This is a genomic window from Desulfoferrobacter suflitae (genome assembly GCF_022603395.1).
In the GTDB taxonomy this organism is placed as follows: Bacteria; Desulfobacterota; Syntrophobacteria; order Syntrophobacterales; family Syntrophobacteraceae; genus Desulfoferrobacter; species Desulfoferrobacter suflitae.
Genome location: NZ_JAIBKA010000001.1, coordinates 228,713 through 286,383 on the forward strand (window position 1 = coordinate 228,713; position 57,671 = coordinate 286,383).

General features: G+C 54.8%; 48 protein-coding genes and 3 tRNA genes (1 of these 51 cut by a window edge). 25 read left to right on the forward strand and 26 right to left on the reverse strand.

Annotated features, from left to right (window positions below):
- From dnaX to tadA, 4 genes are all read right to left on the reverse strand, one after another.
- Positions 1-570, reverse strand: the 5' end (the start) of a protein-coding gene (dnaX, locus tag K1V27_RS01110; RefSeq protein WP_258927678.1) for a DNA polymerase III subunit gamma/tau. The gene continues 1,266 nt to the left of window position 1, outside the view; the window shows 570 of its 1,836 coding nt (coding positions 1-570); the start codon lies at positions 568-570; its stop codon lies off the left edge, out of view.
- Between the two features lie 116 nt (positions 571-686).
- Positions 687-780: transfer RNA gene (locus K1V27_RS01115), tRNA-Ser, on the reverse strand.
- A gap of 52 nt (positions 781-832) precedes the next feature.
- Positions 833-928 (reverse strand) — tRNA-Ser (locus K1V27_RS01120).
- A gap of 14 nt (positions 929-942) precedes the next feature.
- Positions 943-1,428 carry a tRNA adenosine(34) deaminase TadA gene (gene tadA, locus K1V27_RS01125; RefSeq protein WP_258927679.1) on the reverse strand — a complete coding sequence of 162 codons (486 nt, stop codon included), beginning with the start codon at positions 1,426-1,428 and terminating at the stop codon, positions 943-945.
- Positions 1,429-2,313: 885 nt separating this feature from the next.
- On the opposite strand from tadA, the gene K1V27_RS01130 reads away from it, so the two are divergent.
- The 14 genes from K1V27_RS01130 to K1V27_RS01195 all read left to right on the forward strand — a co-directional run bounded on the left by K1V27_RS01130 (position 2,314) and on the right by K1V27_RS01195 (position 22,484).
- A complete protein-coding gene (locus K1V27_RS01130; RefSeq protein ID WP_258927680.1) occupies positions 2,314-2,637 on the forward strand; it encodes a winged helix-turn-helix domain-containing protein in 324 nt (107 codons plus the stop codon).
- A gap of 62 nt (positions 2,638-2,699) precedes the next feature.
- Positions 2,700-4,142 (forward strand): transposase, encoded by a 1,443-nt coding sequence (locus K1V27_RS01135; protein WP_258927681.1) that lies wholly within the window; start codon positions 2,700-2,702, stop codon positions 4,140-4,142.
- Positions 4,143-4,376: 234 nt separating this feature from the next.
- Positions 4,377-5,894 carry a L,D-transpeptidase family protein gene (locus K1V27_RS01140; protein ID WP_258927682.1) on the forward strand — a complete coding sequence of 506 codons (1,518 nt, stop codon included), beginning with the start codon at positions 4,377-4,379 and terminating at the stop codon, positions 5,892-5,894.
- A 312-nt stretch (positions 5,895-6,206) separates the two neighbouring features.
- The gene (locus K1V27_RS01145; protein ID WP_258927683.1) at positions 6,207-7,853 is read left to right on the forward strand and encodes a penicillin-insensitive murein endopeptidase; all 1,647 of its coding nucleotides are present in this window, start codon (positions 6,207-6,209) and stop codon (positions 7,851-7,853) included.
- A gap of 164 nt (positions 7,854-8,017) precedes the next feature.
- The gene (gene fusA, locus K1V27_RS01150; protein WP_258927684.1) at positions 8,018-10,102 is read left to right on the forward strand and encodes an elongation factor G; all 2,085 of its coding nucleotides are present in this window, start codon (positions 8,018-8,020) and stop codon (positions 10,100-10,102) included.
- A 121-nt stretch (positions 10,103-10,223) separates the two neighbouring features.
- A complete protein-coding gene (locus tag K1V27_RS01155) occupies positions 10,224-10,928 on the forward strand; it encodes a DnaB helicase C-terminal domain-containing protein (protein ID WP_258927685.1) in 705 nt (234 codons plus the stop codon).
- Between the two features lie 44 nt (positions 10,929-10,972).
- Entirely contained in the window at positions 10,973-11,686 is a 714-nt protein-coding gene (locus K1V27_RS01160; protein ID WP_258927686.1) for a hypothetical protein, read from the forward strand.
- A gap of 610 nt (positions 11,687-12,296) precedes the next feature.
- On the forward strand, positions 12,297-15,671 hold the full coding sequence (locus tag K1V27_RS01165) for an FAD-dependent oxidoreductase (protein WP_353740506.1): 3,375 nt from the start codon (positions 12,297-12,299) through the stop codon (positions 15,669-15,671).
- Positions 15,672-15,739: 68 nt separating this feature from the next.
- The gene (locus tag K1V27_RS01170; protein ID WP_353740498.1) at positions 15,740-16,162 is read left to right on the forward strand and encodes a hydrogenase iron-sulfur subunit; all 423 of its coding nucleotides are present in this window, start codon (positions 15,740-15,742) and stop codon (positions 16,160-16,162) included.
- Between the two features lie 24 nt (positions 16,163-16,186).
- Positions 16,187-16,309, forward strand: a complete 123-nt coding sequence (locus tag K1V27_RS01175; protein WP_258927689.1) for a hypothetical protein — start codon at positions 16,187-16,189, stop codon at positions 16,307-16,309.
- Complete coding sequence (locus K1V27_RS01180) at positions 16,287-17,438, forward strand: 4Fe-4S dicluster domain-containing protein (protein ID WP_258927690.1); 1,152 nt, start codon at positions 16,287-16,289, stop codon at positions 17,436-17,438. Before K1V27_RS01175 ends, K1V27_RS01180 begins: the two co-directional genes overlap by 23 nt.
- A gap of 99 nt (positions 17,439-17,537) precedes the next feature.
- Positions 17,538-20,960 carry an FAD-dependent oxidoreductase gene (locus K1V27_RS01185; RefSeq protein WP_258927691.1) on the forward strand — a complete coding sequence of 1,141 codons (3,423 nt, stop codon included), beginning with the start codon at positions 17,538-17,540 and terminating at the stop codon, positions 20,958-20,960.
- A gap of 46 nt (positions 20,961-21,006) precedes the next feature.
- On the forward strand, positions 21,007-21,570 hold the full coding sequence (locus tag K1V27_RS01190) for a 4Fe-4S dicluster domain-containing protein (protein WP_258927692.1): 564 nt from the start codon (positions 21,007-21,009) through the stop codon (positions 21,568-21,570).
- Entirely contained in the window at positions 21,567-22,484 is a 918-nt protein-coding gene (locus tag K1V27_RS01195; protein WP_258927693.1) for a CoB--CoM heterodisulfide reductase iron-sulfur subunit B family protein, read from the forward strand. Before K1V27_RS01190 ends, K1V27_RS01195 begins: the two co-directional genes overlap by 4 nt.
- A gap of 9 nt (positions 22,485-22,493) precedes the next feature.
- On the opposite strand, the gene K1V27_RS01200 is transcribed toward K1V27_RS01195, so the two are convergent.
- From K1V27_RS01200 to K1V27_RS01220, 5 genes are all read right to left on the reverse strand, one after another.
- Positions 22,494-23,417: a metallophosphoesterase family protein gene (locus tag K1V27_RS01200; protein ID WP_258927694.1), complete on the reverse strand. Its 924-nt coding sequence runs from the start codon at positions 23,415-23,417 to the stop codon at positions 22,494-22,496.
- A 9-nt stretch (positions 23,418-23,426) separates the two neighbouring features.
- Positions 23,427-23,993, reverse strand: a complete 567-nt coding sequence (locus tag K1V27_RS01205; protein ID WP_258927695.1) for a hypothetical protein — start codon at positions 23,991-23,993, stop codon at positions 23,427-23,429.
- A 102-nt stretch (positions 23,994-24,095) separates the two neighbouring features.
- A complete protein-coding gene (gene rlmN / locus K1V27_RS01210) occupies positions 24,096-25,136 on the reverse strand; it encodes a dual-specificity RNA methyltransferase RlmN (protein ID WP_435051655.1) in 1,041 nt (346 codons plus the stop codon).
- Between the two features lie 96 nt (positions 25,137-25,232).
- Positions 25,233-26,549 carry a histone deacetylase family protein gene (locus K1V27_RS01215; protein ID WP_258927697.1) on the reverse strand — a complete coding sequence of 439 codons (1,317 nt, stop codon included), beginning with the start codon at positions 26,547-26,549 and terminating at the stop codon, positions 25,233-25,235.
- 84 nt (positions 26,550-26,633) lie between these two features.
- Positions 26,634-28,334, reverse strand: a complete 1,701-nt coding sequence (locus tag K1V27_RS01220; protein WP_258927698.1) for a hydantoinase/oxoprolinase family protein — start codon at positions 28,332-28,334, stop codon at positions 26,634-26,636.
- 277 nt (positions 28,335-28,611) lie between these two features.
- Here K1V27_RS01220 and K1V27_RS01225 point away from each other — a divergent pair.
- The 5 genes from K1V27_RS01225 to K1V27_RS01245 all read left to right on the forward strand — a co-directional run bounded on the left by K1V27_RS01225 (position 28,612) and on the right by K1V27_RS01245 (position 32,962).
- Positions 28,612-28,688: transfer RNA gene (locus K1V27_RS01225), tRNA-His, on the forward strand.
- Positions 28,689-29,250: 562 nt separating this feature from the next.
- Positions 29,251-30,756 (forward strand): PAS domain-containing protein, encoded by a 1,506-nt coding sequence (locus K1V27_RS01230; RefSeq protein ID WP_258927699.1) that lies wholly within the window; start codon positions 29,251-29,253, stop codon positions 30,754-30,756.
- A 195-nt stretch (positions 30,757-30,951) separates the two neighbouring features.
- A complete protein-coding gene (locus K1V27_RS01235) occupies positions 30,952-31,500 on the forward strand; it encodes a biotin transporter BioY (protein ID WP_258927700.1) in 549 nt (182 codons plus the stop codon).
- Positions 31,497-32,243, forward strand: coding sequence for an energy-coupling factor ABC transporter ATP-binding protein (locus tag K1V27_RS01240; RefSeq protein WP_258927701.1), 747 nt, complete (start codon positions 31,497-31,499; stop codon positions 32,241-32,243). The genes K1V27_RS01235 and K1V27_RS01240 overlap by 4 nt, the downstream gene beginning before the upstream one ends.
- On the forward strand, positions 32,228-32,962 hold the full coding sequence (locus tag K1V27_RS01245) for an energy-coupling factor transporter transmembrane component T family protein (protein ID WP_258927702.1): 735 nt from the start codon (positions 32,228-32,230) through the stop codon (positions 32,960-32,962). The genes K1V27_RS01240 and K1V27_RS01245 overlap by 16 nt, the downstream gene beginning before the upstream one ends.
- Positions 32,963-33,067: 105 nt before the next feature.
- Here K1V27_RS01245 and K1V27_RS01250 read toward each other — a convergent pair whose 3' ends face one another.
- From K1V27_RS01250 to rpoZ, 7 genes are all read right to left on the reverse strand, one after another.
- Entirely contained in the window at positions 33,068-34,417 is a 1,350-nt protein-coding gene (locus K1V27_RS01250; protein ID WP_258927703.1) for a DUF4340 domain-containing protein, read from the reverse strand.
- 14 nt (positions 34,418-34,431) lie between these two features.
- Positions 34,432-35,883: a GldG family protein gene (locus K1V27_RS01255; RefSeq protein WP_258927704.1), complete on the reverse strand. Its 1,452-nt coding sequence runs from the start codon at positions 35,881-35,883 to the stop codon at positions 34,432-34,434.
- A 52-nt stretch (positions 35,884-35,935) separates the two neighbouring features.
- A complete protein-coding gene (locus K1V27_RS01260) occupies positions 35,936-36,706 on the reverse strand; it encodes an ABC transporter permease subunit (protein ID WP_258927705.1) in 771 nt (256 codons plus the stop codon).
- Positions 36,703-37,653: an ABC transporter ATP-binding protein gene (locus K1V27_RS01265; RefSeq protein ID WP_258927706.1), complete on the reverse strand. Its 951-nt coding sequence runs from the start codon at positions 37,651-37,653 to the stop codon at positions 36,703-36,705. Before K1V27_RS01265 ends, K1V27_RS01260 begins: the two co-directional genes overlap by 4 nt.
- 368 nt (positions 37,654-38,021) lie before the next feature.
- A complete protein-coding gene (dnaJ, locus tag K1V27_RS01270; RefSeq protein ID WP_258927707.1) occupies positions 38,022-39,179 on the reverse strand; it encodes a molecular chaperone DnaJ in 1,158 nt (385 codons plus the stop codon).
- Between the two features lie 198 nt (positions 39,180-39,377).
- The gene (locus K1V27_RS01275; protein ID WP_258927708.1) at positions 39,378-39,749 is read right to left on the reverse strand and encodes a hypothetical protein; all 372 of its coding nucleotides are present in this window, start codon (positions 39,747-39,749) and stop codon (positions 39,378-39,380) included.
- A gap of 177 nt (positions 39,750-39,926) precedes the next feature.
- Positions 39,927-40,286 (reverse strand): DNA-directed RNA polymerase subunit omega, encoded by a 360-nt coding sequence (gene rpoZ / locus K1V27_RS01280; protein ID WP_258927709.1) that lies wholly within the window; start codon positions 40,284-40,286, stop codon positions 39,927-39,929.
- 304 nt (positions 40,287-40,590) lie between these two features.
- On the opposite strand from rpoZ, the gene rpmB reads away from it, so the two are divergent.
- From rpmB to K1V27_RS01295, 3 genes are all read left to right on the forward strand, one after another.
- Positions 40,591-40,782 carry a 50S ribosomal protein L28 gene (rpmB, locus tag K1V27_RS01285; RefSeq protein WP_258927710.1) on the forward strand — a complete coding sequence of 64 codons (192 nt, stop codon included), beginning with the start codon at positions 40,591-40,593 and terminating at the stop codon, positions 40,780-40,782.
- 326 nt (positions 40,783-41,108) lie between these two features.
- Positions 41,109-41,885, forward strand: a complete 777-nt coding sequence (ubiE, locus tag K1V27_RS01290) for a bifunctional demethylmenaquinone methyltransferase/2-methoxy-6-polyprenyl-1,4-benzoquinol methylase UbiE (protein ID WP_258927711.1) — start codon at positions 41,109-41,111, stop codon at positions 41,883-41,885.
- 10 nt (positions 41,886-41,895) lie between these two features.
- Positions 41,896-42,495 (forward strand): class I SAM-dependent methyltransferase, encoded by a 600-nt coding sequence (locus tag K1V27_RS01295; RefSeq protein ID WP_258927712.1) that lies wholly within the window; start codon positions 41,896-41,898, stop codon positions 42,493-42,495.
- A 42-nt stretch (positions 42,496-42,537) separates the two neighbouring features.
- Here K1V27_RS01295 and rpe read toward each other — a convergent pair whose 3' ends face one another.
- The 4 genes from rpe to K1V27_RS01315 form a co-directional block, all read right to left on the reverse strand.
- Complete coding sequence (rpe, locus tag K1V27_RS01300) at positions 42,538-43,203, reverse strand: ribulose-phosphate 3-epimerase (protein WP_258927713.1); 666 nt, start codon at positions 43,201-43,203, stop codon at positions 42,538-42,540.
- A gap of 24 nt (positions 43,204-43,227) precedes the next feature.
- Positions 43,228-44,190, reverse strand: coding sequence for an ROK family protein (locus K1V27_RS01305; protein WP_258927714.1), 963 nt, complete (start codon positions 44,188-44,190; stop codon positions 43,228-43,230).
- Positions 44,191-44,294: 104 nt separating this feature from the next.
- Complete coding sequence (locus tag K1V27_RS01310; RefSeq protein ID WP_258927715.1) at positions 44,295-44,759, reverse strand: RpiB/LacA/LacB family sugar-phosphate isomerase; 465 nt, start codon at positions 44,757-44,759, stop codon at positions 44,295-44,297.
- Between the two features lie 21 nt (positions 44,760-44,780).
- On the reverse strand, positions 44,781-46,640 hold the full coding sequence (locus K1V27_RS01315) for a transketolase (RefSeq protein WP_258927716.1): 1,860 nt from the start codon (positions 46,638-46,640) through the stop codon (positions 44,781-44,783).
- A 427-nt stretch (positions 46,641-47,067) separates the two neighbouring features.
- Here K1V27_RS01315 and K1V27_RS01320 point away from each other — a divergent pair, with 427 nt between their 5' ends.
- Positions 47,068-47,868 (forward strand): class I SAM-dependent methyltransferase, encoded by an 801-nt coding sequence (locus tag K1V27_RS01320; protein WP_258927717.1) that lies wholly within the window; start codon positions 47,068-47,070, stop codon positions 47,866-47,868.
- A 42-nt stretch (positions 47,869-47,910) separates the two neighbouring features.
- Here the strand turns inward: K1V27_RS01320 and K1V27_RS01325 are convergent, their stop codons facing one another.
- A complete protein-coding gene (locus tag K1V27_RS01325) occupies positions 47,911-49,020 on the reverse strand; it encodes a hypothetical protein (RefSeq protein WP_258927718.1) in 1,110 nt (369 codons plus the stop codon).
- Between the two features lie 238 nt (positions 49,021-49,258).
- On the opposite strand from K1V27_RS01325, the gene K1V27_RS01330 reads away from it, so the two are divergent.
- On the forward strand, positions 49,259-50,680 hold the full coding sequence (locus K1V27_RS01330; RefSeq protein ID WP_258927719.1) for a metallophosphoesterase: 1,422 nt from the start codon (positions 49,259-49,261) through the stop codon (positions 50,678-50,680).
- 130 nt (positions 50,681-50,810) lie between these two features.
- On the forward strand, positions 50,811-51,869 hold the full coding sequence (hisC, locus tag K1V27_RS01335; RefSeq protein WP_258927720.1) for a histidinol-phosphate transaminase: 1,059 nt from the start codon (positions 50,811-50,813) through the stop codon (positions 51,867-51,869).
- 93 nt (positions 51,870-51,962) lie between these two features.
- Here hisC and K1V27_RS01340 read toward each other — a convergent pair whose 3' ends face one another.
- From K1V27_RS01340 to K1V27_RS01360, 5 genes are read right to left on the reverse strand one after another with little or no spacing between them, the layout of a single operon-like run.
- Positions 51,963-53,381, reverse strand: a complete 1,419-nt coding sequence (locus tag K1V27_RS01340; protein ID WP_258927721.1) for an NADH-quinone oxidoreductase subunit N — start codon at positions 53,379-53,381, stop codon at positions 51,963-51,965.
- Positions 53,378-54,859 carry a complex I subunit 4 family protein gene (locus K1V27_RS01345; protein ID WP_258927722.1) on the reverse strand — a complete coding sequence of 494 codons (1,482 nt, stop codon included), beginning with the start codon at positions 54,857-54,859 and terminating at the stop codon, positions 53,378-53,380. The genes K1V27_RS01340 and K1V27_RS01345 overlap by 4 nt, the downstream gene beginning before the upstream one ends.
- 14 nt (positions 54,860-54,873) lie before the next feature.
- The gene (locus tag K1V27_RS01350) at positions 54,874-56,772 is read right to left on the reverse strand and encodes an NADH-quinone oxidoreductase subunit 5 family protein (RefSeq protein WP_258927723.1); all 1,899 of its coding nucleotides are present in this window, start codon (positions 56,770-56,772) and stop codon (positions 54,874-54,876) included.
- A gap of 14 nt (positions 56,773-56,786) precedes the next feature.
- Positions 56,787-57,131, reverse strand: coding sequence for an NADH-quinone oxidoreductase subunit NuoK (gene nuoK / locus K1V27_RS01355; protein ID WP_258927724.1), 345 nt, complete (start codon positions 57,129-57,131; stop codon positions 56,787-56,789).
- Positions 57,128-57,646, reverse strand: a complete 519-nt coding sequence (locus tag K1V27_RS01360; RefSeq protein WP_258927725.1) for an NADH-quinone oxidoreductase subunit J family protein — start codon at positions 57,644-57,646, stop codon at positions 57,128-57,130. Before K1V27_RS01360 ends, nuoK begins: the two co-directional genes overlap by 4 nt.
- Positions 57,647-57,671: the final 25 nt, after the last annotated feature.

Genomic DNA, 57,671 nt, shown 5'->3' on the forward strand with positions numbered 1-57,671 from the left:
GGTGGTGGCAAATATGAAAAGCACATGATCGGGTGGTTCCTCCAGAGTTTTGAGCAGAGCGTTGAAGGCCTCCGTTGTCAGCATGTGCACTTCATCAATGATATAGATTTTGTAGCGACTTTTGGCCGGCCGGTAGCGCACCGTCTCGCGCAGTTCGCGGATGCTGTCGATCCCTCGATTGGAAGCTCCGTCGATTTCTAACACATCGACCGAACTACCCTGAGTGATTTCCCGACAATTGGAGCAGTCATTACATGGTGGAGCATCGGTTGCTCCCTGACAATTTATGGATTTGGCCAGAATGCGGGCAACGGAGGTTTTGCCCACGCCGCGCGCACCAGTGAACAGGTAGGCGTGCGCCAACCGGTTGGAGCGAATAGCGTTTTGCAGGGTCTTGGTTACATGAGGCTGTCCTACCACCTCATCAAAGTTTTGCGGGCGCCACTTACGGGCTAACACCAGGTAAGACATAGTGGGACTGACAATCCGCAACTTCAGCCGGTAGTTGCACTGAGGTATGAAAAAGAGTGCTGCTGTTGGCCACGCGTAACTCTGTCTGGCACGCCCCATTCCCTCTCACGCGGCAAACCCGGCAACTTAAATCCTGAGCCTGCCAATGCTGTCAAGGACAACCGGTCCTAATCATTGAAAGGGTGCTTGTGAATGAGACAATAGGGCAAGAAGGGTGGCGGAGAGAGAGGGATTCGAACCCTCGGTACACCTTTTGGGCGTACACACGATTTCCAGTCGTGCTCCTTCAGCCAGCTCGGACATCTCTCCACAGGTAACTCTCTTAGGGTAACCGCCAACAAATTTCAAGCAGCTTTTAACATGGCGGAGAGGGTGGGATTCGAACCCACGTGCCCTGCTCTTCACAGGACAAGTCGATTTCGAGTCGACCCCGTTACGGCCACTTCGGTACCTCTCCTCACTTATTACGACTTATCGATTCCCTGCCCGCCGCTCGCGGAAAAATAGCCGCAACAATTCGGCACATTCTGCGCCACGGACTCCATCGATCACTTCAATATAATGGTTGAACCCCGGCACACTTGTCAAGTCTACGACGCTTTTTGCTGCACCGGACTTCATGTCCGCAGCACCAAAAACCAGCTTCTCAACTCGTGCCTGGAGCATAGCACCGAGGCACATGGCGCAAGGTTCCAACGTCGCGTACACGGTCGTACCAGGAAGCCGATAATTTTTCAAAGCCGTGGCTGCTTGACGCAAAGCCAAAATTTCAGCATGCGCCGTCGGATCATGCGTGCTGATTGGTGCATTGCAGGCCTTCCCCAACACTGTCCCGGCAGCATCTATAATGATTGCCCCGACTGGCACTTCCTTGTGCAAATAGCCCTTTCGGGCCTCCAGCAAGGCCAGTCCCATGAAGTAGTCATGATCCAGTTTTGACTTGTTTGCGCTGTTCATGCTGCTGCCCGCATCAATCCTAATCCCGCATTTTGACAGACGGCACCGCACACCGCGGCAGTGTCACAACAGGTTGTCCTACCGTACCGATTGTTGAGGCTACAGCCTCAAGCCAAACCTGGACGAGCTTTGCTGGGCAAAACTATCACTGTCATGCCGGGGTTCGCCGCAACGACCGAAGAACACCCGGACTCAATTCTCTGGCACGATCCCAGCCGAAAGGACAGTCCAAATAACATAAATGAGTTGCAGAGAAAACTGTTTTTATTTTCTTGGCTTAGAGATTCATGAATCTTATAATAAGCGAAGTAAGAAAGAAACCTAAAGGACGACGAGGAGCGACTGCGGTGGGTGATAACGAACAACAGATGCAATTTGTTCTGATTGGCGGCTTAAAGGTGTTCGCGCCGCAAAAGTGCATGACACAGCACTCCAAAAAGCACCCCTGCAACGACTGCCATTTTTGCCAGTTTTGCAGCGATTCCCGCTGCCAGGCGTGTCGAACCAAAGGAAAACACAACAAGCCATGCTCAGATGAAATTTCAGACGCGTCCCGTCGATCCTCCAGCAACCATGATTGTCACCTAGCGGAATGTTCAGACTAATCCATCTTACCCATCGCAAACTTCGGATCTCTGTTTTGCAATTGAGCAAATGCCAGCGGTGGTGCTTGACAGTTTTGATCTTGACAGTCAAAAGTTCTTCATAATACGTACTTGAATTGTCATGGCCAGGATAATTCTAAGTATACGCCATTACAGTATATTAATTTTGAATGCCAACCTTTTTGGCGGCAACATGGTACGTACATTTTTATTGACGTACCATCACTTCCATAATATCCTTCGGGGACGTAACCGTTCATCTTTTCCCTGGAGGTGCTTTATGAAACGCAACGACGAGCTATTTTTAACGTATGAAAAGGAAGTTGCAGAATTCAAGCTTGGACTGATTCGACGCTTGGCGAAGGCCTCTCCTCCCGCCGAAAAAATGCGTCGTGGACGTACGTCCAACTTCGATATGGCCGAAAAAGTACTGACGAACGCGGGCAAGCCTTTGCATGTCTCCGAAATCATTGCGGCCGTCGAAAAGGAATTTGGAGTGCAGTTGGATCGCGACTCCTTATCTTCAGCCATTGGCAAACAGATTCGAAAAGGCAAACGTTTCGTTCGGGTAGCTCCCAATACGTTTGGATTGCGACAGAGATAGCGGTACGTCACCGAAGCGGTGTTTCGCAAGTTCTGTCCGTTCAAATGTTGTAAGGGGGCCATATGATTGGACAGCTTAGTCTTTTGTTGATGGTGTTTCGTGAGGCTTTTCCCAGAGGCGCAACATTCGAGTGGTTCGTGGTGGCGATTTTCGGCTTTATCGTACGGCTCGACCACCACGGGGTATCGTCGAGTATTCGCTGGCTGCGCATCGTTCCCAACTCGTACGAAGCATTTCTGGCTTTCTTTCGATCCGACGCGCTGAAGCTCGACAAAATCTTTACCCACTGGCTGAGTTTGGTTTCGCGACACTGTGCAACGCGCACTCGCGCCGGCGCGTTTGTGCTGATCGGCGATGGCATCAAGGTAGCCAAAGAGGCCGAATGCATGCCCGGCGTCAAGAAACTGCACCAGGAGTCCGAAAATTCCAGCAAGGCGCCATGGATTCTTGGTCATCATTTTGGCGTGCTTGGAATGCTGGCGGCCAACCAGGAGAAGGCCTTCTGTATTCCGTTGATCGCGGAGCTTCATGAGGGCGCCGAAGCGCTCCGGCAACTCCAGCAAAAGGACGTTACGCCCATAGCCACTGAGAAGCTTACCGTCGTTACCTTGATGGCCAATCTTGCCAGGACTGTGGCGACGAAATTGAAAGAGCCATGCGTCGCGGTGTTGGATGCTTACTTTGCAGTTGGTCCGGCCTTTGAAATCGCAAAAACATTGCGGAGCAACAAGGGGCAACGATTGCTCCATATCATCACCCGCGCCAAGAACAACATCGTGGCCTGTGAGGAACAGCCGCAAACTTATAGCGGCCGAGGCCGTCCGCCAAAACACGGCAAGAGGATAAAGCTGAAAGCGCTTTTCTCTGCCCGCCCAGAGGAGTTCACGACCGTTAAGGTTTATACCTACGGTGAGACGAAGACCCTCGCAATCCTTTGCCTGGACCTTATATGGAAACCGATCAAAGACAAGCTGCGGTTTGTGCTGGTGAAAGACGGTACAGCGAGATTCATATTGATCTGCTCCGATCTGACGATGGCACCGCAAGAGATAGTCGAGCTTTACGCCAGCCGGTTCAAAATTGAGGTCACCTTCAAGATGGTCAAGCATATCATCGGGGGACTCTGGTATCATTTCTGGACCACGGCCTGGCGTGACCCTTTGGGCAAGTCACTTGCGGTGGAACAGTTGAAGGACATGGATGGCAGACGCAAAAAGCTGATCGCCAGCGCCATGAATGCGATTGAAGCGTTTGTGAACATTGCGCTGATCGCTACTGGACTGCTGCAGATAATTGCTCTGGAGCATGCCGCAAAGGTTCGTCATCTCCATCATTGGTGGATGCGTACCTATCCTCCTGATGTCCCTTCGGAGGAAATGGTCAAGACTGTCATCCAGCATGAATTCTACCATAATTTCCGCAAATTCAAGCATACAGCGATATATCGAATAATTCAGGCCAAGCGCCGTCACCAAACACCGGAGATAATGAAAATGGTGATTTGACCCGCTAAAAACTTTTGACTGTCAAGTTTGATCCTAGTTTTCTGTATTTCTGCGCTACCCGGACTATCCTTTGCCGCAGGACAAGCAACAGGCTCCCCGAACATCGACAAGTCTGGTTTATGCACGAACAATTCTCCCCTGTGGCACTATCATCTCTGGCATGAGTTGCATTCCGCCCCCATTGCTGCCCCAAAAAAAAGAGCCATTTTCTACTCGTACCAAGAACGCCGCTGGATGCCGTTGTTTTTTGATTCAGGCTTTTTTCTTTCGCATGACGCAACAGATCTCATCAAGAAACTGCAGCTCCTCCCGGATGATGGCATCGAACCGGCGCCCTATCATTTGCAGGAGCTCAAAGAAGCTGTGAAGGTTATTGAGAAGCTGCGTGCTCGCATCGAATGCTCCAGCCCTCACCGCCATGCCTGGCTCCAAGGAACCCACACCTTAGCGAATGGCTCAGCTGAGCAGTCTGGCCACCAATGCTCACCATTCCTTGCACCCACATTTGAGGAGCCCAAATTTGCACCTGCAATAGATCTTCAGGCGGAAGTCCGCGAGATTTTCAGCGTCGCCAGCAGGCTCGACATAAAACTGCTGGAATGCCTCATCCGCTATGCCAAAGAAATGAACCCGTTTTCGGGGACGGAAGTAGCGAAAGCGCTGTCCGGGAATATCACCGTCACCGAGCTGATCGAGCGCGTTGAGCCCGCATCACACAGCTATGCTGCCCTGCGCAAGGCTTTGAAAAAGTATCAACAGCTCTGTGCAGAACGCGGACCGAAGTCCATGCACTCAGCCAAATTGCAGATGGGATCACACGGATCCGACGTGAAAAGGCTCCAGCAACGTCTGTCTGAAGAAGCATTTTATACCGGTCAACCCAGCAGTATCTTTGATAAATCGACCAGGGAAGCGGTTCAAAGTTTTCAACGTTCCCACCAACTCAACCCGGATGGAGTCGTGGGGACGCAAACATTGGACAGACTCAACGAACCCTATGTGAAAAAACTCGAAATGGTCCAGTACAGTTTGCGGGCTCTTCGACACAGCCAGACTCGTCGTTATGAGCGATTTATCAGAATCAATATCCCCGAATTTGTTCTGGAATATCATACTGATGGGGAAACGAAGGAGACCTATCGCATCATTGTCGGCAAGGCGGTCGATGCGCAAGCCACACTGCGAGGAAAGAGTAGCCGGATCAATCAGACGCCAACTTTGGTGAGCGCCGTCAAGCAAGTGATACTGAATCCAAGGTGGTATGTTCCGGATAGGATCCGCATGGAACTGAACGACAACCTGAAGTCCGATCCAAACTACCTGGTCCGAAACGGCTATGTAGCGATGTCCAAATCGTACCCGTGGGGAGCACCCCGCCTTTTCCAACGTCCCGGGCCGAAAAACCCCCTGGGGCAGGTCAAGTTTGAATTTCCCAATCGCTACGGAGTGTATCTGCACGATACTCCCCAAAGACATCTTTTCGGATTGGCGCGGCGGGATTTTTCACACGGCTGCATCCGCGTGGACCGTGCTCTGGATTTTGCGCAATTGCTCCTGGTTGATGACGAAAACCCTGAATCGGCCGGAATAGAAGAATATCTTAAGAAAAATCGACAGTTTTTTATCACACTCAGGCACCCGGTTCCCCTCATCATTGAATACATCCCGGTATCCGCAAACGAGGAGGAAAAGCCTGTATTTTTAGGCGATCCTTATGGATTGCTGGCAGGCAATCGGGCAAATCGATCCTGAAGTGTGCCGGCAAAACCCGAAATTGGCCCACTCAGAAAAAAACCACGCCGTCAACAATCCTCTTTGGCTGTCCATTTGCTCCCGCTGGGGAAATCTCTCATTTGACCTGATAATTTCTTAAATTCACTTTACATTGAATAATATCAATGGAATCCAAATAGTTGTGGGATTCCTCCAGCTCAGGTTACACTATCCTGTGAAAAAAGGGTTTGACACCATGTGCTTTTTTTATTACCAGAAATCTATTCTGGGGGTTGCCCCGCATAGATTTGGAGGAGTCAAGGAGGTTACGAACACAAACAGGAGGGCTTGATGGAGAGGTTCTACTCCAGCCTTAAGCTTAGAGGAACCTGGGTCTGCTTACTTGTTTTACTTACCCCTTTAGCCTTAATCAACATCGCATATGCTCTCACCGCATCAATCGGTCGACCCTATCAGGGAAGGCTGAAAAACGGCATACCTTTTCCACGTGACTTTCGCGGCTATACCCTGCGGGATGCCGAATATACCTACACTACGCCCGAAGTGATTGGGGTCCTTCTGGATTCCGTTGAAGGGGTGCGCCAACAGTTCCCTGATTCCTGTGATCTTTACACGGGTGATTTCTCGCTGCCCGAGGGCGGGAACATGCGCAGCCATCGCTCGCATCAAAATGGTCGTGATGTCGATCTGGGCATGTACGCCAGGGGCAACCGTTACTTAAACCGATTTGTCCCCATGAACGAGGCCAACCTGGATGTGCCCAAGACGTGGCAACTGGTTGAGAATCTTCTGCAATCCCAAAAAATACAATACATTTTTGTGGACAAGAAAATTCAGAGGCTCCTTTACGACTATGCTTTGAGCAGAGGCAAGAACGGCGCGTATCTGGATAAGCTGTTCGGAAACGGCAGAGGCTCAACGATTCGGCATCTGCGCGGGCATCAGGATCACATGCATGTGCGGTTTTTCACTCCCTGGTCGACCATGGCAGGCCAGCTCAAGGAACCGAACGGGCAGAAGAAGCAAGTCATCGAAATGGCTCAACAGGCGTTTCTGCCCAAGAAGGTTCATTATTACGTGAAAGGCAACGACTCAAGTTTGAGAGCCCTGGCTCAGAGCTTTGGGGTTTCGCCTAAGGATCTGTGCCGATGGAATCATCTGCGTGGAAATGACGTGCTCACTCCTGGCAGCTGTCTGGTTTTTTATAAGAGGGGTTTTGAAGTAGAACCCGTGCATCTGGCGCAGACGATGCAACCGAATCTGGCACTGGAGAGTGTTCCCATCCAGCTGGCCTCACTCTCCCCCACCAGTCTGCGCGATCTTTCTCCCAAACCGGTCCGCAAAGCTCGCAACAAAACCAAGTCCTTTCGAACTGTTACCTACAAGGTGAAAAAAGGGGACACACTGGGAAAAATTGCCAAGATAAACGGGATTTCGCTGGATGATCTGTGCCGGCTGAACGGAATTAAGAAGAAGTCTACCATTAAATACGGGCAGACTCTCAAAGTAGGCAAGCGGGAAGTGATTGCACCAAGTTCTGAAAATCTTTCAGTAGCATCGAAAAGTAGCGACAAGAAGACCAGAATTGAAAAATCCTCCAGGCATTCTACCTACAAAGTCAGATCCGGCGATACCCTTTGGCAAATAGCCACGCGCAATGGAATGGATGTTGCCACCTTGTGCCAACTCAACGGCTTTAAGAAAAACCAAGCAATTCGTCCCGGTCAGGAATTGAAGATAGTTGCCTCCGGTCGATCCAAACAGCCCGAAACCACGAGACAGTCACTCTCATCGTCTTCCCCGAAGAAATCAGCGGTTGGCAAGAAGGCGTTCAAGAAAACCCACACCATCAAATCGGGTGAAAGCCTGTGGGCTATTGCACAAAAATATGGGACAGACACTCAAACGATCTGCAAGCTCAACGGATTTTCCGCCAAAGCCAGCATTCAACCGGGTATGAAAATTAAGTTGCCATAGGAGGCGGAAGGCTTTTTCGCCCTTCCCTTTCGCTTTGATCTTTGTTACATACTTTTGCTTGTTCAACGGGCACACTTTCTGTGCCCGTTTTTCTTTTTGGTAGACAAGTACGCCGATTTTACAAAATAAAACGAGGGTAAGAGACGGATAATAAAAGGAAAACCATGCAAAACGACCTGGAAAAATTAAGAAATATCGGTATCAGTGCGCACATCGACTCGGGCAAAACGACGCTTACCGAACGGATGCTTTATTATACTCATCGCATCCATGCCATTCATGACGTGAAAGGCAAAGACGGGGTCGGCGCAACCATGGATTTCATGGATCTCGAAAAGGAACGGGGCATCACCATTCAGTCTGCCGCTACTTATTGCAACTGGAAAGACTATTCGATCAATATCATCGACACACCGGGCCACGTTGACTTTACCATTGAAGTGGAACGAGCTCTTCGTGTTCTGGACGGCGCAATCTTAGTGCTTTGTGCGGTCGGAGGCGTGCAGTCTCAATCGGTCACGGTAGATCGTCAGATGGTCCGCTATCAGGTACCCAGGATCGCCTTCATCAATAAGTGTGACCGGACAGGCGCCGATCCCTTCCGCGTGGTTCGCCAACTCCGTGAAAAACTGAACCACAACGCCGTCTTCCTCCAGATCCCTCTGGGTATGGAATCTGATCACCAGGGTGTTATCGACCTGATCAGGATGAAAGCCATCTCTTTTACAGGTGAGCACGGAGAACTCATCGTTGAAAGCGAAATTCCCGCGCAACACCTTGACTTGGCACAGAGCCAACGGGAAGAACTGCTCGATGCAGTGTCACTCTTCTCCGATGAACTTACGGAAGCGATTCTGGAGGAACAAGTCACGGAAGAACTGGTGCATCAAGCCATTCGCCGCGGAACCTTGTCCCTGCAGCTCACACCGGTCCTGCTCGGCTCAGCCTACAAAAACAAGGGGGTCCAGGCACTGCTTGATGCCGTCGCAAATTACCTTCCCAGTCCCCTCGACGTATCGACAACGGCACTGGATTTGGAGCAGGAAGAAACTCAAGTGACGTTGAAGAATGCCACGGATCTCCCGTTGGTGATGCTGGCCTTCAAGTTGGAAGTGAGCCGTTACGGGCAGCTCACCTACGTGCGAATCTATCAGGGCACCTTGCAGAAGGGCGCCAGCATAGTCAACGTACGTTCCGGCAAGAAATCCAAAGTGGGGCGAATCATTCGCATGCATGCGGACCAAATGGAAGATATTGAGAGCGCTCACGTCGGAAACATCGTCGCACTGTTCGGTATTGACTGTGCTTCCGGAGACACGTTTACCGACGGCCGGGTGAATTACGCCATGTCTTCCATGCACGTTCCTGAACCGGTTATTTCGCTTGCCATCAAACCCAAGGACAACAAAGCTGAAATGCATATGAGCAAGGCGCTTGCCCGTTTTACCAAGGAAGATCCTACTTTCAGAACCTATCTCGACGAAGAAACCAATGAGACCATCATTTGCGGCATGGGCGAACTGCATTTGGATGTCTATGTGGAACGTATGCGCCGCGAATACCAGGCGGAGGTGACAACGGGCATGCCCAAAGTTGCCTATCGTGAAACGATCACGCGTCCTGCCGATTTTAACTACACTCATAAAAAACAAACCGGTGGTTCGGGGCAGTTTGGGCGCGTAGCCGGCTTTTTGGAACCTAACCCGGGCAATGATTATGAGTTTGTCAACCAGATTACGGGCGGTGCCATCCCTTCGGAATTCATTCCCTCCTGTGATAAGGGTTTTCAGGCATGTCTCAAAAAGGGATCTTTGGCGGGCTTTCCCATTGTAGGAGTCAAGGCCACCATCAATGACGGTGCCGCCCACTCCGTTGACTCTTCCGATCTGGCCTTTCAGCAGGCAGCAATTGGAGCCTTTCGCGAAGCCTACAGCAAGGCGCAGCCGGTATTGCTGGAACCCGTCATGCGGGTAGTGGTGGAAGCGCCTTCGGAATTTCAAGGGATGGTTCTCGGAACCCTGAACCAGCGGCGCGGCATCATTGTCAGTACTTCTGAAGACGGCTCCTTCACGAGCGTGGAATCGGAGGTGCCCCTGGCGGAAATGTTCGGCTACTCCACCGTCCTGCGTTCCGCAACCCAGGGAAAAGCCGAGTTCACAATGGAGTTCGCGCGCTACAATACGGTGCCCAAAAACATTGCCGAGCAGGTCATCAAGGAACAGAAAGAAAAGGAAAATCAGAAATCTTGAGAAGATTGCATGGCGCTTTATGTGATTGACAAATTTTGTCCCCTTCGTGCCTAATGTTGTCCTTCCATACAATACATGCAACGTGCGCTTCTAATAATACATGAGCATCGGGAGGTTATTCATGGATACTGAACAGTCAACAAATCTGAAAGCTATGGAGCTGATTCAAAAGGCTCTCGGGAATACCATCGCAGGAGGAGATCTGGGAGTACTGTTGGCAAGAGCCGGTGTCGGCAAGACCGCATGTTTGACTCACATTGCTCTGGAGCATCTGCTGCGCGGTTTTCCAGTGCTCCATGTCTGCCTGAACGAGGTTCCCGACAAGATTAAAGTCTGGTATGCTGAATTTCTGAAAAATATTGCCGCGTCTCAACCGGAGGTTGACCTTCAGAAACTGCAACACGGCATCGAACCACTGCGCTTCATCCTGGCTTATTTGCATCAGACGTTTACCCTGGAAAAATTGCAGCAGAGCCTGCTTAACTTGAAGGAACAAGCCAAGTTTAAACCTTCCATGGTAGTTCTGGATGGAATGAATTTTGATCAGGTAACACGCGGCACAATTGAAGCACTCAAGAGTTTTGCAGTCAGAAATGAAGTGCCCATTTGGATGTCGGCTTTGACCCATCGACACATTACCACCGTAAATGAACGGGGCATCCCCTATCCCTGCCATGAAACGGATGATCTTTTTGCGGCGATCCTTTTGCTTGAACCAGTGACCGATGCAATTCAAATCAAGGTGTTGAAGCATGCGGATAATTTTCAACCCGAATATCCTGCGCTCTTTCTGAATCCACAAACGTATATGCTGCAACTGGGATGAGAACCATGAACCAAACAGGAAACATCAGTTGACAAGGAATTCCCATGGAAGATGACTTAATTGCCAGTTTAACCAGACAGGTCAAAGAAGAAGTCGTTGAAAATTATCTGACCGAAAGACGGCTTCTCGAGCTGCAAGTAGAGGATCTCCTGGAGCAGGCCAACCAGACCAGACTCCAAGCAGCGCGGACCGGCAGACGCCTGACCCGATTGGCCTACCTGGTAATTAAATCGGATATGCAGGCGGAGCTTCTTCATTTGATGAAAATTCCCGAGAATTCCTTCTGGAGCTCCTGTATCACCCAGCAGTTTACCCGCGGCGTGCGTTTCATCCGCGTTCGAGGTTTCACGGACAAGGCCAAATTCAGAAAGCTGTTTGTTGAATCCTATGTTAGATTCTACCAGCGGATGGTCGAATACCAAAAGGCCTACAACAATCTGAAGGCGGAATGCCAGGCAGTGAACTCCAATATCAAACGATTTCGAAATAACTTTGATCTCCTCACCATTATTAATTTTCTCAAGAGCTTGGATACCGTGACCCTGGAGAGGAAAATTTTCCTGGGGGAAAACTTCACTGCAGCGGAATTGGCTTCCATCGATCAGAAACTGCAAATAAACCTGATCTCTTTCGAACTGTTCGATGTGCCTCCACCTTTGACCCTGCCGAAACCCGAGCGCATGGAAGAACCACTGAGCGATCTTGCTGTGAGAGTCTACCGTAAATTTCAAACCGATATAAAGCGAATCATGTGCTGAGTTGCCCCTCCAAGACCCCTCATTACCCAACTTTTGAGCCCCCATGACAAACCCTGTACGGCTCTGGTTGGAAGGGTATCAATCGCACCTTTCTTTGTCTTTACGCTTTTCTCACGACAATCCATCTCCCCCCTCTCGCCGCCTTGCCATACGAGCTAAAATCATTATCAGCCGAGCGTGCGCGGGGCGTTAGGGACCACCTCCGGTGTTCCTTGCAGCAGTACTTCTTGAAAAACGAGAGATTTTCTTATAAACTAAGCTTGCACTCATTTGAATAATTACTCTTATTTTTAAGTGAACATACCAATGTCGTTTATGTTTCTTTTTCATATTTCGTTTTAACGTACTTCTTGATTTCCAAGGGCGATCGGAGAACAATCACTTTTTATTGAGCTGTTGCATATTGCCTTGGCCTGATAGCATTCAGAGATGCTCCTTAATCTGTTGCGGCTCAAAGTTTCCATCTCTTGCTCCCAGAATGTGTGCTCAGGATCTGCAACCATTTTCCGACGTTAAAGGCAGTTTCACCTGCGGTCAATTGCAACCGTCTGACGCAACCTGACAACAAAAACATGAGAGATTTTCCGACAACAGTTGAAGAGGTTGGATGATGCCTGCGAGAATCGGCTTTTACATTTGCCATTGTGGCACGAACATAGCGGGGAAGGTGCGCACGGAGGAAGTAGCGGAGTTTGCGCGGGGCTTGTACGGAGTGGTGGTGGCGCGTGACTACAAGTTCATGTGCTCGGACCCAGGTCAGGAGATGATTCAAAAGGACATCCGGGATCTGAGTTTGAACCGGGTGGTGGTGGCGTCGTGTTCGCCGCGGCTGCACGAAAAGACGTTTCAGTCGGCGTGTCAGCGGGCGGGTTTGAACCCGTATTATTTTCAGATGGCGTGTGTGCGGGAGCACTGCTCGTGGGTGACAGAAGACGCAACCGAAGCGACGGAGAAGGCGAAGGGGCTGGCGGCCGCGGCGATCAACCGGGTGAACTACCACCAGAGGCTGGCGAGCAGGCAGGTGCAGGTACACCCGGATGTCCTGGTGGTGGGAGCGGGGATAGCAGGCATCCAGGCGTCTTTGGACATCGCCCGGGCGGGCCATAAGGTCTATTTGGTGGAGAAGGACCCGTCCATCGGTGGGCACATGGTGCAGTTTGACAAGACCTTTCCGACTCTGGACTGCGCGGCCTGCATCTCGACTCCAAAAACGGTTGCGGTGAGCCAGAGCCCGGAGATCGAGCTGCTAAGCTACAGCGAAGTGACGGAGCTGCAGGGGTATGTGGGGAACTTCAGGGCAAAGATCAAGCGCAAGGCGCGCTTTGTTTTGGAGGAAAACTGTACGGGCTGCGGGCAGTGCGCGGAAGTCTGCCCGGTTTCGGTAACCAACGAGTTTGACGAGCGGTTATCGGAGCGCAAGGCGATCTACCGGTTTTTCCCGCAGGCGGTTCCCATCACCTTTTGCATCGACAAAAAGGACCGGGCGCCGTGCAGCATCACCTGCCCGGCGGGCTTGAACGTACAGGGCTACGTGCAGCTGATCGGTCAGGGGAAGTACCGCGAGGCAGTGCAGTTGATCCTTGAGCGGGTGCCGCTGCCGGGGGTGCTGGGGCGGGTGTGCCCGCACCCGTGCGAGTACCAGTGCCGCCGGCTGGAAGTGGACGAGGCGCTGGCCATAAGGGATTTGAAGCGTTATGCGGCGGACCGGGTGGATTTTTCCGCACTTCCCATACCGCGGATCGAGGAGCGGGAGGCGAAGGTGGCGGTGATCGGATCGGGGCCGGCGGGCCTTACAGCGGCATATGATCTGCGGCTGCAGGGATACCGGGTGACTATTTTTGAAGCGCTTGAGGTTCTGGGCGGCATGCTGCGGGTGGGGATACCGGACTATCGGCTGCCGCCGCAGGTGTTGGATGCGGAAATCAACCATATCCTGAACCATGGGATTGAGGTTCGAAGCGGTCAGAGGCTGGGTTCGGATTTCACCCTGGAGGATTTGCGAAATGAGGGATTTCAGGCGATCCTGGTGTGCATCGGGGCGCACCGCAGCCTCAAGTTGAACATTGCCGGGGAAGAGGACTACGCAGGGGTGCTGGATGCGGTGCATTTCCTGCGCGAAGTCAATCTGGGGGAGAGGCGGCGTCCCGGCGAGCGGGTGGCCATTGTGGGGGGTGGCAATGTGGCCGTGGATGCGGCGCGAACCGCTCTGCGGCTGGGCTGCAGTGAGGTTTCAGTGGTCTACCGGCGGAGTCGAAGCGAGATGCCCGCCTATCCGGAGGAAATCGAGGAGGCACTGCGTGAAGGGGTTGAGATCCACTACCTCACGGCACCTGCTGCGATTCACGGGGAAAACGGCAGGGTGGCGGGGCTCGAATGTCTCAAAACAGAGCTGGGACCGGCCGATGAGAGCGGCAGGAGGCGGCCCACCCCGATTGCCGGCTCGGAGTTTGTGATCGCTTGCGATGCGGTCATTTCCGCCATCGGGCAGGAACCGGAAGCGGACTGCATGGCGCAAAGCGGAGTCGAGATCAGCCGCAGAAACCGGCTTCTGGTGCAAAGCGGGAGCATGCAGACTGCACAGACCGATGTGTTTTCGGCAGGGGACAGCGTGACCGGCCCGGCCACGGTAATCGACGCCATTGCCGGCGGCCACCGGGCGGCAGAGGCCATCGACCGTTATCTGAGGGGAGAAGACCTGGAGGCTTTTGCAGCAGGCCTTGGCGGAGAACGTGCGGGGAAGGACTGGGCGCCGATCCCACACCACCTTGCAAGGACGCCCCGGGCACGGCTACAGTACCGGGAAGCGGTCGGGAGCGCCAAGACGTTTGAGGAAGTGTCCCTTGGCCTGAACGATGCAGAGGCGCAGCGGGAGGCCGGGCGCTGCCTCAATTGCGGGGTGTGCTCGGAGTGCATGGAATGCGTGCGGGCCTGTGAGCGAAACGCCATCTCGCACAGCATGCAGGATCAGGAGATGGAGGTGGAGGTGGGCACGGTGGTGCTTGCCACCGGCTTCGACATCCTCGACCCCTCTCCCTTGAAGCAATACGGCTACGGACGTTATGCGGAAGTGTATACGGGCCTCGAGTTCGAGCGGTTGAACAATGCCGTCGGTCCGACCGGCGGCCGCATCGAGATGAAAAACGGGGAAAAACCGGCAAGCGTTGCCATCATCCACTGTGTGGGCAGCCGCGATGTACATCACCATGAGTACTGCTCGCGGGTGTGCTGCATGTACGCCTTGAAGTACGGCCACTTGATCAAGGAGAAGGTGGGTCACGAGACACGCATCTACAACTTTTACATCGATATGCGCTGCTTTGGCAAAGGCTATGAGGAATTCTACCGCAGGCTGCAGGAGGAAGGCATCACCTTCATCCGCGGCCGACCGGCGGAGATCACCGACCGGGCGGTCACGGAAAACGAACGGGACAAGCTGATTGTTGTGGGAGAGGACACTCTCCTCGGCAAACGCCTGCGCATCCCGGTGGATATGGTGATCCTTTGCACCGCCATGCAGGCGCGGGAGAACGCGGCGGACGTGGCCCGGGTGTTCGGCGTGAACCAGGGGGGAGACGGCTTTTTTCTGGAAGAGCACCCGAAGCTTGGGCCCATGTCGACCGCCACCGACGGAATTTTTCTTGCAGGCACCTGTCAGGGGCCCAAGGACATTCCGGATGCCGTGTCGCACGCCGCAGGCGCGGCGGCCCAGGCACTGGCCCTGGCCACGCGCGGAAAAGTCGAGATCTCCTCGACGGTATCCTGGATCGACCCGGATGTGTGTGCGGGATGCCGCACCTGCATCGGGCTGTGCGCCTATTCGGCCATCGAGTTCGATGCCCGAAGAGGGGTGTCGGTGGTGAACGACGCTCTGTGCAAGGGATGCGGCAGCTGCGCCGGATTTTGCCCGAGCGGCGCGGCCCAGGTGAAGCACTTCACGGCCAAACAGGTGTTTGCCGAGATCGATGCGCTGCTCGAAGCGCTGTGACCTATAGAGAATCCCTGCGGCGCGCTGCGCGGTCTGCGCGGTGAGTGCCCGGGAAAATGGAGGAAGACGTGGGGGAATTTGAGCCGACCATCATCGCCTTTGTCTGCAACTGGTGCACCTACACGGCGGCGGATTTAGCCGGCACATCGCGCTTGATCCAGCCACCCAACGTGCGCATGATCCGCATGATGTGCACCGGCATGGTGGACCCGAAGTATGTGATCAAGGCGCTCCTCGAGGGAGCGGACGCGGTGCTGGTGAGCGGCTGCCACCCGGGGGACTGCCATTACATCAACGGCAACCTCAAGGCGCGCCGCCGCATCAAGCTGTTAAAAGAGATCCTGCCAAAGTTCGGCTTCGATGAAAGGCGGCTCAAGATGACCTGGATCGGGGCCAGCGAAGGGATTGATTTTGCCGAGACGATACGCGAACTGGTGGCTGAAGTGAAGGCTCTGGGTCCCAACCAGGCGCGCCGGCAGATGGTGATCTAGGGGATTCAGCGCAGAGGAAAGCCCATGGACAGGGATCTCTGTTTGAGCTCTGCGGTCCATGTAGAGCGTCGCATCAACCAACGGGGAAAACGAACAGCCAAAGAGAAGCTGGAGAAAGAAAGCGATGGCCAGGACAGCAGCAATTGAAGTGACGGAGGGAAACCCGGTAAAAGCCCTGCAGGAATTTTTTCGGACGCTCCTTGAAAGAGGCAAGATCGAGGCACTTCTGGTGGCTCGGCACCTTCCTGTGAGGAATGCGGTGATGCCCACCCTGGTGACCGATCCGCAGCAGTTGGCGGGAGCCGATCCACTCGCCCCGGTGTTTCCCATCAATGCGGCCAAGGTGGTGTCCCGCCTCACCCGCAAGCCATTTGAAGGAAGAGTGGCGGTGGTCTTGAGGCCGTGTGAGATACGCGCCTTCATCGAACTGGTCAAGCTCAAACAGGGCCGCAGAGAGCAGCTGATCATCATCGGCATGGACTGTCTTGGCGCCTACGGCAATGTCGACTACCTGCGGTTTGCCGCGGCGGCAGGCGACGGCTCCAGCGCGACGCTGGACTTTATCCGCAATGCTTTGGAAGGACGTGGGACGGCCTTCGAGGACTTCGATATCACAACCGCCTGCAAGGCCTGCGAGCATTTTGTAGCGGAAAGCGCCGACCTTTCTTTCGAGCTTTTGGGGGCAACCCTCGGGGAAGGCCTTCCGCTCCAGGCCAACACGCCCTTGGGGGAAGCGCTTTTGGGGGAGCTCGGCCTGGCTTCCACTCGGGAACCTGCGGGGAGAAAGGAAGCGGTCCTAGATCTTTTGGCGCAGCGCACCGCCTACCGCGACCGGATGTTTGCCGAAACCGCCGCGGCCACCTCGGATCTCGACAAGCTCATGAGCTATCTTGGCCACTGTGTCAACTGTTACAACTGCCGGGTGGCCTGTCCCGTCTGCTACTGCCGGGAGTGCGTGTTCACAACCGATGTGTTCGACCACGAACCGGCGCAGTTCCTCCGCTGGGCCAGAAAGAAGGGGGCCCTCAAGATGCCGACCGACACGGTCTTCTACCACCTGACCCGGCTGGCTCACATGAGCACGGCCTGCGTCGGCTGCGGCCAGTGCTCCAACGCCTGCCCGAACCATGTGCCGGTGATGGAACTGTTTCGCACCATCGCGGCCGGCACCCAACGGGCCTTCGACTACGAGGCGGGACGCAGCGTGGAGGAGGAACCCCCGCTTTCGACTTTCCGCGAAAAGGAATTCTTTGAAGTGACCGGCGGCAAAGACTGATCGATTCACCGCAGAGTGCGCCGAGAGATGGCTGCGGCAAAGTCTTACCGGGTTATCCTCTGCATTCTTCGCGGTTAACAGCAATCAAAGAGGCTCGCTATGAAGAACAAGAGAGGCTCGGCCCTGGTGGTTGGAGCCGGCATCAGCGGGATGCGCTCGGCGCTCGATTTGGCCGAGGAGGGCTATCGGGTGACCCTGATCGACAAGGCGCCCGGCCTCGGCGGGACGCTCAGGCAACTGGACTACCAGTTCCCGACCGACCACTGCGGCATGTGCAAGATGCTGCCCGTAGTGGAGCGCGACAGCGCATCGCAGTACTGCCTGCGCAAGGGCTTTTTCCACGAAAACATTGACATCATGGCGGCCACCGAGCTGGTGGGGATCGAGGGGGAGCCGGGCAAGTTCCAGGTGACCCTGCGGCACCAGCCGACCATGGTGGATCCCGAGCGCTGCATCGGCTGCGCCGCGTGCGTCACGGTATGTCCGGTGGAAGTCCCTGATGAGTTCAACGCCGGTCTCACCACCCGCAAGGCCGTCTACCTTCCGGTGCCGCACAATGTTCCCAACCACTACGTGGTGGACCCGGCGGCGTGCAGCCGTTGCGGCGAGTGTGAACGGGTGTGTCCGACCGGGGCCATCGATCTTCAACTGGAGGCACGCAAGGCTTTCAAGGTGCTGGTAGTGGACGATGAGCTGGTTGTTCGGGATTCCATCAAGGAGTGGCTGGAAGACGCGGGCTTTCAGGTGGAAATGGCCGAATCCGGGGTCGAAGCTTTGGAGAAGCTCTCGCAGGGGGGCTGCAGCCTGCTGCTGCTGGATGTCAAGATGCCCGGCATGGACGGCGTCGAGGTGCTGAAAAATGCCCGGGAGATGCATCCGGACCTCGATGTGGTGATGATGACCGCCTATGCCACCGTAGAAACGGCGGTCGAGGCCATGAAGGTGGGAGCCATGGACTACCTCATGAAGCCCTTCGATCCGGAGGCTCTGGTAGCCCTGGTGGTGAACAGGTACCGCAAGCTCCTGCGCATGGGCGAGCAGCAGTTCGAGGTGGGGGCCATCATTTTGGCGGCAGGCTTCGCCAATTTCGATCCGGCATCGGCCCCGGACACCTACGGGTATCACACCTTTGAAAACGTCGTAACGAGCATCGAATACGAGAGGCTCATGAGCGGAACCGGTCCCCATGGGGGAAAGCTGCTGCGCCCGGAAGATTCTCAAAGGATCCGAAAGATCGCCTGGCTGCAGTGCGTCGGATCGCGTAACCTCCATCTGAACGCCGATTATTGTTCATCGGTTTGCTGCATGTTCTCCATCAAAGAGGCCCTTTTGGCCAAGGAAAAAAGCGACGGGCAGGTGGATGCGGCCATTTTTTATATGGACATGCGCACTTTCGGTAAAGATTTTCAACGCTACCGGGAGCGGGCTGAAAGGGACTACGGGGTTCGCTTCATACGAAGCCGGGTGCATTCAGTGGAGGCGGGGGAAGCAGGCTGCCTGCAGCTGCGCTATTCGGATATTGAGGGCCGGATGCATGCGGAGGACTTCGATCTGGTGGTGCTCGCCACCGGGCAGAGGCCCCCGGCGGGAAGCGATGAATTGGCGGAACTTTGCGGGGTCGAGCGGACCCCTTCGGGATTTTTTAAGACCGAGCCCTTTTCCTTCAGCCGCACGGCGAAGCAGGGGATCTTTGTGAGCGGCTCCTTTGGCGGCCTGCGGGACATCTCGGAATCGGTCATCCAGGCGGGCTCGGCGGCGTTTGCGGCATCAACGCTGCTGCACGCCGGGGGGGGAAGCCTGAGCCGGGTGACAGATGATGAGCCGGCTTACCGGGACGTTACGCGCGATCCTCCAAAGGTCGCTGCGGCGCTCTGCAGTTGTGCAGGGGATTTGGCGCGCGCGGCCGATTTCAAGGCAATCGCGCAAAAGCTTGAAGGGATGGGCCTTGAGGTTTTTTTGACCGAGCGGATGTGCACCCGCGAAGGGCTCGATGAAGCGTGCCGGGTATTGCGCGAAAGCCGGGCCAACCGGGTGCTGCTGGGGGCCTGCATGCCCTATGTATACCAAAGGAAGTTGAAAGACCTGGGGAAGTCCATCGGGCTACATCCTTTTCTCATCGAAGTGGCGGACATACGCACTCCCGCCTTTCCCGGCCGGGGCGAAGACCGCGCCCGGGTCACGCGGGAGATCGCCTCGGTTCTTTCTATGGCGGCTTCGCGCCTGCAGGGAATCGATCCGCTGCCGCCCCGAAGCGTTCCTCTGAGCCGACGGGCTCTCGTGGTCGGGGGCGGGATTGCCGGCATGACGGCGGCTCTCGGCATAGCTGAGCACGGCTACGAGGTGGATCTCATCGAGCGCTCGGAAAAACTCGGGGGCAACCTGCACCGCCTGTACCGCACTCTGGACGGTTGGTCTCCGCAACAGCTCCTGGAACAGACAGCTGCGGCCGTAAACAAGCATCCCCATATCTCGGTGCACCTGGAAGCCCGGGTGGTCCATTCGGAGGGGCAGGTGGGCCGCTTTGTCACCACCCTCGAACATGCCGGAGGGGCCGGGGAAACCATCGAGCACGGTGTGGCGATCCTTGCCACGGGAGGCTCCGAGGCGAAACCGCAGGAGTACGGCTACGGCCAGTGCGATGCCATCGTGACGCAGCACGAACTCGAGGACCAGTTGCAGCGCGGCCAAGTCGCTCCGGGGGATCTCACATCCGTTGTCATGATCCAGTGCGTGGGGTCAAGGGAGGAGCCAAGAAACTACTGCAGCCGAGTCTGCTGTGCCGCAGCGCTGAAAAACGCCCTGTATCTCAAGGAGCACAATCCCCACGTAGAAGTCTACATCCTGTACCGGGACATGATGGCCTACGGCTTTCTCGAGAGTTACTACACCCAGGCGCGCAGGGCCGGAGTCGTTTTCATCCAGTACCAGGTAGCGGCAAAGCCCCGGGTGGAAACGGCCAACGGGGCGGTAACGGTAACGGCGCTCGATCCCTTGCTGCAGCGAGAGATCGCCTTATCGCCGGATCTCCTGGTGTTGAGCAGCGGCATCGTGCCGAGCAACGGGAACGACGAGCTGGCAGGGATCTTTGGGGTGACAGTCAACCGGGACGGCTTCTACCAGGAAGCCGAATACAAGTGGAGGCCGGTCGAGTTTCTGCGGGAAGGGGTGTTTGCCTGCGGCATCGGCCACTCGCCACGCTCCATCACCGAATCGATGGCCATGGCCGAAGCGGCTTCCCAGCGCGCCTTGAGCATCCTGAGCAGGGAGCGCACGATGGGCGGGAGCATCACGGCGCAGGTGCGCCACAGCCTGTGTTCCCTCTGCCAGCTGTGCATTGAAGCATGCCCCTACGGGGCCAGGCGGTATGATGCGGAAGACGAGGTCATCGTGATCGATGAGCTGGCCTGCCAAGGGTGCGGGGCGTGTGCCGCGGTTTGCCCCAACAGTGCCTCGGTGCTGCGTGGATACCGCGACCAGCAGCTCTTTTCCATGCTGGACGCAGCCCTCGAGGAGCTGTTTTGAATCTTTTCTCTGTGTACTGCGCAGTGACACACAACAGGAGAAGCCAATGACGGTTCAAACGCAAAACGGTCCGCATGAAGCGCCCGATCCCCTGGCGGCCATAGGGGAAAATATCAAGGCCTGCATGCAGTGCGGCACCTGCACCGGTTCCTGCGCCAACAGCGGCGCCATGGACTACACACCGCGTGAGCTCTGGCGCATGGTTCAGCTGGGGTTGAGCGATGAAATCTTTGCCAGCAAGACCTTCTGGCTCTGCTCGAGCTGTTATTTCTGCACGCTGCGCTGTCCGCGGGGCCTGCCGCTGACCGAGGCCATGGCCGCCCTCAAGCGGCTGGCCATCGCCCAGGGCAAATGGAAGGAGAAGAAAAGCACCAAGTTTTATCTCACCTTCCTCGATAATGTGCGCCGCTACGGAAGGGTTCGGGAAATGGACCTCATGACCCGCTATTTTCTTTCTCTGAAAAATCCCCTGACCCCTATGGGGTTTACTCCTCTGGGGGTGAAACTGATGGTCAAGGGGAAGCTCTCGATGCAGTTGCCGAATCTTTTTTCCGCCGGCAAACTGGATGCCCTGTACCGCAAGGTGCGAGAAGTGGAGGGCCGCTCATGAAATATTTTTATTATCCCGGCTGCTCGCTTGAAGGGACCGCACAGGAATACGATGCTTCCACCCGGGCCGTGATGCGGGCCCTGGGCGCAGAGCTTGTAGCAGTCGCCGATTGGACCTGCTGCGGGGCCAGCGCGGGCGAGGCCGTAAGCCACCTATTGTCCCTGGCGCTTCCCGCCAGGAACCTGGCCCTGGCCGAGCAAAGCGCCATCGATGCCGACATGCTGGTTCCCTGCAGCGCCTGTTATCTCAACTTGAAAAAAGTGGAGGAGCACACCCGGCGAGACGGCACACTTCTGGCCACCATCAATGAAGTGCTGGCGGAAGAAGGTCTGAGCTGCACCAATACCGTCAAGGTGCGCCATTTGCTCGATGTGCTGGCGCGCGACATCGGAGCCCGCACCGTGCAGGCAAAAGTAGTGCGGCCGCTGACCGGTGTCACCATCGCCCCGTATTACGGCTGCCAGTGCCTGCGTCCCTATGAGGTATTTGACGATCCCCAGCAGCCCACGTCCATGGAGCCCCTGATCGAGGCTCTCGGGGCCACGGTGCTCCCTTGGCAGATGGGCGCGCAATGCTGCGGGGCAGGCCTCATGACCACCAAGAAGGAGACAGCCCTGGAACGTGTGAGCGTACTTTTGCAGGCGGCCAGGGGGGCCGATTGCATCGCCACCGTATGCCCCATGTGCCAGATGAATCTCGACAGCTACCAGGCCAAGATTTCCCGCATGAACGCCGAAAACCTCGCCGTCTCGGTCCTCTACCTCCCCCAGCTCATGGGCCTTGCCTTCGGCCTCCCCGAAAAAACCCTCAAGCTCCACCTCAACTTCGCTTATGCCCAGTCTCTCAAGGGGAAAATGAGCGCCCTGCGGCATGCAGCCGAAGCACAGCAAACCGCGGTCGGGAGTGAACAGTGAGGAAAGGCGCTACCCCGAAAGAAACCACTCATCCTTTTCAAGAACAGCCAGTTCTTTGGAAGGACCAACCATGACCAGCCGGGCTGACTCGACGACATTTTCGGTATCGAACCAGACGGCTCTGAGGACCTTCAGCTCTTGACCCACGTTGAAACAAGGCACACCACCGACATATTCCCACACCTGCCCCGTCCTCCACGGGGATTCGTGGATGTGACCATGGAAAGCCGCCACCAGCCGCCCGCTTGCCCCCCATTTCTCAATAAAGCGCCGCACTGCCAGACTGCCGACGTTCAGATCGGCGCCCGTTCGATCCAAAGCCGTGTCTTTTGGTGGAGCATGGCTCACAAAGACGAAAGAACAATCTTTCCAGTGTTGACTTTCCAATTGCTCGGTAAGCTCGTCAAGGTCATCTTCGATGGTTCCTGCGGCTGGATCCAGCTCATAAGGGGTCTCACTGCCCGTTAGCGTGATCGAACCATGCGGTGCCACACCAGGGCTGGATAGACCGCTGTAATCGCGGCAATCCGGTTTTTCTCCGTCTTTGATGGCGAAAGGTGTCGGGTTCACTTTCAGGTACCCTGCCAGCGCCAGGTTTTTATTTAACCTGTGCAAGCGCATATGCAACAGATGCAGGTCCCTGCCGTCTTTTTCTTCCAGCAGAAACCTTGCAGCAGCAATGTCATCGTTTCCCAAGTCCAGGAACACCGATACATCTTCACACGTTGAGCGGAATTCCTGCAATCGCGGAATCAGCTTATGCCGAATCCACGCCTGATGAGCTGCAATGGATGCCTGAATGCCTCTTCGCCAATCCGGAATAATATCTCCGCCAACGATCACCGCTTCGGGCTGCATCGCTTCTGCGGCACTGAGCAGGTGATCGAAGTAAGGGGGGTAGACGTGGGTATCGGAGGTATAGAGTATCTTCACTTCCCGTCCTTATGTAATGGTGATTTGGTGAAAATAGAGTTTCAGCAAATCCATTTGGCGGCGTTCGCGCTGCGACAACTCACCAGCGCCCAGTTTATTGCCGTAATAGCCGTTTGCTACCAGGGTTTGGGCCTTGTTCAGCAGTTTGACCACACTCTCCGCCCTCTCAGCCTGAAGAAACACACTGATATCGTTAACGAATAGAATATCCCTCCCCAGGCGGTTCCATTCCTCAAACAGCGTCCCGATTTTGAGGGCGTTCAGCCGCGCCTTTTCCAGTGCCTCCCGTTCGCCTTTCGAGCTCAAGCGCGGAGCTGCAAGCGGCACTCTCAGATAAACCAGGTTGTCTCGATCCGGAGGCACCAACCTGCCTCCAATTCCCTTGATTTCTCGATCCTTCGCCATCGTTTCGGGGACCTCGGGAGCAAGATCAACAATTGCAATCCGGTCTTCCAGTCCGTACTTGCACATTTCTCCCAAGATCGCGCGGCACAAGGAAGTCTTGCCGGTGTTGACCTCTCCCAAAATGAGCGTCCATTTACCGAGATATTTTGCAGGATCGAGTCTATCGATCAATTCTTGCCACCGCTAAGATACTTGTCGAAAAGATGTCGAAAATACCCAATGGTGTGTCTCTTGGAAGGCGGTTGAATGATCACATAAGGCAGAAGATCGAATCTATGCCTTTGCCGTCTGCCTCAGACTGTATTGCGCTGCCAGTTGGCCACAGGCGGCAAAGATGTCGGACCCCCGGCTTTGCCGAATGAGTGTGTTCAATTGAGCCTTCTGCAAAATCTCCTGAAATTCCAAAATGCGCTGTGCGGGAGACTGTCCATAGGGTATGCCCGGATGAGGATTGAACGGAATCAGATTCACTTTGGCGCGAACACCGTGCAGTAGCTTGATGAGTTTTCGCGCATGCCCGGGTTCGTCGTTTACCCTATCCATCAGGATGTACTCGAAGGTGATGCGCTTCCTGGGAGGCAGAGGATACTCTCGACAGGCCGCCATCAGCTGCTCCAGTGGATAGGTTTTGTTGATGGGCATCAAGTGTGAGCGCAATGCATCGTCCGCAGCATGCAGGCTGATGGCAAGATTTACCGGGCTTTCCTCGCCAAGCCGCCGCAGCTGTGGAATCAATCCGGCCGTTGACAGGGTAATCCGACGATGAGAAAAAGCCATACCGTTTGGGTCCAGCATGATCTGCATGGCCTTGCAGACCGATTCATGATTGGCCAACGGTTCTCCCATCCCCATGAAAACCAGATTGGTTATGCGCGACTGATCCCGCTGCACCTGACAGATCTGATCGACGATCTCCCCCACGCTGAGATTGCGCTTGAAGCCCATACTGCCGGTGACACAGAACCTGCACCCCATGGCACAGCCGACCTGACTCGACAGGCAGAGCGTCTGCCGCGGTGGATCGGGAATGAGGACGGACTCAATGCAATGTCCGTCGTGCAGCTCAAACAAATACTTCCTGGTGCCGTCCGCCGCGGTTTGCTTTTCGATCAGCTTGAGTGCATCGAGGCAGGTTCCAAACTCCAACTGCACTCGAAACAGCTTTGACAGATCGCTGCATTCCTGCCAGGAACGCACGCGTCGCGCGTAAATATGGCGAAACAACTGGCGCGCCCGAAAGCGTCTCTCCCCGATGCTTTCGATCCAATTTGCGAGTTCGGGGAGCGTAAGATCTTTGACCACAACAGGCTGCATCATTTTTGCCGGATGAATGGTTCAGCGTTCGTCTCGATCCCTCTCTTTCGCTTGCTCCAGGGGGCGAGGAACGAACGACTTGGAAATGGATTTTATCTAGCCCTGCTTGGCAATGTACTGATTCTGTGAGCGATCCTGCAAGAATACTCTGTCGAACTCCTGCACATCCGCCGCATCATACCATTCATAGCCCAATTCCTTGCAATGGCTGCAGGCTTTGCGCGGGACATGGACCGCATAGACATGGTATCCGCTGTCGGTCTTGGAATCAATAGCCAGCGCACCCGGGCAGTCAGCGCATACCTTGAGTCTTTCTCTCTGAGTCTCGAGGATATTGTCGGTATCGTAGAATATGGAACGCTCGCGTTCCGCAAACTGCTTGCCCGCTCGAGCTTTTTCTCCAAGATGCAGGCGATTTTCCCAGTAATCCATCGTCTGATCAATTACTTTTTCTATGTAGCGGCTGGTATCCTTCGATTGCCGGATCTTTTCCGGTCGGTAGTCCGGTTCTCTGACTTGGCCGAAGTCCAGACCGGCCAGTGCCATGATGATGCCCAAATTGGTGTAGGGCAGTGCTCCCTCGATGGCGTAGCCGCCTTCCAGCACGGCGATATCGGGTTTCAGCAGGTGAGTGAGCTGTGCGTAACCCTGCGCCGAGAAATTCATGGATGTGATAGGGTCGGTGTAATGATTGTCCTGTCCGGCAGAATTGATAACGATATCGGGTTTAAAGTCTTCCAGAATGGGCAGAATGGCATGTTCCAAAGCGTATAAGAAACCTTCCTCGGAGGTGCGCGGCGGCAGGGGAATGTTGATGGTGGCGCCATAGGCCGTGGGGCCGCCAAGTTCGTGCTGAAAACCCGTCCCGGGATAGAGGGTGCGCCCATCCTGGTGAATTGAAATGAACAACGTGTCGGGATCATGCCAATAGATGTCCTGGGTTCCGTCTCCGTGATGACAATCGGTGTCGACAATAGCCACCCGCCCTATGTCATAGACTTCCCGCATAAATTCGATCATGACCGCTTCGATATTGATATTGCAGAAGCCGCGACAGCCGTGTACCACCCGCATGGCATGGTGCCCGGGCGGACGTACCAGGGCAAACCCGCGCTTGATCTTTTTCTGCATTACCTCACTGGCGATTTTTTTGGCACCCCCCGCACTGATAAGATGCGATTCCGTAACTACCCGTGATTCTTCAGGAGCACAAAAGTGAACCCGTCTTATGTCCTGGTATGTTGCCAGGTCGGGCTTGTATTCGATAATCCCTTCAACATCCAGAATGCCTTCCTCGAAAACCTGGTCCTGGGTGTACAACAGTCGCTCTTCCCGTTCCGGATGGGTCGAACTGATAGCCCAGTCGAAAGCGGGAAAAAACACTAGACCCGTCTTTATGGGTGCTCGCAACATGCCTGGCTCCTGTATAATCCAACAGTTGTCAAGGGTCGACCTCTCCTGTCGAAGGCACTTTCCCCAGCGACCGTGATTGCTCCGCTACGAGGGCAGTGGACAATAATTAAAAAGAGTCTGCGCAATGTCTTTGTATTCCGGTATCAACCCGGGCTTCACCTGCACCTTCACGCGGATGTTCCTGCCGGTCGTGTGGAACCCTCGCACCATGTTGAACTGCATTTCCTCGAGAATCTCCATTTCCATTTCATCCTGGCTCGCCCCTTCGGCCAGGCATTTTTTCCTAAGCAGCTCGAATGCCAGCTCGAGAGCCGCTTCCTTGCTGTAATCTCGCTTCACCGATTCGCTATAGTTTTCTTCCGGCGCCAGCACAATGCCGCGTTCGGTGTCCGAAAACACCGTCACCTCGCAGGTATTTTTTGCCAGCGCGGCGCCCACCGCGTTGGCTACTTGCCACTGGGGAACAACGTGCACTTCAAAATCGGTGAGCCTCGACAGGCGAAACGCAAAATGGGGGGCCGGTCCACCCAGAACCAAGATCTCCTTGGGCCGCACCTGATAGCCTTCCAGCAGCTCATGCACGGTGTACACGGGCTTGCTGTTGATAGTGGAAATCATCTTGGCTGCTTCATTCAAAATATTGAAACAGGCTTCATCAAAAATGCGGGCGGCCATCTCTTCAACACCTACACCGAGTTTGTCGGCCAACTCCTGCAGACCACGGCGCGCCGCCCCAACGTCCCCATTGGAGGTCTTGCCCAACACGAACAGAGCATCTGTCGGCGTAGGTGCAGGACCGCCATACGCCATGGCCGGACCTTGCCGGTCCGGTCCGATGGTTATTCGTTCTCCCAGCAATCGTACAACACTGTCCCCACCAACCGGAACCGATTGGGTTTTCAACGCGCGAATGAGGGTTTTGAAACCGCCCAGTTCGATGCCCAAAGGGTCGAGGAGGGGAACCTGACGGAGCAAAATGGCCATGTCGGTAGTCGTACCGCCAATATCCAGCACCAGAGTTTCTTCATCTTCCGCCGCGAACGGCAACGATCCCATCACACTGGCTGCCGGACCCGACAGAATAGTCTGTCCCGGCGACTCGAGCGAAGCCTCAAGGCTCATCGTTCCTCCGTCGGCTTTGAGAATATAAATTGGGATGTGCAGCCCCTTTTTTTCGAGAGATTCTTTCACTGCATCAAAAAACTTCTTGTGCAGCGGGTACACTGCGGCATTCAGATAGGTCGTAGCGATCCTTCGCGGGAAATTGAGGTTGCCGGACAACCGATGACCGAGCACCACATGGTCAAAGTCATCGCCCAGCATAGCCCTGATTTGTATTTCATGCTGCGGGTTTCTGACCGAGAATTTGCCCACCACACCCACCTGCCGAATGCCTTCCGAGCGCAATCGGGATGCAATGGCTTCGATTTCCATTTGATCAATCGATTGAACCTCGCGCCCACGGTGGTCGATCGACCCACTCACATTGTAGAAGTAATCGTTGGTCTTGTAACACCGGGGGTCGACCCCCGGACCACTGCAAACAATCATGCCGGTGGGGACGAGCTTGTTCTCCGCGATGGCGTTGGTGGTGAGTGTTGTGCTCAAGACCGCTCGGCGGATATCCTGTGGAGGAACATCCCGGGTAACTTCTGCAAGTCCGGTCCACACACAGTCGAGAAGATTTTGGGGATCGGTCGGCACCTTGACCTGACGAAGAATACAATCTTGACCGATAAGAACTACATCCGTATGGGTACCGCCCACATCCAGGCCTATGATCATTTCCGCTTGTCCCTTTCTGAGAGTTCCATCCCCACGCGAGGTACCATCACAACCCAAAGATAAAAGATGCTAACGGAAAGACCCCATTCTGTCAATTTAACTGTTGCTGCGTTGCTGCATTGATTTACGAATAATATTTATATTTTCGCTCTCTCAAAATGGTTCCGCCCAGAACGGTGAACTCTCCCCTCTACTCCTGGCATTTGATTCGCCAACACTTAGTTTTTGCTTGAAGTTTATGCATGAGCATGTTAGTTGGTAAGGCATTCAAACCGTGGTGGGTGTAGCTCAATAGGTTAGAGCACTGGGTTGTGGCCCCAGAGGCTGTCGGTTCAAGTCCGATCACTCACCCCAATCACCTACTACTTTTATCTGTGCTCACGAAGTATCTGCCGCCCCCCCGAAGTTCTCTGTCGTACCCGATTCATTTCCGTTAGGGGGACCGATTATGGCGTGTATATGGCGCAATCATGGCGCCAATTATTCCTGAGACCTTGCACTGCAGCAGGTGCAGTTGTGTGATTTCAGCCACATAGAAACGATACCGGGTTGTGGCATGCTCATTGCTTAAGCTTCTTGACACGAAAGAAATCAACTCTTTCCTCCTCTGAAGCTAACCGGTTCCAGCCCCTCCGGTTAGCTTTTTTATTTGGGTTGGATTTTCTGGCTGCACAGGCAAAAGCATCGCGCGTTCGTCAAAACTTTTATCCTTATTACGATTCTATTGTCTCGCGACCCAATGAGCGCTATATGATCACGGGGACAGTAGGCCCCTAAGAGCCCGTCCGAGAAGTTTCTCTCCCTCAAGGGGAAAACGAATTTATCCTTCTCGGGCAGTCTTCTAATGCATTTCAGCGGAATTTGTGCAGCCTCTGGAAAATTCCGCCGGGCACAACATCACTCACCGAGGAAGCCAATGGCCAACAAGACATACGATGATGCTCATCAAATCAGGATATGTAAGGGCGACATCGATTATCAAGGCATCGTGGAGCACGTCAACGAAGGCGTGGTGATCATTCGAGAAGGAAAAATTGTTCTTGCCAACAACGCATTTTTTGAAATCTCCGGGAAGGGGCCTGCTGAGACGCTGAAAACCGAATTTTCGAGGTTTATATCCGGAGCCGACCGGGCAAAAGTCGCAAAGTACTTCACCGAGCGTCTGTTCACCGAGGACCTGCCCGACCGTATCGAGTTTGTCATGCCAAGGAGAGACGGCGATGCCATTATCGAGATGAAAGTGAGCGTTGTGGAGTGTGGAGGCGTTCCGGCGATACTCGGCGCCTTGACCGACATTTCCGAGCGCCGCAAGACACGCATTGAGTTGGAAAGAACCAAGGAGCGTCTTGAGAGCATCCTTCATTCCATGAACGAAGTGGTCGTTTCCATGTCCGCAACCGGTTACTGGATACTTGCCATCAATCCTGCGGCAGAGGCCCTCTATGGTGTTCCGGTAAGGGATTTCACCAGCGGAGAAAATCACATCTTGAGTTTTGTCCATCCCGAAGATCTGGGTAAAGTAAAGCAGTTTTACGATAATCTGCCGGAAGCCGAGTTCAGCGAGGAACAGTATCGCATCATCAGCAGGGACAACCAGGTCAAGTGGGTCCGGGACGAAGGGCACGTTGTCTATTCGGGCCGTGGAACAATCAGAAGAATCGATCATGTCATCAGAGACATCACCGAGGAGAAGAAGGCAATCGATGCGCTGAAACAGAGTGAAGCCAAGTACAAGGGTTTTTTTGATTCGACCAGTGACATGGCTTTCACGTTGACTCCCGAGGGAGTCTTTCTCGATATCAACGAAGCCGGCATGAAGCTTCTCGGTTTTGAAGACAAGATGGAGGCGCTTGCCAGCAACGTAGAAGACTTTTATGTCGACCTCACAGAGAGGCAGGCGCTGCTCAAGGCAATCTACGCCAAAGGCCATGTCGAAGGCGAACATGTAAGGCTCCGGAATAAAGCGGGAGAAATCATCGAAGTGGCCATCACCACACGAGCGAAAATCGACGATTTTGGGCGCGTGCTCTACCATGAGGGCATTGCCCATAATATCACCAAAGCGCTTGAAGATCAGAGAAACAGGGTGCTGCGCAACGCTGCCGGGAGCATGTGCCACTATCTCAACACGCACCTCATGCATCTGTTGAACTCCAAGGACGCCGTTGCAGAAGAGATGGCGGAACTGAACACGCTGATCGACGAGGTTGCCCTAAGCCATCTTCCGCGAGAGATTGCAGGCAGGATGAAGCGCATCATGGAAAACATGCAAGACTATTGCAAAGGTGTTACCACTGCCTATGAGAGGATCTCGGAGGTAACCAAGGCGCTTAGTCAAGCGTTTCACTATGAGGAAGAATCCTATGTGGCCGGCACCATCCTCGATATCTTCAGATCATACGGATACAGCGGCGACGATTAGCAGGTTTGTTTGTCAAGCAGCCGATTGGCGCGGCAAAACCCGACACACTGGAGCCGGTGCAAAAACAAATCCGTTTGCTCCAGGAGTGTCGACCTAAGCATTGCCATTGACAGCTTCGCCACAGTTGGTTAACCTAATTGGCGCTTTACGGTTAACAAACCCGCTTTCATGGCAACACATTCGGAAAATCATAACATGCCGGTTAAACAGTTACAGTCGATGGTCTACGCCTCGTTGATGGCCGCCCTCATTGCCATGGGTGCCTACATCCACATCCCCTTGGGGCCGGTCCCCATCGTGCTGCAGAATCTTTTTGTCCCGCTTGCAGCGTTATTGCTGGGAAGCCGCTGGGGATCGATAAGCGTCGCGATCTATCTTTTTGCAGGGGCCATGGGAATCCCCGTTTTTGCTGGAGCCAAAGGAGGGCTTGCCCATTTTCTCGGTCCTACTGGTGGTTATTTGCTGGGATTTCTGCTGGCCGCCTGGGTCACCGGCAGCATTGCCGAGCACTCGGCAGAGCGCCCCGTTGCCATCCTGTTGGCGGTCACATTCGGCATGCTGACCATTTACGCGGTGGGCGTTCCATGGCTCAAGTATGCAGCCGGATTGACCTGGAGCAAAGCAGTGCTGGTGGGCATGGTTCCTTTTCTCGTTGGCGATGTGTTTAAAGCCGGGGCAGCAGTGGTGCTGGCAAGAGCATTGAAGCCAATGGTCACCCGCCAGCTGAGGCCCACCTCCTCATGATCGAAATAGACCGACTCCAGTGCCGCTACCCCGACGGAACGGTTGCTATTAAAGACCTCGATATCACCGTTCCAGAGGGCGAATTTCTGCTCATTTGCGGGCCCAACGGCAGCGGCAAGACAACACTGATCCGGCATATCAATGGGCTGCTGCAACCGTTTGCCGGCAGTATCCGGGTGGCCGGAATCGATGTTGCCGACGCCGAGGAGGAAGTGCGCAAACTGGTGGGTATGGTATTCCAGGACGCCGACAGCCAAATCATCGGGGAAACGGTTTGGGACGATGTCGCTTTCGGTCCGCAAAACCTGGGGCTGTCCGAACTTGAAATCCAGGGACGAGTCGACTGGGCGCTCAACTCTGTGGCTCTCCAAAACCTGGCCGATAAGCCATGCCATTTGCTTTCGGGAGGAGAAAAGCGTCGCCTTGCCATTGCAGGAGTCCTGGCAATGCAGCCTCGAGTGCTCATCTTCGACGAACCCTTCGCAAACCTGGATTACAGCGGAGTGCGCCAGACCCTTCAGCAAATCATTACATTTCACCAGAAAGGCCACACGGTAATAGTGACCACCCATGACGTTGAAAAGGTCATCGCCCATGTCAGCCGAGTAGTCGTTTTGTATGATGGAGAACTTCGGGCGGACGGGCCACCGGCATTGGTAGTCAAGAATCTGTCTCGCTATCAAATCCGCCCTCCGTGTTACAGTCTGCTTGGAAGCGAGCCCATTTCATGGCTGACCGCCTGATGTTGCACTATTTCCCCGGCAACACCCCGCTTCATCACTGGGACGCCCGCTGCAAATTCCCGGGTCTGATGATCGTGACCCTTTCCTTGCTGCAGATGGACGTACCATCGCTCGTCTTGTTTACCTTGGTGTTCTTCGCCGCTTTCGGCGTCGCACGGCTGCCCGGGAGGGCCCTGTTACTGAGCGGGAAGCCGTGGCTGTTATTTCTCGCAATCATATTCATTGTTCAGGTCTTTTTTCAGCATCCATCATTCTGGGATTTGCCGCATGTGAAAGCGGCCGGGATCGTGTGCTGGCGACTGGCTCTGATGTTGGCTTACGCCATCCTGTTCACATTGGTTACCAAACCACGCGAGATGCAGGATGCCATCACCTGGTTTCTGAGACCGCTGCCTTTCCTACCCGCGCGCCGTATCGCCATGATGGTCAGTCTCACTGTCAAGTTTCTCCCTCTGCTGCTCGATCAGTTTGCCGAAGTGCAGCTGGCGGTAAAATCCCGCATGGGGAATCGGTCGGGAAGATCCCTTCGGCACATCAAGACCCTGTGTTTACCGCTCTTTCGCAGGTCTTTCATCCGCTGCGACGAACTGGCCCTCGCATTGGCAGCGCGCGGCTACCGGGAGGATTTGCCGCTGACCCTGCCAAGAATTCGATTATTTCACGTACTTGCTCTGTTGCTGGTGGGAGTAGTCGCACTGGCGGGAGCGCTGTTGAACTGAACGGGGTCAGTGCTTGAACCTGGGGAGCAAGAGCATTTGCAGACAATGGCTCTGCATTGCTTGAATCAACCTAAGGGTTTAAAGGGGCTTTTGCTTCTCCCGCGGTCATTTCGCTTCACCTTCGGAAAGATTAACCAGATCTTTCTGCACTCGCTCGAGGAGCTCGGGCTCGACCTCAACCGCTTCAGCAGGCTGATCTCCCTGCTGTATCCAGACAACGCCGGATTTTGCAGGCGGCTGCATATCCCGGCTCCAGTTTAGCGAAGCGAGCTTTTCTCCAGCAGCATAAAAATCCAAACCGCCGTATGGCTCGAAGGGAACTGCGGACACCGGATCCAGTTTTCGCAGGTATTCCGCCTGAGTTAAATCATAGATCAGTGAACTCATTTGCCACGAATCCTTGAGCGTTCCGGGCTCTGCATCGTCGCCGGCCGTTGTTCCCCAGCTGTTTTCACCTGTTTTGAGCACACGGCCTCGCCGGTCACCCAGATGCCACCTGACCTCACTCACTTCACCGGCCTTCAATGTCATCAACGAGCGGTCTTCGAGAGCCGCAACGGTGGTCGGCAGGTCCTGCAACATAGCGGCATCAATCGTTACTACCGCTGGAAGCTCGGAGCTGAGTGCGGTCAGCACGTTTTCCTCTATGTCCACGTCCCCCAGCTGCAGCCGGCTCGACTTGCCGTCAAGAAACTGCAGTTGCACTGTAACCTGCGGCGGGTCCAACCCATGTGTTGCAAGATTTTTGACTTGATCTTCAACAAACTTCTGCGCTCTCAGCCAGCGCAGCTGTTCCAGTACATTCTGCACTTTGCTGCCTTTAATCTTTATATCAGGCCGCTTCTCCGCTTTCCAGGTGAGGTCGGCTTGACGGCTAATCGATACCGGCTCGCCGTTTTGCCACGCCACCTCGAGGCCCACTGTTTTTTCGGGTTCGAAGACCAGGAGCTCTCTCCTCCTCAGCTCATCGACACCTTTGTGCAACACACCCCAAACCCCCTCGGCTATTAGAAAAACCGGGGCCCGATCTCCGATCTTGGCATAATACCCTTCACCGGTGGGATTCTTGTCACCCAGCAGCAGCTGCCAACTCTGATCCTTTTCAACTATCTCCAAGTGGAGAACCGGATCGCTCAGGCCGTATGATTTCAAGTCTCCGGGAACGGACGTCACTTCTCTTTCCAGTGCAAGCGTCGCGACGGTATTGAGGAGACCCTCGACAACCGCCTGGTCCGCCTGGCAAGGGATCGGTTCGGTAATCTTCCAAATCTGGTCCTTGGCCAGCCGAACCGTTTTTTTGTCCCTGGATTGAATAGTGACAGCGCGCACGTCATCGGCTGTGAAATGAAAGATTCTCCTGGCCAGTCTCTCCTGCGCTTCCTGCCGCTCTTGTTTGACAACTTCAAAGTAATAATAATAGCCTGTCAAAAGCACCAGTATGACAAGATATATCATGGGCCGGCTCCACTTCATCGCTGCGACCTCCGCACCCGGTAAACGGCGAAGCCAACCAGCAGAAGTGCCAGCGGTACAAACACCAGGACGGTCCACAGGAGCATCTGAGCCTGACTGTCGGTCAGCATCACCGCCTGCCCTCCTGCTTTTCTAGGTTCGATGGTGATGAGATTCTCTTCATCGGCCAAAAAATTCACAATGTTCAGGAAAAAATCCCCATTGCCGGAAAGTCCGAAATGCGTGTTGTTGATGAAGTCCGAGTCTCCCGCCACCAACAGATAAGCCTTCTGGGCACGCCCCCCGCCTGCATCACCGGGAGCATCCTGCTTTTTCACTGCCGAATCAGGCTTAGGCTCCCCGGAAGGATTCTCGTCACCCGACATGTCGGCAAGATTCATCTGCACAAGCACCATCAAGGGTACCGGTCCGGCCTCATCGGTCTTTTCATCAAAACTGGCCTGCCCCTCCTGGAGGAGCTCGAAATCCGTTTCCGCCCATGCATTGGGGGACGTTGACGCAAGAATTTCCGTCTGAATGCCGTCGGGCAAATCCCTGGCCGACCGGACCGAGCGGGCCTCCGGGTAAAAGGTTGCAATATTAAAGTGTTCGCTGATCTTGTGCAGCCCGTATTCCGTCACAACCGGCAGCAGATAACTGCCCCCGAATACTCTGCTGAGCTTGTCGATGACGATATCCTCGGTTATTCCAACACCATACTGCAACAAAAACTCCTTCATTCCCGCATCAAAGGTAGGGTCCAGGAACACCACCAGCTTGCCTCCCCGGGCCAGATAACTCTTCAGGGCGGCCAGTTCCTGGCCAAAAAGAGGCTTGCGCGGTCCCGCTATAACCAGCACCGCCACGTCTTCGGGCACGCTTTCGTGCTGCAACAAATTGAGCTCTTCAACCTGGTAGTTCTCCTTTTGCAGCGCCGATTTGACCGTCGAGTAGCCCTCTTTATCCAGCTCCTGCAAGGAATGTTCGCCGTGTCCGATCAGGAAGAAAACCTTTTTCTGCTGCTCCCGGGTCAACCTCAAAATGCCGTTGGTCAGAGACTCTTCGGTTGCATCCTGGATAGTGTGCTGTTTGCCGAAGCCTTCCAGAACCAGCGTACCATACGAACGGATGTCGTACTGCCGCGCTTTTTCCGGATGGCGGTCGGGGTCGATGAATTGGTAGCTTATTTTTTTATTGTGATATCGGTAGGTCTCAAACAAATCCCTGGCTTCCATCTCCTCCGGCGCCGCAGTTGCGAAGAACGCCTTAATTTCGATGGGCTCTTCGATGGAATTCAACACATTGCGGGTCTGTTCCGAGAGGGTGAAAGCGCCTGATTGAGTCAGATCCAACCGCCACGGATGGCGATCGGCAATGAGGGCGACAACCACCAGAATCCCCAGGAAGAAAAGTGTTGAAGCCACTGCGTTCGACCCATATTTCCAAAATCGCCGTCGATTAGTCGGCATAAGCTGCTGCCTCCATTATGAAATGCTGCACGGGATGGCTCACCGTCAGGCTTTAGCCTTTCCACCGGTAGGATTCCAGCTGTCGCAGGGTAAAAAACAGGAACAGGATAACGAAGGATACGTAGTATATAATGTCCCGGGAATCGAGGATCCCCTTGGCAAAGCTGTCGAGGTGCCCGGTAATCGCAAGGTACTCGATCAGAGCGCCTGCAGTCGGTCCAACCAGGGTCTTGGTCCAACCGACGATCCAAAACATCAGTAAAGCCCCAAAGGAAAGCACAGCGGCGATGATTTGATTTTGCGTCATGGAGGACGTCAAAATGCCGAGAGACATAAAAGCCCCGGCCAAAAGGAATATACCCAGGTAACCACACAGTACCGCCGGCCAATTAAGGCTCGCCATGTGCCCCAGGAGTGCAAAACCCGGCAGGGTGCCGGCCAGAATTGTTGCCATGGCTGTCAGGACCGCAGCGAACTTGGCCAGCAAGGTCGAACAGTCGGAGACAGGGTAGGTGAAAAGCAGTTCCAGCGTCCCCGTTTTGCGTTCTTCGGCGTAAAGCCGCATGGTGATGAGAGGGCAAATCAGTAGCAGTATGATACTTAAGTCCAGGAAAAATGGGCGTATTACCATCTGCTCAAGACTCAGCTGCTCAGCCAGAACAAGGTTCTGACTTGCCTGGAAGCTCAATAGATTGTAATAGGCCACCGAGTTGTAAAAAAAGTAACCGGAAATTACAAGGAAAGTGACTCCCACAGTATAGAATATCGGCGATGCAAACAACGCGTAGAGCTCTTTTCGATAGACCGACCCGAAGCCTTTCATGACTGCGTTTCCTCCTGTACCGGCTCTTCCGTAACCAATTGCAGAAAAATATCTTCCAGACTCAAATCGACCAGTTTAAGCTCCAGCAGGCTGAGTCCCCGTTCGATCACCTTGCGCGCTATCTCTGGCCGCAAATCACGACTTCGGTCCGTCTCCACCAGAAGGCGGCCGGCGTCTTCCCGGCTCACGGTGACTTTCTGGACGCCCTCGTGCGATTCGAGAACAGCCGCCAGCTGGTTTATCTCGCCTTCGACCTTGAGGGAAATTTGAGCCGATTTCTGCAATTGGCTGGTGAGATTGCCCGGGGTGTCCGTCGCTACAATCTGCCCTTTATTGATGATCAAAACCCGCTGACAGATTTGGGCCACCTCGGGCAGGATATGGCTGCTCAACAATATCGTATGCTGCTCGCGCAAGCTCTGGATTAACTTACGAATCTCAATGATTTGTGTGGGATCAAGACCGATTGTCGGTTCATCCAGAATCAGCACGGGGGGATTGTTGACCAGGGCCTGGGCCAATCCCACCCGTTGTTTGTAACCTTTGGAGAGGTGCCCGATGATTCGATGGCGCACCTTCTCAAGCCCGCAAACAGCCACAACCCTATCCATCTCCCTGGTTGTATTTTTTCCACTAAGCCCCTTGACACCCGCGGCAAAACGCAAAAAACGGCTCACCGTAAGGTCATTGTAAAGGGGATTGTTCTCCGGTAAGTAGCCGATTCTGGAGCGCACCTGCAGAGAGCTCGCGAAACAATCAATGCCGTCGACTTTTGCAATACCGGCTGTGGGCGGCATATAACAGGTGAGAATGCGGATCGCAGTCGATTTTCCAGCACCGTTCGGGCCCAAAAACCCCACGACCTCCCCTTGGTCAACCCGGAAAGTGACGTCTCTGATGGCGGGCAAAGAACCATAGAACTTGGTAAGTCCCTGCGCTTCGATCATCGCCTTTTCTCGCTTTCATATTACGGAAAGGTGAACTGGTATCCGGTAGGCTCTCAAGGCATGAAAAGTTGTGCTTGCCGGTCTTGTCGAACGGTTTTTGTACCCACTGAAGAAGCACAACGCTGACACAAGTATTCGTGCAGTTCTCCGTCTGGCAAGACTAACAGTAACCGACTTCGCACCGGCATCGCCTGCCGACACCGAGGGCAATAGAGCGCGGATGCTTGAAAATCTTTATATTGACCTGAGGCTGCGTTGCGCTGCAACTTTTACCTCCTTAAATCTTGTTCCAGACCCAGATAAAGTCCATCTCAAAATTTCCCGTCGCGCCGAAGAAAGACGGGCTCCATCTGCTTGAATCCACTTTTTCATGAATGCCCGTGACCCGAAGAGGCCTCTACGCGATTCCCCTTGCCGGAACTTTTGCGCTTGCTCCAGGGCCATTTGCGCAGCTTGCTCCCTTCCTTTTCCCGGTCAATTTCCATGAATTCTTGAATCAGCTCTGCCTGCCGTGGGGTGACATGTTCCGGGATCTTGACCTCGATTTCGATGAAAAGGTCCCCGCGGCCATACCCCTTGAGCCGCGGCACACCCTCACCGGCAAAGCGCACTACCGTACCCGGCTGCGCTCCGGGCTCTATATTGAGGGTCTTAACCCCGTCCAGGGTGGGAACTTCTATCTGATCCCCGAGGATCGCTTGGGCAAACGAAATGGACACTTTGGCGTAGAGATGGTCGCCATCCCGGTCAAACAATTCATGCGGCTGCACATGGAGGCGAACATAGAGATCGCCGGCTTTGCCGCCTCGGTAACCACCTTCCCCCTCCTCCCGCAGCCGCAGGCGCATGGCCGAGTCCACTCCTGCCGGAACCTTGACCTGTACCTTTTTCTTTTGCTTTACGCGCCCCTGCCCGTGGCAATCTGCACATGGCGAAACGATCACCTGCCCCAGACCCTGGCACCTTGCACAGGTGGCACTGACACGGAAAAAGCCCTGGGACTGGACCACCTGGCCCCTGCCCTCGCACATGGGGCAGGTCGCTTCCCGTGATCCCAGCTCCGCCCCACTTCCACCACATTGCTTACATTGACCTAACGTTTCAATCTCAATTTCTTTTTCTGTACCGAACACCGCTTCTTCAAAACTGAGGTTCAAGTCGTATAACAGATCATCTCCCGGACGGGCTGCAGTGCGCTGGCGCGGGCTTCCGCCAAAGCCAAAGGAAAAAAACTCCTGAAAAACATCGCCAAATGAGCTGAAAATATCCTCGAATCCGCGAAAACCATTAAATCCCGCACCCTTAAGGCCTTCATGGCCATACGTATCGTATATCCGTCGTTTTTGGGGATCTCTCAAGACTTCGTAAGCCTCGGCCGCTTCCTTGAAACTCTCCTCGGCCTCCTTGTTACCGGGATTCCGATCAGGATGGTATTGCAGCGCGAGTTTTCGATATGCCCTCTTGATCTCATCTTCGGTTGATTGACGCGAAACTCCTAGAACCTGGTAATAATCACGTTTGTCCATTTGGCTTTCATTCCTCTGTTAACCTTGGTCGAAGCTTGCGGCGGCAGCCACAAATTTCGTAAACATGTATTGGGGAATTGTCAACCTTTGGCGAACATCTCGGTAAATCTTATGGGCCCCGGTCGTTCGGTGCGGCACTGCGCAACGGCATCACTGCTCCCGCCCCATCAGGGATCGAGAATCGCACCATTAGAAGGTTCAAGCCTCACTGGAAGCCCTGTCTTGCGGGCTGTCCATCTGTAAATGTCCCAAAGCTTGCCTGGCGAAACTGTGTTTGCCCATCTCCTCAGCCTTCCCGGCAAGACAGCGCCATTCTTCCTGGCTAGGCTCCCGCTTGAGAATTTTATTGATGCGCTTGAACAGAAAAGCATCACCTTCTTCCTGAGAAACCTTGAGCAATCTGAGCAGAGGCTCGGTGGCTTGTGCCTTTTCGTAAAAGTCAACGGCGTCATACACCAGACCATTCTGTTCGCACTGTTGACCCCAGGCCACGATGGTATCAACCGAAACCGCAGCCTGATTCAGCAGTTCCCGTTTCATGAGGCAACTGAGCTCTCGCATTTTGGCCATTTCCTTGCTCCCCGGCTGAACTCTTTGAACACTCAAAAGCCGGCAAACAGCCTGGAAGTCTGTCCAAGAACTCTTGTTCTTTGGGAGAAGCAGGTGTAAGTGATGGAAATCTCAGCCCCCCCTCACCTGACCTTTCCCCCTCAAAGAGGAGAAGAATTGCATGGTCCCGGACCTGTTCTAGGCTTCTTCTTCGTCCCCCGATAGCTCTTCATCTACCGTATCCAAGTCGATGTTACCGCCGAACTGGACAGCTTTCTCCATGATTTCTTTCAATTCTTCACGGGCAGCCGTCTCGTCCTGCACCTTGGTGAGCCTCTCCGGCAACGCCTTCTGTTCATCGAGCTGACGTATATTGTCCACGGTCACCTTGGCTGCAGCGATTTCCCTCAGCGCCACCACTATTTCTTTATTCTTGGGGGCATCGATCAGTGGGGGTGCTCCACTGCGCAGCTGCAGCACTCTACGCACTGCCAGGTGTACAAGAGAAAATCTGCTGTCCACCTTTTCAAGGCAATCTTCGATCGTTACGCGAGCCATGCTGGCTCCTCCTGAGTTCAAGCAATAGATGTTGAGGATTATTGATAAGTCTTAAGTACAACTTTCCTTTATAAAGTCATCAGTCAACAATATCAACCGCAAAAAAGCAAAAGGGCGCGGCAGTGTTTCCACCGGTTACCTGCGAGTAAACCGCACCGGCGGTTGAATCGGCAATATCTGCAAAAATAATTGTCATGCCGCGACTGGTGTGCTAAAAAGAATAGTTTGTTTGCTGCAAAGCTAGGCTGTATTGCGCGATGTATCGGCCTGAGATTGGAAATAGGCATGAGAAAGGAAAACTGTCATGAGGACTTGTGAATTTTGCGGAAAATCGCCTCAAAAGGGCAACAACGTCAGCCATGCAAACAATAAGACCAAGCGCGTCTGGTATCCAAACCTTCAGTCGGTACGCCACGTGCACAAGGATGGCCAAGTACGCCGCATGAACGTGTGTACCCGCTGCATCCGTTCAGGTTTGGTGGTCAAGCCGGCTTAGGAGCTCGTCGGAGAATTTCCTCTCCCTCGAAGGGGAGGACTGGGGCGAGGGTGGATTGATTGAAACTTCATTTCCCTTGCCTAACCTCTCCCCCAATCGGAGAGAAATCTTTCATCCCCGGACACGCTCCCAGCTCCTTCGGGCCGATCAACGCGGCGGCCGTTAAAGAGGACACTCGCAAAAAAGGGGAATCGGGCTGGTTTTTCCGGCACGCCCGGTGTGGCCCTTAAATTGGCCCACCCCAAGCTTGCTCCATTACCTTCCGCGTTGTTTGAATCGGCCTCTCGCTTATACTGCACCCGGGAGCCTGAATCATTCGGTGAACCATGCAACCTAGATCAGAAATGAACGCCAATAAAGAGGACCAGTTAACCCACTTCGGTTATCTCCAAATCCCCAAGGATGAAAAGGTTCACTGGGTCCGCCGCCATTTCAACACCGTTGCTCAAAAATACGACTTCATGAACACCGTTTTGAGCTTCGGAACCCACTACTTGTGGAAACAGATTGCGGTCAGGATGATGAATTTGCAACCGGGTGACCGCGTCATCGATGTGTGCGGGGGAACGGCCGATCTGTCGCTGCTGGCAGCCAAAGATGTGGGGGCAACCGGCGAGGTGGTTCTGTACGACATCAACTGGGCCATGTTGAAGATGGGAAGACCCAAGGTGGAGCGATCACCCTTTGCCAGCAATGTAAAATACGTGCAGGGCAACGCCGAGCAAATCTCATTTGCAGACTGTTCTTTCGAAGGTGCCATGGTGGGTTTCGGCATTCGCAACCTGACCAACCCGCAAGTCGGTTTCAAGGAAATGCACCGCGTACTGAAACCCGGCGGCATCCTGATGTGTCTGGAGTTTTCTGAACCGGTCACCCCCTGGTTTCGCTGGCTCTACGATTTCTATTCCTTTTACATCATGCCGGCGGTCGGCAAAATACTGGGGGGATGTGCGCCCGCCTACACATACCTTCCAGAATCCATACGCCTGTTTCCCAAGCCCGAACAGTTGTCTGCAATTTTGGAGGAGATCGGGTTCAGCGCGGTCACATTCCGCAGACTGACGGACGGCATCGCCGTCATCCACACGGGCGTCAAAAAGTGAGCCTGCTGCAATGAAGTTGAACTGGGCCGAAAGATGGGTCGTCAATAATTTCGTCAGGGTGTTCGAACAGCGCCTGCTGATTCGCCGCCTGAAGAAAATGTTTCCGTTACCGCCCGGCGCCGCAATATTGGAGATAGGCTGCGGTCGCGGCGCCGGTGCACTGATGATACACAAGGAGTTCAAGCCAGCCGTTCTGCATGCCATGGACCTCGACATCGATATGATCCGGAGGGCCGGCAGATACTTGCCTGCCGCCCACAAACGGGCAATTTCCTTTTTTGCCGCCGATGTGCTGCATTTACCCTGTCGCAACGACTCACTGGACGCCGTTTTCGGTTTCGGGGTGCTGCACCACATTCCGGACTGGCGCAGCAGCGTAGGCGAAATAGCGCGGGTGCTCAAGCCCCATGGGGCCTATTACCTTGAAGAACTCTACCCTTCTCTCTACCAGAATTTTATCACTCGGCGTCTCCTGCTGCATCCGGAGGAAGATCGCTTTTACGGCAGCGAACTCAAGGCAAGCTTGAACCAATTCAACCTGTTTCAGCAGGATGCGCTCGAAATCAGGAAGATCGGCATGCTGGGCGTTTTTATCAAGAAGGCGGCATAAGTTGCTTGCCCCGAGAGCTATCGATTCCACTTTCTCGTCCGGCTAATTCACCTTCTTGACCATATGTTTTTTCAACTCCGATATGTTGCCGGCATAATCTGCTCCCGAGAAGACTGCCGAACCGGCGACAAAAATATCCGCTCCGGCATCCACCAGCTCATCGATGGTCCCCTGATGTACTCCTCCATCAACTTCCAATAGTACCGGCGCCTGCAATGCATCGATCATTTGGCGGCATTGGCGCACTTTGGGGAGCGTTGCGCGAATGAACTCTTGACCGCCAAAACCCGGATTGACGGTCATGATGAGGACCATGTCCACATCATTCAACACATATTCCAAACCAGCCAGAGGGGTTGCCGGGTTGCATGCCACAGTGGCCCGCACCCCAAGCTCCTTGATGTTCTGGAGGGTGCGGTGCAAGTGAGGGCATGCTTCCACATGCACCCCCAGCCAGTCGGCCCCCGCATCCACAAAAGCCTGCAAATAGCGCTCCGGTTTTTCAATCATCAGATGCACGTCGAGCGGAAGTTTGGTGGCTTTTCGAATGGATGCGACGACGTCCGGACCGATAGTGATGTTGGGGACAAAATGCCCATCCATGACATCCACGTGGATCCAGTCTGTACCGGCTTCCTCCACAGCCCGAACTTGTTCGGCGAGCCTGCCGAAATCCGCAGAAAGAATAGAGGCGGAAAGTTTCCCCATGGTTTCTCCCGCTTTGCCAGCTATTTATTTGTCAAAGGATTGCAGGGCCAGAGCCGCCGCACCGATTACTCCGGCGTCATCGCCGAGCCGGGCGGTGTGCACTTCCAATTTGCTGGTGGCGGCAGCCAGGGCTTGCTGACGCACCCCCAGCCGTACCCGATCAACCAGTTCCGACAGTCCCTCAATGACCCCACCACCCAGAATCAACCTGCAGGGATTAAAAGCATTCACCAGACTGACCATGCCCGCAACCAGAGCTTCCCCTGCTTCTTGCAGCAGATTTCCCGCCAGAGCATCGCCGCCTTTATGGGCGTCTGCCACCATCCTGGCGGTGATCTTGTCCTGCTCCCCGCCCGCCAATTGGAGAAGTTTAGCGCCCGCCGCCGGATTATCGGATACTGCCTGCCTGGCTTGACGCGCAATGCCCCAGCCTCCTGCCAGAGCTTCCAGACACCCGTAGTTTCCACAGGTGCACCTGGGCCCGTGCAAGTCAACCGTGAGATGACCGATTTCACCTGCGGTATTGCTGCAACCATTCAAAATTTTCCCATTCACAACAATACCCCCCCCGATGCCGGTTCCCACAAACACACAGATCAGATCATTGCATCCCCGGCCGGCCCCAAACAGCCATTCTCCCCAGGTGATGGCACGAACGTCATTGGTGATGATCACCGGCAACCTGCAGGCTGAGCTCAACTGAGCCTGAAACGGCACCTCATGCCAATCCAGATTGGGCGCAAAATGTACCATCCCGCTTCCGGCCTCAATCTGGCCGGCGACCCCCACACCCAATCCGACGATCTTAACGCCGCGGCCATGCGCGATGTTTGAGACAAGCTCTCTGATCTGCTGCAAAACTGCAGAAGGGCCCCCATCAACATCGGTGGCAACGCGCAAGGATTGCAACATGTTGCCGTTCTCATCGACCAGGGCCGCAGCAATCTTTGTCCCGCCGAGATCGACACCGACCGCAGCCAATTGCATTTCCCTCTCCTCTGTCAGTTCCGTCACAACCGGTTCTTAACTTATGAATACCACGGCCTGCCTATTCTGCTGTCGTTTTAAGCCCTCCCGGGCAAAACACACAATTACAACAGACTGTCCCTCTCCCGTCTCTCCAGCGCCGCGACTTTTCTGAGCCGGCGCACGAAGCGCTCGTTTCCTGTGAACCTGGCAGCCAAAAAGGATTGTACAAGGTCCCATGCAAGGGCGTGACCAGTGACTCTACCCCCGAGGCACATAACATTCATCTCATCATCTTCGACCCCCTGGTGGGCGGAAAATACGTCGGTTATCAGTGCGGCCCTCACGCCAGGAACTTTATTGGCCGCCACACACGCCCCCACACCGCTGCCGCAGATGGCCAATCCTTTCGGCACTTCCCTTCTGGCCACCGCCTGCGCCAGAGGGATCACGTGATCCGGATAGTCGTCACCCGGCACCAGCTCGAAGGCCCCGAAGTCTGCAACCTGGAAACCCGCGGCCTTCAACCGCATAATCAGAGTTTCTTTGAGGTCGAATCCGCCATGATCGGCGGCGATGCCGATTTGCATAACGAGCTCCTCTTCTGCCGTCTAACCGCCAATCAACGATGCACGAAGGCGGTGCACCTGGGCAACGATGGCCTTGTGTGAGATTTCCTCAAAATCCAGCAGTTCGTGTGGCTTGCCGCTCTTGGGCTTATGCCTGACCGCAAGCGAGTAGATGGGCACCGGGCACTTCTCAAAAGCGGATCGCACTGCTTCCCCAAGACCCCCTTCCGCGTAATGATCCTCTACCGTGATGATTGCCCTGGTTTGCTCGGCAGCCCGGTGCAGCGTTTCCGCATCCACCGGCTTGATGCTGTAAAGGTCAATGACGCGCACCCACACGCCCTGCTCTTTCAGCTGGTCATTGGCGTGCAGAGCTTCGTGCAGAGTGATTCCCGCTGCGACGACGGTGGCAATATCCTGACTACTTTGGCGCAGCACCTTGCTGCCCCCGATAGGGAAGTCTTCACTGGAATCATAGATGACGGGGAGAGCTCCGCGCGTGGTGCGCAGGTAGACTATCCCGTAGTATTTTGCCGCTGCCTCGACCAGCTTTTCGCAGGAAACAGCGTCTGAGGGATACAGCACAACGCCGTGCAGGATCGTGCGAAAAAACGCCAGATCCTCCAGCCCCATCTGGGAAGGCCCGTCCTCGCCAATGGACACTCCTGCATGGGACCCCACAAACTTGATATTGGCATCGGAATACTGACTCATGCGAATTTGATCGTAAGCACGACTCATGAATGCAGAAAAAGTCGAAACAAACGGAATTTTCTTGCGACACGCGAAGCCCAGGGCCACTCCCACCATATTCTGCTCGGCCACATACATTTCAAAGAAGCGATCGGGGCATTCTTCCTTAAACAGCTGGGCCTGAGTGGAATTGCTCACTTCTCCGTCGACGCTCACCATCTCTGGAAACGCCGGGTAGATTCGCTTGAGAGCTTTGCCAAAGGCATTTCTGGTCGGCATCAATTCTCCCACCCGGTATCCCATTGCATCCGCTTTGCCCGGCACAGACTTCTGTGGCCTCAGGTGTGCGGGTGGGACTATTGCACCCCGAATGGAGGCATCGATGTCTCCCATCTCCTTCAAGGCCCGTTCAAAATCGTCCCTGGCGAGGGCCTTGCCGTGCCAGCCATCCTGATTTTCCAGCATCGAGAACCCTTTGCCTTTGACGGTTTTGGCGATCACCATGGTCGGTTTGTCCGCCACCCGGAGAGCGTTCCGGTAGGCCTCGATCACTTCAGGAAAGGAGTGGCCGTCGATCACAAAGGTGGCCCAGCCGAAGGCGGCAATGCGCCTTTCGTAAGCTGCCAGGTCGTGTCCGTACATAGTTTCACCGCATTGCCCCAACCGGTTGACATCGAGAATTCCGACGAGATTGTCACACCCATAATGGGCGGCCAGCTGGATAGCCTCCCATTGAGAGCCCTCCGCCATCTCACTGTCGCCCAGCAGCACATAGGTTCGATAAGGGAGCTTATCCAGGTACTTTGCATTGAGAGCCAAACCCAGGCCGATGGAAAGCCCCTGGCCCAACGAACCGGTAGCCGCATCGACGTAAGGAAACGCTACTGTCGGGTGCCCTTCCAGGGGACTTCCGAATCGACGGTAGGTCATCAGATCGGCCTCGGTCAACTTTCCTGCAGCAGCCCATAGGGCGTAAAAAAGCGGCGATGCATGACCCTTGGAAAAAATCAACCGATCGTTATTGGGATGATCAGGATTGTTCAGGTCGTAGCGAAATATTCCTCCAAACAGCAGACCAGTCATCAGTTCCACCGCCGAAAGAGCGGAAGTGGGATGGCCCGAACCGGCCCGGGTCGTGCACGCCAGGATGTAATAGCGGATCAGTCTGGCCAGGCTCATCAACCTTTCAAGGTTCGCGTCATCAAACATGATCTACCCTCCATGGGAACAGCAACGGATTTTACTGATGGGGTGAGTACCGTGAAGCGCTGATCCTCTTCTGTATTTTCCTGATCCTCCGCCCCCGGGGCCTGGTGGAGGATCACTATACGCCGCGGTGCGCATGCGGTCAATGAGGAACAGCCGCCTGCACGGGTAGCAAAACGATCGCTCAATCAAAGCATCGACGAATTCATCTTGGATTTGCCTCTATCCTTGTTTCACGCCATAATGGCCTTGGTGCTCCAGGAGTCATGGTGCAGGGGACCTGGAGATCATCCGGTATGCCGCTTCAGGCCGACTGCAGGACATGCACATCCCTGCCGCTTTTTCGGGCAGGGGCCGGCAACACCAGCGTCTATTCAGGCGGCGTTTTTGATCCCTGACATCGGGCAAAACCAAAGGCGAGGTCAACCACATGAAATATGTCCATGGATACGACTCGAGAGAAAACAGACGGCTGCAAGATCAAGCCAATACCTTGGTCGAACTCCTCCATTCAGATACTTCTTATCCAGCCGGCTGCCGAGTTCTCGAGGCCGGTTGCGGCATCGGCGCCCAAACGGTTACTCTGGCGCGCAACAGCCCCGATGCATCGTTTGTTTCTATTGACATATCCGTTGCTTCCATTGGCGAAGCCAAGCGAGCCGTACAATTGGCAGGCCTTACCAATGTGGAATTTCAGCAGGGTGATATTTTCAATCTGAACCTTGAACCGCATTCCTTTGATCACATTTTCGTGTGTCACGTTTTGGAGCATCTCTCCCGACCCGATGTGGCTCTGGCTAACCTCAGGAACCTCATGAAGGCGGGTGGCACAATCACCGTCATTGAAGGCGACCATGGATCGGCCTACTTTTATCCTGCCAGTGACGCCGCTCACACAGCCATACAATGTCAGGTCGAACTGCAACGGCGAGCCGGAGGCAATGCCATGATCGGAAGAGAGCTTTACCCGCTGCTGATGAAAGCCGGATTCGACCCGATTCATGTGTCTCCACGGATGGTCTATGTTGATTCCAGCAGGCCCGAGCTTGTCGAAGGTTTCATAAAAAACACCTTCACGGCAATGATCGAGGGCATACGCAGCGCCGCCCTGGATGCCCAAATAGTGGATAAGGCCATTTTTGATCAAGGCATTCGGGACTTATACAGGACAGCCGAAGTCGATGGTGTTTTTTGTTACACGTTTTTTAAAGCATCCGGAACCAAGCCATGAATCTCTGGAAGGTGAACTGCGCTGGTGCTGCGTTGCACCTTTTTATGGCTTGCGTCGCCCACGACTGCTGCGCGACAACCAGTGGGAAACCAGGTCGCCGACCGACGCACATTCCAGCCCAAAAGGGAGGTAGCCGGCATACCCCAAAATCGGCATTGCAAAAACGTGGAAACGATCGACAAAAGGGATCGAATAGTGCCATTTGGCCAGACTGTAATGGTTCCACATTTCCCAGAAGCAGCCGCAAAACAGGGCGGAAAGGGCGGAAGCCGCCGCCATGGTCCAATCGCCGTCAGCGAGGCCAGATAAGATGTGCCGTTTTCCCTGCAGGGTTTGGAGGGATACGATGATGAGCCCGGGAGACACCCAAAGCAATGAAAAGAGATAGTTGGGAAAGATTCCGATCATTGCGAGGCCTGCCGCGGCAATCGCCAGAACAACGGATGCGACTGTTTTGGGATAACGTGGTCGAATGGCGATGGAATGGGCGAATGCGGTTTTGATCAGCGGATAGGTCAGAAGCCACTTGCGGACGCTCAACACGGCCGGCAACACCGTGCTAAACGGCAGGGTGGCCAACACGAAATACTGCAGGGCATCATAGTGCGGTCCGAGGTAGTGCCAGTTTTGCACAAACCGGTTGAGGTACTCGAAAAACCACCAGAAGAGAGCGCTGACCGGAAACAGGAGCAGAAAAAACCCGGTCCGGTTGATCATCAAGCACGTTCCCGAGCGGCGGAAGGTCAATGCATTGATGACCACGATGAAAGAAAGCCACAACGGTGTGAAGGTGTGAGTCTGCCAGGCAGAAAACCACGGGAAGCGGGACCAGGCCAAAATCCATCCGGCCATACCGGCTGCGACTCCAAGCCATCCCCACCAGGGGAAATATCCGGTAGCCGGTGGAGCGACTTTGGGATGGGTTTGCCATGCTCTCTTAATGCTCACCGTGAAAAATGCCATCACCGGGGCTACTGCAGTGGCATAGGCTAGAAAGACCCGCCAGGAAAACGGCGCGTGCACGACATACGATGTCTTGGGAGGGAACTGGAGAAATTTCAATAACGGCAGCCCCGCCAGGTAAACCCCGAGCAGCGGAAGGCCCACGAGCATCACCAGCAGGATGATCAAATTCAACAGATGGCCGACCATTGGTGTCTGCTCCCGTTTATTGGCGTTGCTCCAGCAATGCGCTGCGCCCTCTCCGCAGGTTTTTTGCTGGAATCCAGTATCACACCGGACCAACAGCGGATCACAGGAGTCCGGCGTAAGGATTGGCGCTATGATATGCTGTGCTCTCCCCCTGTGGTGACTCAGGCACTATGCTTAAATCCGCCCTCACTATTGAATGCACCCGATGGAATTTGACAACTGCGTAACGGAGGAGACCATGTCGAGTGACAAGAAGTGGACCATGCTCTTGACCTTGCTGGCCGCCCTGTGGGTTTTTGGTCCGGCTGACGGCCAAACTGCTTCAGGCCGCTTTGTACTGATTTCGGACATTCATTTCAACCCCTTTCACGATCCAAGCCTGTTCCCGCAGCTTGTCGAGCAACCGGTCGAGCAATGGGAGAAGCTCTTCGCTTCCTCTCACAAAGCTCTATGGAGCCGATATGGCGAGGACAGCAACTACGCCCTGCTCAAGAGCACCCTGGATGATGCCCGCTCACGCCTTGCCGCACCCGATTTTATCCTCTACCCGGGCGATTACCTGGCGCATCAATGGCAAGCAAAGTATGACGCTCTGGCTAAGAAGTCACATGACAGCGACCCCGTCGCCTACCGCAGGTTCACAACCAAAACCATGCAGTTTCTGGCCCGCGAATTCCGCATCCGCTGGCCAAATTCGCCCATCATCGGGACCCTGGGCAACAATGATAGTTTTTGCGGCAACTACAGCATCACTCCCCAAGGCCCCTTTCTTGCGATGTTTGCCGATGTCTGGAGAGGGCTGCTGGGAGGCGGCATGCACTTCGCGGAACCGGCCAAAGACTTTTCAGACCACAGTCTTTACACCGTTCGAATCGCCCACATGAAGCGCCATCGGATCGTCGTCTTGAATGATGCATACTGGTCAAACCGGTACGACAATGCTTGCGGCCGAATCACTCAGACCCCGGCGCTTGATCAATTGGCCGCACTGGAAAACATACTGGCGGATTGCCGTAGCGCCGGTGAAAAGGTATGGCTGCTTCTGCATATCCCTGCGGGCATCGACAACTACGCATCATCTGCCAAAGCGCAGGGTCAACACGGGCGGCCCGTCACTTTCTGGCAACAGACCCTCACCAGTCGTTTCGCACAACTGGCGGAGCGTTACGCGCCCACGGTTCAAATCATATTTGCCGGCCACACTCACATGGACGATTTTCGCATCATCCGGTTGAACGGCGAAGAATCGCTTCTCATGAAAATTGCCCCCAGCATCAGCCCCATCTTCGGGACCAATCCCTGTTACCAAACGTATCAATACGATGGCTCCACGGGAAGGATTGAGAATTATCAGAGCGTCTTTCTTCCCTTGAATGATACTCACGGGAGGACGGGTGCCGATGGCAGAGCACGCTGGGAACTTGAATATGATTTTGGAAAAATCTACCGATGGCCGGAACTGAATGCGGCTACGGTTGAAAAACTGGCCGGGCAGATCAGAACGGGTGCGATCACCCGGCACCGCTACGGCGAATTCTATGATTCCGGCGGACCCACCAGGTTTGATGCGGCGACCATTAACGCCTACAGGTGCGCTATCCTGAATACGACCCCGGCACACTACCGTAAATGCGTTGAAGCGCCAAATCCGGCACCATAGGTAACGCCACGGATTATTTTTCCCTGCCCGTTCAATCATCCTTTGGCTCTTGATTTCGAGTGCCACTTGTGTCACTCATATGAGGCCCTAAACAGTGCAATTGCTGCCACAGAGAAAGAGACAAATGGCTATGAGTCGATACTGGAGTTCGGTGGTCCACAGGCTTACCCCTTATGTACCGGGCGAACAGCCACAATTGCTGGACCTGATCAAGCTGAATACCAACGAAAACCCTTACGGCCCTTCACCCAAGGTGTTGGAAATTCTCAGGAGAGAAGCGGCCGACACCCTTCGCCTCTACCCCGATCCCAATGCGGAGCGGCTCAAGGAGGCCATTGCCGCACACCATGGATTGAAGCCCTCGGAAATCTTCGTCGGCAACGGTTCAGACGAAATTCTAGCGCATACTTACCAGGCCTTGCTGCGCCACCCCAAACCGTTGCTTTTCCCGGACATCACCTACAGCTTCTATCCGGTCTACTGTCGGCTGTATGAAGTCGACTATGAGCAAGTGCCCCTTACGGAGTCCCTGCAAATCCGTGTGGAGGACTACAAACGGGCCAACGGGGGCATTCTCTTTCCCAACCCCAATGCTCCTACCGGTCGTCTATTGCCCCTGGCCGCCGTAGAAGCGCTGTTGCGCAGTAATCAAGATTCCGTTGTAGTGATCGATGAAGCCTATGTGGATTTCGGCGGTGAGTCCGCCGTTCCCTTGATTTCTCGCTTTGCCAATCTGCTGGTCATCCACACCTTTTCCAAATCCCGTTCACTGGCAGGTCTGCGCGTCGGTTTCGCCGTAGGTGATGCACAACTGATCGAAGCACTGGAACGTGTAAAAAACAGCTTCAATTCTTATCCTCTGGATCGTTTTGCCATAGCCGGTGCCGTTGCGGCCATCGAGGATCACGCCTACTTTGAAGAAACCAGGCAGAAAATCATGCGCACCAGGACCATTCTGGCGAAGCGTCTGGAAGAGCTGGGATTTGAAGTATTGCCTTCGGTCGCCAACTTTGTCTTTGTCCGGCATCCTCGACGCGATGCCGCCGAGTTGAGCAGCCAGTTGCGAGAGCGCTCCATCATCGTGCGCCATTTCGCACTTCCGCGTATCGAGCAATTCCTGCGTATTACGGTGGGTACCGATGCCCAGTGCGATGCTCTGGTCGCGGCACTGCAAAGGATTTTGCAGTGATTGGGGGAGCGCTTGCCAGCGGTCCTGCGACCATCCTCGTGGTTTTGGGCGCTCACCTGTGCCGGCGGCTGACCCTTCAGTGCGTGAGATATCTCACATCAAGGCGCGCACAGCGGCATTGGCAGCCTGTATGAAGGGATACGGAAAACTTCCCGCCACAAGCATGAGGGCCACCAGAGCTCCAGTGAGCGTTCGCAGCGGCAGGGACAGATGAAGGTCCGGTAAGGCCTCATCAGGTTTGAGCAGGTAAGCGGCCCGCACCATCATGAGATAGTAGTAGAGAGAGATGACAACGTTGATCATGCCGATGAGTACCAGCGTGAAGTAACCCTTTTGCATGGCTGCGGTAAAAACCAGAAACTTGCCGGTAAAGCCCACTGTAGGTGGAATGCCTGCCAGGCTGAAGGCCGCCACCAACAAGGCCATAGCCAAAAGGGGCGAGCGGCGGTGCAAACCCGCCAGCTGTTCTATGCGCAAATTGCCGCCGGCGCTCGCCACCTGCACGACCACCAAAAAAACCGTGAATTTCATCAGCAGCAGAGCCATGGCATAAAAAACAGTGCCGGAGTATCCCCCGGCACTGGCACTCAATACTCCGATCAATACGTAGCCGGCATGAGCGATGGTCGAATAGGCGAGCAATCGTTTGACATCATGTTCGACAATGGCTGCCAAATTGCCCAGCGTCATGGAGACAATCGACAAAACGGCCAGCACCTGGATGAGATAGGCGTTGCCTTCTCCCAGCACTGCAATGACCCGCAACAAAATACCGATTGCCGCCACTTTGGAGGCAGTGGCGATATACGCCGCCACCTGGTTCATGGAACCCTGATAGACATCCGGCGCCCAGAAATGGAATGGGAAGACGGCCAGCTTGAAAAAGAATCCACTCAGGGTGAGGAGCAGCCCAAGCATCAACAACGGATCATGGACAAAACCTGGAAGGACCTCTGTCAATTCTTCCAAGTAGCCGGCTCCGGTAGAGGCATAAACCATGCCCATGCCAAAAAACATCATGGCCGAAGCAAAAATTCCTATGATGAAATACTTAATCCCCGCTTCCAGCCCCAAATTGGCGTTCTTCCGCAGTGCCACCAGGACGTAGAGAGAGTAGCTCGATAGTTCCAGGGAGAGGTAGATGCTGATGAGGTGAACACTGCTCACCAGCATCATCATGGCGACCGTGCACAGAAACAGCAGACAGTAGAAATCGCGGCGGTGCCGCTCGCGAATGCCGTTGAGTTGCGCGCAGATACAGAGAACCAGAAAGAGAGCTGAGGATAAAATCACCTTAAAGACCTGCGACAACAGGTCGATCCGGTACGATCCCGCAAACAGAGAGCCTTCCAACTTCACCGCCGCCGCCGTGACCGCCATCCCCACCGCCGCCGCCGACAGCGCCGCGATATAGTCCGTCCCGGGAGTGGCACGTCCCCCCATGGAGGCACCAAGAAACAGCAAGGAAACCAGCAGGTAATAGATCTCGGGAGTGAACAGCAGCCAGTTCATCTGGGCAATCCATTGAAAAAGGGTATTGACGCCGTTTCGATCATGTCCACCATGAGTGACGGAAACAGCCCGAATAACAACAAGACAACGGCCAAAATCATTCTGGGTATCCCCAGACCAAAGGGAACATCGGACAACCGGGCATATTTTTCCTTCTCGGGACCGTAAAAGGTCCGCTGCACCACCCGCAGCATGAACAGAGCGCTCACCACCAGAGCCGCTATGGCCAGCACGCCGCGCAACGGATACACCTTGAACGCCGCAATGAAAACCAGCAGCTCGGCCCAAAAGTTGGCCAACCCGGGCACGCCCATGCCGGCCAGAGCCGCCACGATGAAATAGCTGGAGGCCACCGGCATGGTCCGGCTCAACCCACCCAGCTCCGCAACGGACTTGGTGTGAGTCTGGTCGTAAATGTAGCCGACCGAAGAAAACAGCAGTGCGGTCATCACGCCGTGGGCAAACATTTGAAAAACTGCTCCATTGAGCCCGTCAACGGTCAAGGTGGACAACCCAAGGCCAACGATACCCATATGCGATACGCTCGAGTACCCGATCACGTATTTGAGATCGGTTTGTCTCAACCCCACCAGAGCGCCGTAAATGATTCCAATGGCGGCAAGCAGGGCCATCAGCTGAGACCAATGCTGCCAGCCCTGAGGGCAGAGGAAAATGGCGACCCTGAGGATCCCGAAGGCTCCAATTTTCATCAACACCCCGGCATGCACCATGCTGACGGCATGAGGAGCCGCCACGTGGCCGATCGGCGACCAGGTGTGGAAAGGCCAGACACCCGCCAGAATGCCAAAGCCCAGATAGAGAAAAATGAACGCGAATTTCTGCTGCGACTCACCGAATGTTCCCGGCTGCATGAGGGCGACAATATCGAATGTGTTCAGACCCGACTGCACAAAGAGATAAATGGTGGCCGGCAGGATCAGTGCGCTGCCCGCCAGGAGGAACAGCGTCAGCTTCATTGCGGCGTATTCTTTGCGGGTGGTGCCCCACACGGCGATCAGCAGATACATGGGAATCAGGGAAACATCATACCAGACGAATAGGAAGAACAGGTCCATACTCATGAAGAGGCCAAAAACCCCGGTCACGAGCACAAAATAGAGAGCAAAGAACTCTTTCACCCGGGTCTCCATGCGCCACATGGTGAGCACCCCGGTAAAAAATACCAGGCCGGTGAGAAGCAAGTTGGGCAGGCTAAACCCGTCGGCCCCATTGAAATATTGAATGCCGAGGGGAGGGATCCAGGGAACTTTCTCTACAAACTGCAGGCCTCCCACCCGCTTGTCGTAGGCGCAAAAGAGGTACAGAGTGATAATCAGAGTGATGCCGGAAAAAACCGCACTGACATACCGGATGAGCATGGTGTGCCTGGCGGGAATCAACAGAATCGCGCCAAATCCCAGCAGGCAAGCCGCCAGTATGGAGGAGAGATAAGGAAAAGAGGCAAACTCCATGTGCATCCGCAAGCGCCCTTCTAGAAAAAGAAATAGAGTGAGAGCAGTACTGTCGCCGCAAAGATCATCAGCAATCTGTACTGGATCATCCCTGCGTTAATCAGAGCCGCCAATCGGCCGGCCAGGACCGTACCACGGCTTATGCCGTCAATGCTGCCGTCGATCACGCGGGTATCATTTTGCGCCAGCACAGCGGAAATGCCCCGATCCACTGCATGGTCCAGGATCGCCCGGTACAGGCGGTCAAGGTACCAGCGCTCGGCAAAGAACCGTGCAATAACCGGGATACCATCCACAAAGCCTGTCTGCCTGGCGCCCGGTCGACCGAATTCCCACCAAGTCAGCGCCACACCACCGGTCGCCAGAAGGGACGTCACGTAGGGCAGCCAACCCAAGTGAGCTCCCCCCGCTGTGGTCAGACCCGTATATTGTCCCGCCAGGAAATTTCTCAGCGGCGTTTGCAGGAAACCCAGGGCAACGGTGGCACCCGCCAAAATGACAAGAGGTCCGACCATGATCCGGTAAAGCAGCCGATGCCGGGTTCCCTCTGGAGCGGCGTTGGAAGCGTTGGCGGCCGGAAGCGATGGCGGGAAGAGCATGATGAATATGGGCCGAAACGCATAGTAGGCCGTCAGGAAAACTCCCAGCAGAGCAGCCACCAACCAGATGGGGTTGGGCAGACCGGCCAGCTTTGCAAGGATCACTTCCTTGCTGAAAAACCCGGACAGCGGCGGCAATCCGGCCAGTGCTCCCGCCCCAATGATGGTGCAGAGCATTGGCACACGCATTCGGCGCGTGCCCTTTGCGGCGAGGTCGTAAATATCGTTGGTTCCATACTGGTGGATGAAAACCCCGGCACAGAGGAACAGCAAAGCTTTGAACGCGGCGTGGGTGGTCAGGTGAAAAGCCCCCGCGAAAAGTCCGCCGGCGTCGAGGCCCATCAGCATAAATCCCAGCTGGCTTATAGTGGAATAGGCCCAGATTTGCTTGATGTCTCTGCTGACCATGGCCATGGTGGAGGCCAAAAGCATGCTGATGGTGCCGATGGCCAGACCCACCGTGGTTGCCGTTGAAGAAAAAAGGAAAAAGGGGAAGAGTCTTTCAAACAGGTACACCCCCGCCGCCACCATGGTCGAGGAATGCAGCAGGGCGCTCACCGGTGAAGGTCCCTGCATGGCATCGGGCAACCATGTGAGCAGTGGGAATTGGGCACTCTTGCCGATAATTCCCCCGAAAATCAGGAGCGCTGCCAGCGTGAGCATTTCCGGGGGCATGAGCCCAACAATCTTGGGACTGTCAATTTCCAGGATATTGAGGTTTCCCAGATGAAGCAAAATCAGCAAGACGCCCAAAAACATCGCCACATCGCCAAGCCGTGTCATGACAAAAGCTTTTTTGCCGGCCTGGCCGGCACTGAACTTTTCGTACCAGAAGCCGATGAGAAAGTATGAGGACAGGCCCACCAGTTCCCAAAAAATGTACAATTGAAACAGGGTCGGTGAAATGGTCAAACACATCATGGACCAGAGGAACAGGGACATGAGCGCAAAGTAGCGGGAAAAACCCGGATCGCCGGCCATATAGCCGAGAGAATAGAACTGCACCAGAAAGCCGATAATGGCCACCACCGTCAGCATGAGCAGGCTGACCGGATCCAGAAGATAGCCGAAGGGAATATAAATATCGCCGGAAACCAGCCACCTGCCGGTGTACTCGAGGGGCCGTTGCAGGTTCCAGTGACCTCCCAGAAGCACTAAGGCGGAGGCCAGGGAAACCGTTGCCGATGCCAGGGACAACCCGGCCGAGGTCTTCGGGCGATGCCGGGTGAAGAGCATGATGAGCACAAACGTGACAAACGGCGCCCATGTTCCCACAATGGCCGTTAGCAGCGTGCTATTTTCGATCCAGCATGAGGCCATACCTGCTCTCGCGATTATTCTCGAATAAAACCAGCCAGCTGGGAACCAGTCGGTTGCTCATTCAAGCAATTGAAGTTGATCGGATCGACCGATCCGGTGCGCCTGTAAGCGTAGACGATCAGCGCCAGTCCGATGGCCACCTCGGTAGCAGCAATGGCCAGCACCATCACAACGAATACCTGCCCTTCCATACTGAACCAGCGCAACGCGCCGGCCAAAAAAATGATGGAGGCGGCATTCAACATGATCTCAACACCAAGCACCACCATGATCAGGTTGCGTCGACAAACGGCGCAGGTGATGCCGAGCAGAAACAGTGCGCCGGCCAACACAATGACATGACCAAAGGGAACAATCATGATGGCTCCTCGGGTTCCTTCGGGACTTTTTCTCTGCCGAGATGCAGCGCCCCCATCAGACCGATCAGCAGGATTAACGAAATGATTTCAACCGCCAGATAGTGCCTGGCAAAAACATAATGCCCGAATTCCGTCGGTTTTGCCACCGCCGTCTCGAGCACGGCGCGGCCGGCGGGATCTGTTACCGCAACCAGAACACCCACGACTGCGTACATGAACCCGAACAAAACCATAGGCAGCAACTGGCGCAGCGGGAGCACCGTCCCCTCCGACAAATCCGGTTTAACCATCATCACGATGAACAAAAACACCACCATTATGGCGCCGGCGTAAATAATGACTTGCAGCAGAGCCAAGAACGGCGCTCCAAAAAGGCAGAACAGCAGTGCGCTGCCAATAAAGGAAAACACCAGATAGAGCACCGCGTGAACCAGGTTGCGCCGAGTGATGGCCATCCCGGTCGAAGCCAGTATGACCGATGCCAGCAAGTAGAAGATGAGACCATGGAGTGTCATGTGCGCCAACCTCTATGTTTTGTGC

Excerpts from the sequence above, each read along its gene's own strand:
- tadA (WP_258927679.1), bottom strand. The coding sequence starts at position 1,428 with ATGAACAGCGCAAACAAGTCAAAACTGGATCATGACTACTTCATGGGA.
- K1V27_RS01130 (WP_258927680.1), top strand. The coding sequence starts at position 2,314 with ATGAAACGCAACGACGAGCTATTTTTAACGTATGAAAAGGAAGTTGCA.
- K1V27_RS01135 (WP_258927681.1), top strand. The coding sequence starts at position 2,700 with ATGATTGGACAGCTTAGTCTTTTGTTGATGGTGTTTCGTGAGGCTTTT.
- K1V27_RS01140 (WP_258927682.1), top strand. The coding sequence starts at position 4,377 with ATGCCGTTGTTTTTTGATTCAGGCTTTTTTCTTTCGCATGACGCAACA.
- K1V27_RS01145 (WP_258927683.1), top strand. The coding sequence starts at position 6,207 with ATGGAGAGGTTCTACTCCAGCCTTAAGCTTAGAGGAACCTGGGTCTGC.
- fusA (WP_258927684.1), top strand. The coding sequence starts at position 8,018 with ATGCAAAACGACCTGGAAAAATTAAGAAATATCGGTATCAGTGCGCAC.
- K1V27_RS01155 (WP_258927685.1), top strand. The coding sequence starts at position 10,224 with ATGGATACTGAACAGTCAACAAATCTGAAAGCTATGGAGCTGATTCAA.
- K1V27_RS01160 (WP_258927686.1), top strand. The coding sequence starts at position 10,973 with ATGGAAGATGACTTAATTGCCAGTTTAACCAGACAGGTCAAAGAAGAA.
- K1V27_RS01165 (WP_353740506.1), top strand. The coding sequence starts at position 12,297 with ATGCCTGCGAGAATCGGCTTTTACATTTGCCATTGTGGCACGAACATA.
- K1V27_RS01175 (WP_258927689.1), top strand. The coding sequence starts at position 16,187 with ATGGACAGGGATCTCTGTTTGAGCTCTGCGGTCCATGTAGAGCGTCGC.
- K1V27_RS01180 (WP_258927690.1), top strand. The coding sequence starts at position 16,287 with ATGGCCAGGACAGCAGCAATTGAAGTGACGGAGGGAAACCCGGTAAAA.
- K1V27_RS01185 (WP_258927691.1), top strand. The coding sequence starts at position 17,538 with ATGAAGAACAAGAGAGGCTCGGCCCTGGTGGTTGGAGCCGGCATCAGC.
- K1V27_RS01190 (WP_258927692.1), top strand. The coding sequence starts at position 21,007 with ATGACGGTTCAAACGCAAAACGGTCCGCATGAAGCGCCCGATCCCCTG.
- K1V27_RS01195 (WP_258927693.1), top strand. The coding sequence starts at position 21,567 with ATGAAATATTTTTATTATCCCGGCTGCTCGCTTGAAGGGACCGCACAG.
- rlmN (WP_435051655.1), bottom strand. The coding sequence starts at position 25,136 with ATGCAGCCTGTTGTGGTCAAAGATCTTACGCTCCCCGAACTCGCAAAT.
- K1V27_RS01215 (WP_258927697.1), bottom strand. The coding sequence starts at position 26,549 with ATGTTGCGAGCACCCATAAAGACGGGTCTAGTGTTTTTTCCCGCTTTC.
- K1V27_RS01220 (WP_258927698.1), bottom strand. The coding sequence starts at position 28,334 with ATGATCATAGGCCTGGATGTGGGCGGTACCCATACGGATGTAGTTCTT.
- K1V27_RS01230 (WP_258927699.1), top strand. The coding sequence starts at position 29,251 with ATGGCCAACAAGACATACGATGATGCTCATCAAATCAGGATATGTAAG.
- K1V27_RS01235 (WP_258927700.1), top strand. The coding sequence starts at position 30,952 with ATGCCGGTTAAACAGTTACAGTCGATGGTCTACGCCTCGTTGATGGCC.
- K1V27_RS01240 (WP_258927701.1), top strand. The coding sequence starts at position 31,497 with ATGATCGAAATAGACCGACTCCAGTGCCGCTACCCCGACGGAACGGTT.
- K1V27_RS01245 (WP_258927702.1), top strand. The coding sequence starts at position 32,228 with ATGGCTGACCGCCTGATGTTGCACTATTTCCCCGGCAACACCCCGCTT.
- K1V27_RS01250 (WP_258927703.1), bottom strand. The coding sequence starts at position 34,417 with ATGATATATCTTGTCATACTGGTGCTTTTGACAGGCTATTATTATTAC.
- K1V27_RS01255 (WP_258927704.1), bottom strand. The coding sequence starts at position 35,883 with ATGCCGACTAATCGACGGCGATTTTGGAAATATGGGTCGAACGCAGTG.
- K1V27_RS01260 (WP_258927705.1), bottom strand. The coding sequence starts at position 36,706 with ATGAAAGGCTTCGGGTCGGTCTATCGAAAAGAGCTCTACGCGTTGTTT.
- K1V27_RS01265 (WP_258927706.1), bottom strand. The coding sequence starts at position 37,653 with ATGATCGAAGCGCAGGGACTTACCAAGTTCTATGGTTCTTTGCCCGCC.
- dnaJ (WP_258927707.1), bottom strand. The coding sequence starts at position 39,179 with ATGGACAAACGTGATTATTACCAGGTTCTAGGAGTTTCGCGTCAATCA.
- K1V27_RS01275 (WP_258927708.1), bottom strand. The coding sequence starts at position 39,749 with ATGGCCAAAATGCGAGAGCTCAGTTGCCTCATGAAACGGGAACTGCTG.
- rpoZ (WP_258927709.1), bottom strand. The coding sequence starts at position 40,286 with ATGGCTCGCGTAACGATCGAAGATTGCCTTGAAAAGGTGGACAGCAGA.
- rpmB (WP_258927710.1), top strand. The coding sequence starts at position 40,591 with ATGAGGACTTGTGAATTTTGCGGAAAATCGCCTCAAAAGGGCAACAAC.
- ubiE (WP_258927711.1), top strand. The coding sequence starts at position 41,109 with ATGCAACCTAGATCAGAAATGAACGCCAATAAAGAGGACCAGTTAACC.
- K1V27_RS01295 (WP_258927712.1), top strand. The coding sequence starts at position 41,896 with ATGAAGTTGAACTGGGCCGAAAGATGGGTCGTCAATAATTTCGTCAGG.
- rpe (WP_258927713.1), bottom strand. The coding sequence starts at position 43,203 with ATGGGGAAACTTTCCGCCTCTATTCTTTCTGCGGATTTCGGCAGGCTC.
- K1V27_RS01305 (WP_258927714.1), bottom strand. The coding sequence starts at position 44,190 with ATGCAATTGGCTGCGGTCGGTGTCGATCTCGGCGGGACAAAGATTGCT.
- K1V27_RS01310 (WP_258927715.1), bottom strand. The coding sequence starts at position 44,759 with ATGCAAATCGGCATCGCCGCCGATCATGGCGGATTCGACCTCAAAGAA.
- K1V27_RS01315 (WP_258927716.1), bottom strand. The coding sequence starts at position 46,640 with ATGTTTGATGACGCGAACCTTGAAAGGTTGATGAGCCTGGCCAGACTG.
- K1V27_RS01320 (WP_258927717.1), top strand. The coding sequence starts at position 47,068 with ATGAAATATGTCCATGGATACGACTCGAGAGAAAACAGACGGCTGCAA.
- K1V27_RS01325 (WP_258927718.1), bottom strand. The coding sequence starts at position 49,020 with ATGGTCGGCCATCTGTTGAATTTGATCATCCTGCTGGTGATGCTCGTG.
- K1V27_RS01330 (WP_258927719.1), top strand. The coding sequence starts at position 49,259 with ATGTCGAGTGACAAGAAGTGGACCATGCTCTTGACCTTGCTGGCCGCC.
- hisC (WP_258927720.1), top strand. The coding sequence starts at position 50,811 with ATGAGTCGATACTGGAGTTCGGTGGTCCACAGGCTTACCCCTTATGTA.
- K1V27_RS01340 (WP_258927721.1), bottom strand. The coding sequence starts at position 53,381 with ATGAACTGGCTGCTGTTCACTCCCGAGATCTATTACCTGCTGGTTTCC.
- K1V27_RS01345 (WP_258927722.1), bottom strand. The coding sequence starts at position 54,859 with ATGCACATGGAGTTTGCCTCTTTTCCTTATCTCTCCTCCATACTGGCG.
- K1V27_RS01350 (WP_258927723.1), bottom strand. The coding sequence starts at position 56,772 with ATGGCCTCATGCTGGATCGAAAATAGCACGCTGCTAACGGCCATTGTG.
- nuoK (WP_258927724.1), bottom strand. The coding sequence starts at position 57,131 with ATGATTGTTCCCTTTGGTCATGTCATTGTGTTGGCCGGCGCACTGTTT.
- K1V27_RS01360 (WP_258927725.1), bottom strand. The coding sequence starts at position 57,646 with ATGACACTCCATGGTCTCATCTTCTACTTGCTGGCATCGGTCATACTG.